We start from the raw sequence: 53,327 nt of genomic DNA, 5'->3' as shown, positions 1-53,327 counted from the left end.
AGTACCGCTGCCGACGCGCATTGAAAAATTTACGGTCAACCGTTCGCCGCACGTCGACAAGAAGAGCCGCGAACAGTTCGAAATGCGTACCCACAAGCGCCTTCTCGATATCGTAGATCCGACTCCGCAGACCGTTGACGCGCTGATGAAGCTCGACCTCGCTGCCGGCGTCGACGTGGAAATTAAGCTTTAATAACAAGGAAGGTACGTGGGCTTCGGTCCAACGGCTTCCAGAAACGGGCGACCCGGCGTTCCGCAAGGATCAGAGGGAGACCTTAAACAAGAGATGCGAAGGGGTTCGCCCCGACGTTAACTCTCAAGAGGAATGAACCGATGCGTTCAGGTGTGATTGCACAGAAAGTGGGAATGACGCGCGTCTACAACGACGCCGGCGAGCATATCCCGGTAACAGTATTGCGGCTGGAAAACTGCCAGGTGGTAGCCCAGCGCACGGACGACAAGAACGGCTATACCGCTGTCCAGTTGGGCGCCGGCACTGCCAAGGTCAAGAACACGCCGAAGGCGATGCGCGGCCACTTTGCTGCCGCCAACGTCGAACCGAAGGCGAAGCTCGTCGAATTCCGCGTTTCCGCGGACAATCTGATCGACATCGGCTCCGAACTGACCGCCAACCATTTCGTTGCGGGCCAGCTCGTCGACGTCACCGGTACCACGATCGGTAAGGGCTTTGCCGGCGCCATCAAGCGCCACAACTTCGGCGGTCTGCGTGCAACGCACGGCGTTTCCGTATCGCACCGTTCGCATGGTTCGACCGGTTCCAACCAGGATCCGGGCCGCGTCTGGAAGGGCAAGCGCATGGCTGGTCACATGGGCCAGACGCGCGTCACCACGCAGAACCTCGAAGTCGTATCGACCGATGAAGACCGCGGTCTGATCCTGGTCAAGGGCGCTGTCCCCGGCTCCAAGGGTGCCTGGATCGTCGTTCGTGACGCCATCAAGTCGGGCACCCCGGAAGGCGCACCGCGCCCCGCGGCCGTGCGCGCCGAAGCATCGAAGTAAGGGAGCCGAATAATGGATCTCACCGTCAAAACCCTCGAGGGCAAGGACGCGGGAAAGGTTTCCCTTTCGGACGCCATTTTCGGTCTCGAACCCCGTGAAGACATCATCGCCCGCGTCGTTCGCTGGCAGCTCGCTAAGAAGCAGCAGGGCACACACAAGGCCAAGGGCCGCGCGGAAGTTTCGCGCACCGGCGCCAAGATGTACAAGCAGAAGGGTACGGGCCGCGCCCGCCACCACTCCGCTCGTGCTCCACAGTTCCGTGGCGGTGGTAAGGCTCATGGCCCGGTTGTTCGCAGCCACGCCCATGACCTGCCGAAGAAGGTTCGTGCACTCGGCCTTCGCCACGCTCTGTCTGCCAAGCTGAAGGCTGAAAACATCATCGTTCTCGATGATCTCGTTGCCGCAGAAGCAAAGACGAAGACCCTGGCTGGCGTATTCGCCTCGCTCGGTCTGACCAATGCTCTGATCATCGGCGGCGCTGAAATCGAGAACAACTTCAAGCTCGCCGCTCAGAACATCCCGAATGTGGACGTTCTGCCGGTTCAGGGCATCAACGTTTACGACATTCTGCGCCGTGGCAAGCTCGTGCTTTCCAAGGCTGCCGTGGAAGCTCTGGAGGAGCGGTTCAAATGACGGATCTTCGCCACTACGACGTGATCGTGTCTCCCTCGATCACTGAAAAGTCGACGCTGGTTTCCGAACAGAACCAGATCGTCTTCAACGTCGCCAAGGGTGCTTCGAAGCCTGAAATCAAGGCTGCTGTCGAAGCTCTGTTCGGCGTCAAGGTTACGGCCGTGAACACGCTCGTCCGCAAGGGCAAGACCAAGCGGTTCCGCGGCTTTACCGGAAAGCAGAAGGACGTGAAGAAGGCGATCATCACGCTCGCCGACGGTCAGTCCATCGACGTCTCCACCGGTCTCTAACGGATAGGCCCATTAGGGTAAAAACCCAAAAGGGAACAATAAAATGGCATTGAAAAGTTTCAATCCGACGACCCCGAGCCAGCGCCAGCTGGTCATCGTTGACCGGTCCGGCCTCTACAAGGGCAAGCCGGTAAAGGCGCTGACCGAAGGTCTGCACTCCAAGGGCGGTCGCAACAACCTCGGCCGTATCACCGTTCGCTTCCAGGGCGGCGGTCACAAGCGGACCTACCGTCTGGTCGACTTCAAGCGTCGCAAGTTCGACGTAGAAGGCACCGTCGAGCGTCTGGAATATGACCCGAACCGCACCGCGTTCATCGCGCTGGTAACCTACGCCGATGGCGAACAGGCCTACATCCTCGCTCCGCAGCGTCTCGCTGCCGGCGACAAGGTCATCGCTTCGGAAAAGGCAGCAGTCGACGTCAAGCCCGGCAACACCATGCCGCTGCAGTTCATCCCGGTCGGCTCCATCATCCACAACGTGGAAATGAAGCCGGGTAAGGGCGGCCAGCTGGCTCGCTCGGCCGGTACCTACGCGCAGCTCGTTGGTCGTGACCAGGGCATGGCAATCCTTCGCCTGAACTCGGGTGAACAGCGCCTCGTGCACGGCTCTTGCCTCGCATCCATCGGTGCTGTATCGAACCCCGATCACGGCAACATCAATGACGGTAAGGCTGGTCGTTCGCGCTGGCGCGGTAAGAAGCCGCACGTTCGCGGCGTCGTCATGAACCCGGTTGACCACCCGCACGGCGGTGGTGAAGGCCGTACGTCCGGTGGTCGCCACCCGGTTACCCCTTGGGGCAAGCCGACGAAGGGCAAGCGGACGCGCTCCAACAAGTCGACCGACAAGTTCATCATGCGGTCGCGTCACCAGCGCAAGAAGTAAGAGAGGAAGTCTCAAGTGGCTCGTTCAGTATGGAAAGGTCCGTTTGTTGACGGCTATCTTCTCAAGAAGGCTGAGAAGGTTCGTGACGGCGGTCGTAACGAAGTGATCAAAATGTGGAGCCGTCGCTCCACGATCCTTCCGCAGTTCGTGGGTCTCACCTTCGGCGTCTACAACGGCAACAAGCATGTTCCCGTTTCGGTGTCAGAAGAAATGGTCGGACACAAGTTCGGTGAATTCTCTCCGACCCGGACCTATTACGGTCATGGTGCGGACAAGAAGGCAAAGAGGAAGTAACAATGGGCAAGGCAAAAGCCGAACGCCGGCTGAAGGATAATGAAGCGCAGGCAATTGCGCGCACGATCCGCGTCAGCCCCCAGAAGCTCAACCTGGTTGCAGCGATGATCCGCGGCAAGAAGGTCGAGCGCGCTCTGGCCGAACTCGAGTTCTCGCGCAAGCGGATCTCGGAAACGGTCAAGAAGACGCTTGAATCCGCGATCGCAAACGCTGAGAACAACCACGACCTCGACGTTGATTCGCTCATCGTCGCTGAGGCGTATGTTGGCAAGTCGATTGTGATGAAGCGCTTCCACGCTCGTGGTCGCGGCCGTGCATCGCGTGTTGAAAAGCCGTTCTCTCACTTGACGATCGTCGTTCGTGAAGTGGAAGCCAAAGGGGAGGCCGCATAATGGGCCAGAAGATTAATCCGATCGGTTTCCGTCTCGGCATCAACCGGACCTGGGATAGCCGTTGGTTCGCTGATAACGCGGAATACGGTCAGCTTCTTCACGAAGACCTGAAGATCCGCGCTTACCTGATGGAAGAGCTGAAGGCCGCTGGCATTGCCAAGGTCGTGATCGAGCGTCCGCACAAGAAGTGCCGCGTAACGATCCACTCGGCTCGTCCGGGCCTGATCATCGGCAAGAAGGGCGCAGACATCGAAAAGCTCCGCAAGAAGCTTTCCGAGATGACCAACTCCGAAACCCACCTCAACATCGTTGAAGTGCGCAAGCCGGAAGTTGACGCAACGCTCGTTGCCCAGTCGATCGCTCAGCAGCTCGAGCGCCGCGTGGCTTTCCGCCGTGCGATGAAGCGCGCTGTTCAGTCGGCCATGCGTCTTGGCGCCGAAGGCATTAAGATCACCTGCGCCGGTCGTCTCGGTGGTGCCGAAATCGCTCGTACCGAATGGTACCGCGAAGGTCGCGTTCCGCTGCACACTCTGCGTGCGGACATCGACTACGGTACGTCTGAAGCTCAAACCGCTTTCGGTATCTGCGGCATCAAGGTCTGGATCTTCAAGGGCGAGATCCTTGAGCACGATCCGATGGCTTCCGAGCGTCGCGCGATCGAGAGTGACAACCAGGGCGGCAGCAGCAGAGACCGTCGTCGCGAAAACGCGTAACATGCGCGCGTGGCAGCCAATATCGGAGAATTAAAAAAATGTTGCAGCCAAAGCGTACGAAGTATCGCAAGCAATTCAAGGGCCGCATCAAGGGCGTAGCCAAGGGCGGATCTGATCTTTCCTTTGGTGAATTCGGCCTGAAGGCTCAAGAACCAAACCGCGTCAATGCGCGCGAGATCGAAGCGGCCCGCCGCGCGATCACCCGCCATATGAAGCGTGCCGGCCGCGTCTGGATCCGTGTGTTCCCTGACGTTCCGGTCACCGCCAAGCCTACCGAAGTCCGCATGGGTAAGGGTAAGGGCTCGGTTGAATACTGGGCATGCAAGGTCAAGCCTGGTCGTATGATGTTCGAGATCGATGGTGTCAGCGAAGAACTCGCCCGTGAGGCACTTCGTCTTGGTGCTGCCAAGCTCTCTGTCAAGACGCGCTTCGTGCAGCGTATCGCAGAGTAAGGAGTGAATCTCATGAAAGCCGCAGATGTTCGCGCTCTGAGCGCCGATCAACTCAACGAAGAGCTTGCCAAGCTGAAGAAAGAGCAGTTCAATCTGCGTTTCCAGAAGGCAACCGGCCAGCTCGAAAAGTCGTCGCGTATTGACGAAGTCCGTAAGGACATCGCACGCGTCAAAACAATTGCCCGCCAGAAGGCGGCAGAAGCCAAGGCCTAAGGACCACAAAATATGCCGAAACGCATTCTGCAGGGCACAGTCGTCAGCGACAAGAACGACAAGACCGTCGTCGTCAGAGTCGAGCGCCGCTTTGCGCACCCGATTCTCCAGAAGACCGTCCGCCGTTCGAAGAAGTACAAGGCGCACGACGAAAACAACCAGTACAAGGTTGGTGACGTTGTTTCCATCGAGGAATGCGCGCCGATCTCCAAGGATAAGCGCTGGACGGTGGTTGCCGCCCAGGCTTGATTTCTACGGGATTTGACCGCGAGACCCTTGCGTCTTGGGCAAATATCTGTATGAAGCACGCAATTGAAGTAGAGGAACGCTCGAGTCCGGGCGTTCTTTTGCTTTGAGATAGGCACAATAAGCCGGGCGAGGGGGTCTAGACCCAACCGGCCCGGTAACAACAAGAAGGCGACCTGACATGATTCAGATGCAAACAAACCTCGACGTGGCGGATAATTCCGGCGCACGTCGTGTCATGTGCATCAAGGTGCTGGGCGGCTCCAAGCGTAAGTACGCGTCGATCGGCGACATCATTGTCGTTTCGATCAAGGAAGCCATTCCGCGCGGCCGCGTGAAGAAGGGTGATGTCATGAAGGCTGTTGTCGTTCGCACCGCGAAAGACATCCGCCGTGCGGATGGCAGCGTCATTCGTTTTGACACAAACGCAGCCGTTCTTATCGATAACAAGAAAGAGCCGATCGGCACCCGTATCTTCGGACCGGTTCCGCGCGAACTTCGCGCCAAGAACCACATGAAGATCATCTCGCTGGCTCCGGAAGTACTCTAAGGGAGCGTTGAGAGATGCAAAAGATTCGTAAAGGCGACAAGGTCGTCGTTCTCACCGGTAAGGACAAGGGCCGTACCGGCGAAGTCGTACAGGTTATGCCGAAGGAAGATCGGGCTGTAGTGCGTGGCGTGAACATGGTGAAGCGTCACCAGCGCCAGACCCAGAGCCAGGAAGCCGGCATCATCAACAAGGAAGCCTCGATCCATCTTTCGAACATCGCGATTGCCGATCCGAAGGACGGCAAGCCGACCCGCGTCGGCTTCAAGATCGACGGTGACAAGAAGGTCCGCGTGGCCAAGCGTTCGGGAGTAGTGATCGATGGCTAAGTCCGCTTATGAGCCCCGGCTCAAGAAGGAATATGTCGAGCGTATTCGTGCGGCTATGCAGGAGAAGTTCTCCTACGCCAACGAAATGCAGATCCCGCGCCTCGACAAGATCGTCATCAACATGGGTGTTGGCGAATCGACCGGCGACTCCAAGAAGCCGACCGTCGCAGCTGCCGACCTCGCTGCGATTGCTGGTCAGAAGCCGGTAATCACCCGCGCTCGCAACTCCATCGCTGGCTTCAAGCTGCGCGAAGGCATGCCGATTGGTGCCAAGGTTACCCTGCGCGGCGTTCGGATGTATGAGTTCCTGGATCGTCTCGTGAACATCGCTCTTCCGCGTGTTCGCGACTTCCGTGGCCTCAACCCGAAGTCCTTCGATGGCCGTGGCAACTTCGCCATGGGCGTCAAGGAGCACATTGTGTTCCCTGAGATCAACTACGACAAGGTTGATCAGATGTGGGGCATGGACATCATCGTTTGCACGACGGCTACTAACGACGACGAAGCACGCGCTCTGCTCACAGAGTTCAACTTCCCGTTCCGTCAGTAATCCGTAACGACAAGCGTAAAGAAGGATAACTGTTATGGCGAAAACGAGCGCAGTTGAAAAGAACAAGCGCCGCCGCAAACTGGTTGCCGGGCAAGCCTCTAAGCGCGCCGCTCTGAAGGCAATCATCATGAACCAGTCTCTGCCGATCGAAGAGCGGTTCAAGGCAACCATCAAGCTGGCTGAACTGCCGCGTGATGGATCCAAGACCCGCATCCGCAACCGTTGTGAAGTTACGGGCCGTCCGCGCGCCTACTATCGTAAACTTCGCATGTCGCGTATTGCGCTTCGCGAACTGGGCAATTCCGGCCGCGTGCCGGGTATTGTCAAGTCGAGCTGGTAAGGAGACGGGCACATGGCAATGACTGATCCGCTGGGCGATATGCTCACCCGTATCCGTAACGGCGCGGCACGCCGCAAGTCGAGCGTTTCCACGCCGGCTTCGAAGCTCCGCGCACGTGTTCTGGATGTCCTTCAGGCTGAAGGCTACATCCGTGGATACTCTGAAGTCGTATTTGGCAACGGCAAGGCCGAGCTGAACATCGAACTGAAGTACTACGAAGGCGCTTCCGTAATCCGTGAGATCGGACGCGTTTCCAAGCCGGGCCGCCGAGTTTATGTCTCGGTTAAGTCCATTCCGCAGGTCGCGAACGGCCTCGGCATCACCATCCTTTCGACTCCGAAGGGTGTGATGGCCGATCATCAGGCACGCGAACAGAATGTTGGTGGCGAGATTCTTTGCTCCGTCTTCTAAGACGTAACATGATCTCCATAGCGAACAGACAGGTATAAAAATGTCTCGTATCGGTAAAAAGCCCGTTCAAGTTCCTGCAGGCGTCACGGCAAGCGTTGATGGCCAGAAGGTAACGGCGAAGGGCCCTAAGGGCGAACTGTTCTTTGTTGCAAACGACGAAGTATCGGTAGCGCTCGAAGACAACGCGGTTGTTGTACAGCCGCTCAACCAGAGCAAGGATGCTCGTTCCAAGTGGGGCATGTCCCGCACGATGATCGAGAACATCCTGAAGGGTGTTAAGGACGGTTACGAGCGCAAGCTCGAAATCAACGGCGTTGGTTACCGCGCTTCGCTGCAGGGCAAGAACTTGCAGCTGGCACTCGGTTTCAGCCACGACGTGGTCTACCAGACGCCGGAAGGCATCACGATCGCTGTACCGAAGCCGACGGAAATCGTCGTCTCCGGCATCAACAAGCAGCAGGTCGGCCAGGTTGCAGCGGAAATCCGCGAATACCGCGGCCCCGAGCCCTACAAGGGCAAGGGCGTCAAGTATGCCGGCGAGCGGATTGTCCGCAAAGAAGGCAAGAAGAAGTAAGGATCACGCGAAATGGCTAGCAGGAAAGATACTCTTGTGCGTCGCGCCAACCGCGTGCGCCGTCAAATCAAGGCGGTCGCGAATGGCCGTCCGCGCCTGTCGGTTCATCGCTCGTCGAAGAACATCTACGTACAGGTTATCGACGACGTGGCCGGCAAGACGCTTGCGTCTGCCTCCACGCTCGACACCGATCTGCGTTCGTCTTTGAAGACGGGCGCTGACGCGGCAGCTGCTGCTGCCGTCGGCAAGCTCATCGCTGAGCGCGCCGTAAAGGCTGGCGTCAAGGACGTTGTCTTTGATCGTGGCGCCTTCATCTATCATGGTCGCATCAAGGCTTTGGCCGAAGCTGCACGTGAAGGTGGTCTGAACTTCTGATCGGTTGCCAGGCGGGCCTTGCGCCCGCCTGGAACCCTCATAAGTTTCCGGTCGCTTCCGATCCACAGGACGGGGGCGACTTTTGTCAATCTGCCGATTGCACCCGGAAAAGAAAAAGGAAAAGGACAATGGCACAGGAAAGAAGGGGTTCTCGCGAAGATCGCCAGAACCGCGAAGAGCGCGACAGCGAATTTGTCGATAAGCTCGTAGCAATTAACCGCGTCGCCAAGGTGGTGAAGGGCGGTCGTCGTTTCGGTTTCGCAGCTCTCGTCGTCGTTGGCGACCAGAAGGGCCGCGTTGGCTTCGGTCATGGCAAGGCGCGCGAAGTGCCGGAAGCCATCCGCAAGGCAACGGAAGCCGCCAAGCGCGATCTGATCTTCGTCCCGCTGCGTGGTGGTCGTACCCTGCATCACGACGTTCACGGCCGTCACGGCGCCGGCAAGGTGCTGCTGCGTTCGGCCAAGGCCGGTACCGGTATCATCGCTGGTGGCCCGATGCGCGCCGTTTTCGAAACGCTCGGCGTTCACGACGTCGTCGCTAAGTCGACCGGTTCGTCGAACCCGTACAACATGGTTCGCGCAACGTTCGACGCCCTCAAGAACCAGATGCACCCGAAGGACATCGCAGCTCAGCGCGGCATGAAGTACGCCACGCTCCAGGCTCGTCGTGTTTCCTCCGGCGCTGCTTCCGAAGAATAAGGGAGCTGACAGATGGCTAAGAAAGAAAACGCTGCGAAGACGGTTACCGTCGAGCAGATCGGTAGCCCCATTCGCCGTCCGGCCGTACAGCGTCAGACGCTCATCGGCCTGGGCCTCAACAAGATGCACCGGGTTCGCACGCTGGAAGATACCCCAGCTGTTCGCGGCATGATCCGGTCGGTCCAGCACCTCGTTCGCGTCGTCGACGAGAAGTGAGGGGGATAAGCTCATGAAACTGAATGAAATCAAGGACAACGAAGGCTCGACCAAGAACCGCAAGCGTCTTGGCCGTGGCATCGGTTCCGGCTCCGGCAAGACTGCCGGTCGCGGTGTGAAGGGTCAGAAGGCTCGTTCGGGCGTTGCCATCAACGGCTTCGAAGGCGGCCAGATGCCAATCTACCGTCGTCTGCCGAAGCGCGGCTTCAACAACATCTTCGCTTCGGAGTTTGTTGTCGTGTCGCTCGGCCGCATCCAGACGGCTATCGACGCCAAGAAGCTTGACGCTTCGAAGACCGTCGATGCAGCAGCTCTCAAGGCTGCCGGCGTGATCCGTCGCGAAAAGGACGGCGTTCGCGTCCTGGCCGATGGCGAACTGAAGGCGAAGATCTCGCTCGAAGTTGCAGGTGCTTCCAAGCCGGCGATCGAAAAGATCGAAAAGGCTGGCGGCTCCATCAAGCTGCTTTCGGCTGCTGCCGAATAATATTACTGATCAACCGCCCGGGGTGCTTCACTCCGGGCGGTTTTGCTCCCATATGTGAGCCTCACGTCCGCGATGGCGAATCGCTCGCCTCGGCGGACATAGCGGAAACCACGGTGAGGCATCCGATTGCAGACACAATCGCCTCGCGTCCGGTTTTCAAGACGAAAAGTTAGTCCTTCCGGAACGGACAGGGTACTCCCGCTGATTCCGAGATTTGGTACGCGGAGAATTGCATGGCTTCTGCAGCGGAACAGCTCGCCTCGAACCTGAATTTCTCGACTTTCGCCAAGGCGGAAGATCTGAAGAAACGACTGTGGTTCACGCTTGGTGCGCTTTTGGTCTACCGTCTTGGCACCTATATCCCGCTGCCCGGCCTCAACCCGGACGCGTTTGCGCAGGCCTTCCAAGGCCAGAGCGGCGGCATTCTCGGGCTCTTCAACATGTTTTCGGGCGGCGCAGTGGAGCGCATGGCGATCTTCGCGCTCGGCATCATGCCCTATATCTCTGCCTCGATCATCGTTCAGCTGATGACCTCCGTCGTTCCGGCGCTGGAACAGCTGAAGAAAGAAGGCGAGCAGGGTCGCAAGATCATCAATCAGTACACCCGCTACGGCACGGTGCTTCTCGGCGTCATGCAGGCCTATGGCATTGCCGTCGGCCTTGAGAGCGGCAACGGCCTCGTGAACGATCCGGGTTGGTTCTTCCGTATTTCCACGGTTATCTCGCTGCTCGGCGGCACGATGTTCCTGATGTGGCTCGGCGAGCAGATCACATCGCGGGGCATCGGTAACGGCATCTCACTGATCATCTTCGCCGGCATCGTCGCCCATCTGCCGACGGCTCTTGCCGGAACGCTCGAGCTTGGCCGCACCGGTGCGCTTTCGACCCCGTTGATCCTGGCGATCATCGTCATGGTCGTTGCCGTCATCGCGCTCATCGTCTTCGTCGAACGCGCCCAGCGTCGTCTTCTGATCCAGTATCCGAAGCGCCAGGTCGGCAACCGCATGTTCCAGGGCGACACGTCGCACTTGCCGCTGAAGCTCAACACTGCGGGTGTTATCCCGGCGATCTTCGCATCGTCGCTGCTGCTGCTGCCGGCGACGCTTGCTGGTTTTGCCAACACCGCGGCGTTGCCCGGCTGGGCCACATCTATCGTCAGCGCGCTCGGTCACGGCCAGCCGCTCTACATGGTGCTCTACGGCGGCATGATTGCGTTCTTCGCCTTCTTCTACACGGCCATCGTCTTCAATCCGAAGGACACAGCCGACAATCTGAAGAAGCATGGCGGCTTCATTCCGGGCATCCGCCCGGGCGAGCGTACGGCTGAATACATCGACTACGTTCTGACGCGCATCACCGTGCTTGGAGCGATCTACCTGATCTTCGTCTGTATCCTGCCCGAAATCCTCATCGCCCAGACTGGCGTGCCGTTCTACCTTGGTGGTACGTCGCTTTTGATTGTTGTCAGCGTTACCCTTGATACGGTAGCACAGATCCAGGGTCACCTCATCGCTCAGCAGTATGAGGGGCTGATCAAGAAGTCGAAGCTGCGCGGAGGAAAGAGGGGACGATGAGACTGATTTTTTTGGGACCGCCCGGAGCTGGCAAGGGGACACAAGCCAAGCTTCTGACGGAGAGGTACGGTATTCCGCAGCTTTCCACAGGTGACATGCTGCGGGCGGCCGTCGCCCAGGCGACCGACGTCGGCAAGCGCGCCAAGGCTGTTATGGACGCCGGACAGCTCGTTTCTGATGCGATCGTCAACGAGATCGTGTCGGACCGGATCGACGCCCCGGATTGTGCCAACGGCTTTATCCTCGACGGATATCCGCGCACGGTCCCGCAGGCGGTCGCTCTCGGCCAGATGCTTAAAGGCAAGGGCTTGAAGCTCGATGCCGTGATCGAGCTCAAGGTCGACGAGACGGCGCTTGTAAAGCGTATGGAGAATCGCGTAGCGGAAACTATCGCTGCGGGCGGCTCGGTCAGATCGGACGATAATCCGGAAGCCTTCAAGCGTCGGCTGACGGAATATCGGGAAAAGACCGCACCTTTGTCGGAGCACTATGCCGGCACCGGTGAGCTTAAGACGGTCGACGGCATGGCCGATGTAGACGCCGTGACTGCACAGATCGAGAAGATTCTGGCCTAGACCCTGGGTCTTTGCCGAAAAGGAACCGCCGGGGAGTTGACTTTTCCGGCTGATTCCGCCAAAGACAGCGCCAACTCGCGACATGGGAGCGATCGGCGCGGTCTTCAACGAAACGAAGTCCGGGTACGGTCGGTTTTGACGTGTCTCGAACCTCAATCAACGTGCGGCTCTTGAGGTCGCGTAACGAAGCACCTATTGCCGGATGGCAACTGGAACGCAAGGAGAATAGACGTGGCACGTATCGCTGGCGTCAACATCCCGACGGCAAAGCGCGTTGTTATCGCGCTGACCTACATTCACGGGATCGGACCGAAATTCGCACAGGAAATCGTCGAGAAGGTCGGTATTCCGGCTGATCGCCGCGTGCATCAGTTGACGGACGCTGAAGTTCTTCAGATCCGCGAAACGATCGACCGCGACTACCAGGTTGAAGGTGACCTGCGTCGCGACACGTCGATGAACATCAAGCGTCTGATGGACCTGGGCTGCTACCGCGGCCTGCGTCATCGCCGCAGCCTGCCGGTGCGCGGTCAGCGTACCCACACCAATGCCCGCACCCGCAAGGGTCCGGCAAAGGCGATCGCCGGTAAGAAGAAGTAATTTCCCGAATAGGGAGATTGGGAGGCTGGCGCACGCGCCGGCCTCCTTTTGCAGTTTGGGAAGGGCGTTGCCCGACCGTCGCATTGCCTAACCGGTTTTGCGAAATGCCTGCAGGGCCGGTTCCACCGGTCCTGGATGAAACTGAAGAAGCAGGGCAGGGGACGAAAATTCCTTTCCCGGTGGAGCCGCTGGAATTACGGCGGTGCAGAGATCTAAGAAAGGGATCCTATGGCCAAGGAAGCCACCCGCGTTCGCCGTCGCGAACGCAAGAACATCACGTCTGGCGTCGCGCACGTCAATTCGTCGTTCAACAACACCATGATCACCATCACCGACGCACAGGGCAACGCAATTGCCTGGTCGTCTGCCGGTGCCAAGGGTTTCAAGGGCTCGCGTAAGTCGACCCCGTTTGCCGCTCAGATCGCCGCTGAAGACTGCGCCAAGAAGGCCCAGGAACACGGCATGAAGTCGCTTGAAGTTGAAGTTTGCGGTCCGGGTTCCGGCCGTGAATCCGCACTTCGCGCGCTGCAGGCTGCGGGCTTCATGATCACCTCGATCCGCGATGTGACCCCGATCCCGCACAACGGTTGCCGCCCGCGCAAGAAGCGCCGCGTCTGATCATTTGCGTTCAAAATGCCGGTGAGGGCGCTTCGGCGTGCTCCCGGACTTCGGGGCTCGGTTGTCACGATTGGATGGTGACAACGAACGGAAGGCACAAAACATGATCCAGAAAAATTGGCAGGAACTGATCAAGCCGAACAAGGTGGAGTTCATCTCCTCGGGCCGCACCAAGGCAACGTTGGTCGCGGAACCGCTTGAACGCGGCTTTGGTCTGACGCTCGGCAACGCGCTTCGCCGCGTGCTGCTGTCGTCGCTTCGCGGTGCTGCTGTTACCGCGGTGCAGATCGACGGCGTCCTGCACGAGTTCTCCTCTATCCCGGGCGTTCGGGAAGACGTGACGGACATCGTGCTCAACATCAAGGAAATCGCCATCAAGATGGATGGCGACGACGCAAAGCGCATGGTTGTGCGCAAGCAGGGTCCGGGCGTTGTAACCGCCGGTGACATCCAGACGGTTGGCGACATCGAAATCCTCAACCCGAACCATGTGATCTGCACCCTCGACGAGGGCGCTGAAATCCGCATGGAGTTCACCGTCAACAACGGCAAGGGCTACGTTCCGGCTGACCGTAACCGTTCGGAAGATGCTCCGATCGGCCTCATCCCGGTCGACAGCCTGTACTCGCCGGTCAAGAAGGTCTCGTACAAGGTGGAAAACACCCGCGAAGGCCAGGTTCTTGATTATGACAAGCTGACGATGTCCATCGAGACGGACGGCTCCGTCACCGGTGAAGATGCGATCGCGTTTGCGGCCCGCATCCTTCAGGACCAGCTGTCGGTTTTCGTCAACTTCGACGAGCCGCAGAAGGAAGCAGAGGAAGAGGCAGTCACCGAGCTCGCCTTCAACCCGGCGCTTCTCAAGAAGGTCGACGAACTGGAACTTTCCGTCCGTTCGGCCAACTGCCTGAAGAACGACAACATCGTCTACATCGGCGACCTCATTCAGAAGACCGAAGCAGAAATGCTCCGCACGCCGAATTTTGGTCGCAAGTCGCTGAACGAAATCAAGGAAGTTCTCGCTTCCATGGGCCTGCACCTCGGCATGGAAGTGCCGTCCTGGCCGCCTGAGAACATCGAAGATCTCGCCAAGCGTTACGAAGACCAATACTAACCATTAGACTGCGGGCAGATGCCTGCAAGTGAAGGAGAATAGCAATGCGCCACGGTAAAGCCGGCCGCAAGCTGAATAGAACCGCCAGCCACCGCAAGGCGATGTTTGCCAACATGGCAGCTTCGCTGATCGAGCACGAGCAGATCGTTACGACCCTGCCGAAGGCTAAGGAAATCCGCCCGATCGTTGAAAAGCTCGTCACTCTCGGCAAGCGCGGCGACCTGCATGCTCGTCGTCAGGCGATCTCGCAGATCCGCGACGCCGCTGTCGTTTCGAAGCTGTTCGACACGATCGCATCGCGTTACGCCACCCGCAACGGCGGCTACCTGCGTATCATGAAGGCTGGTTTCCGCCAGGGCGACAACGCTGCTCTCGCCGTCATCGAATTCGTTGACCGCGACACCGATGCAAAGGGTGCGAAGGATCGCGCTCGCGTCGCAGCTGAAGCTGACGCCGCAGAAGCAGCCTGATCTTTTCAGGTAAGCTGAATTGAAAGCGGCCGGGTGTTCGTCACCCGGCCGCTTTTTCTGTTTCCGCTGTCCGGATCGGTCGGTTGGCGACCTGCCGTTTACGCTTCAGATAGGGCTTGCGCACCAGGCGCCAGCAAAGGAGCAAGGTGACCAAAGCCAGATAGGTCATCTGCTCGAGGCCGACCACCTTGACTGACATGGCGAAATGCAGCGCTCCCGCCGCGGCGATCACATAGGCAAGCTTGTGCAACTGGTTCCATTTGCTGCCGAGCCTACGGACCGACCAATTGTTGGATGTCAGCGCCAGGGGGATGAGCATCAGCAGCCCGGCCATTCCGATGGTGATGAACGGGCGCCGGGCGATGTCGGCGATGATGGCGGGGATGTTCAGGACCTGGTCGAGCAGGAAATAGGCCAGGAAGTGCATCACCACATAGTAGAACGCCAGCAGCCCGAGTGCGCGCCGGTAGCGCAGCCAGTTGACGCCGAAGATATCGCGGATGGGGGTGATCGCCAGCGTGGCGACCAGAAAGCGCAGCGCCCAGATGCCGAGCAGGTGCTCGAATTCCTTGACGGGGTTTCCAGGCAGGCGTCCGGTGGCGCCGAGGTAAAAGGCGGCAAGGGCCGGACAGAGGCCCAGCCCGTACAATCCCCAGACGGACGCGGAGTGAAAGCGTTTCGGCAGGGCGGGCAGCTTGGGCATTCTTAGAAGTTCGCTCTCAGGTCCATGCCGGCATAGAGACCGGCGACTTCTTCCGCATAGCCATTGAAGGGCAGGGTATCGCGTCGGTTGGCGCCGAAGAAACCACCGCCACCGATCCTGTTTTCGGTCGCCTGGCTCCAGCGTGGATGGTCGACGGTCGGGTTAACATTCGCATAGAAGCCGTACTCATTGGGTGCCGACAGGTTCCATGTCGAAGGCGGCGGCGTTTCCGTCAACGAGATTCGCACGATCGACTTGATACCCTTGAAGCCATACTTCCAAGGAGTGACCAGTCGGATCGGCGCACCGTTCTGATTTGGCAGGGTCTTGCCATAGACGCCGACCGAGAGAATGGTGAGCGGATGGCGCGCCTCGTCGAGGCGCAGACCCTCGCGGTAAGGCCAGGGCAAAGCCTGAAAGAAGCCTGATTGGCCGGGCATCTCCTCGGGGCGCACCACGGTCTCGAATGAGACATATTTCGCATTGCCGAGTGGCTCGACTTTGTCGAGCAGGGCTGCGAGCGGGAACCCGGTCCAGGGAATGACCATCGACCAGGCTTCGACGCAACGCATCCGGTAGACACGCTCCTCGATTGGAAGCGCCAGAAGCTCCTCCAACCCGAATTCCTTCGGCTTGCCGACAAGACCATCGACCTTCACGGTCCATGGGGTCGGTTTGAAGGTATCCGAGTTGGCCGCAGGATCGGCCTTGCCGGTCCCGAACTCATAAAAATTGTTGTAGCCGGTGACGTCGGCCTCCGGCGTCAGATCCTCCTCGACGGTGTATCTGCCCTTGGGTGCGGCGAGTGCAGCCGCTTGGACCGAACCGACGCCAGTGCCTGCAATCAGCAAACCACCTGCCGTCGTCGCTAGAAAGGCGCGGCGCGAGAGAAAGCAGCTCTCCGGCGTGATTTCGGACGATGCGATTCTCGGTGGACGATAGGCCGGCATGATCTTTTCCGCTTTCAACGTGTGGGTCTTGTCTGCTCAAACTGACCAGAGTTTCGATCACTGAGAAAGAGGCGGATAACCACGTTTTCGTGCGTTCTACGTGATGGCGCCGACTTTGCGTATCTCGCAGTGACGTTTGCCTTTTTTCCTGCGAAATCCTATCTGAACGTAGCCGCGACGAATAGGAGAAGGCTTCATATGATCTTTGGTTCAAGGGCGCTTGCGACGCTCGTTCTCGCTGTCTCTCTCGCCTGTCCGGCAATGGCCCAGGATGCGAAGGTCGTGCCCCAGTCGCGCACCGAGATGCAGGTTTCCTTCTCGCCTCTGGTCAAGCAGACGGCGAATGCGGTCGTCAACGTCTATGCCGAGCGCGTGGTCGAGCGCCGGTCGGTCTTCTCGGGCGATCCCTTCTTCGAAGAGTTCTTCGGGCAGCGCATGCCGAACCGCAGCGAGAAGCAGTCGTCGCTCGGATCCGGCGTGATCGTCGGCAAGAACGGCATCGTCGTTACCAATAACCACGTCATAGAAGGCGCCGACGATATCAAGGTGGCGCTTGCCGATGGCCGCGAATATCCCTGCAAGATCGTGCTCAAGGATGACCGCCTCGATCTTGCGGTCCTGAAGATCCAGTCCGATGGTCCGTTCGACATCATCCCGATCGGCGATTCCGATGCGGTCGAGGTCGGCGATATCGTTCTGGCGATCGGCAATCCCTTCGGCGTCGGGCAGACGGTGACGAGCGGCATCGTTTCCGCGCTCGCCCGCAATCAGATTTCGTCGGGCGATTTCGGCTTCTTCATCCAGACGGACGCCGCCATCAACCCCGGCAATTCCGGCGGTGGCCTGATCGACATGAACGGTGCGCTGATCGGCATCAATACCGCGATTTTCTCCAAGGGCGGCGGCTCGAACGGCGTCGGCTTTGCCATCCCTGCCAATCTGGTGAAGGTGTTTGTCGCCTCCGCCGAGGGCGGCAATGGCTCCTTCGTGCGTCCGTTCATCGGCGCGTCCTTCGAGCCCGTGACCTCAGAAGTCGCGGAAGCTCTTGGCCTTGATCGCGCTCGCGGCGCGCTTGTCACCGCCGTCGTCACCGACGGGCCCGCAGCCTCAGCTGGCATCAAGCCGGGGCAGGTGATCACAGCGGTCAACGGCATCGCCGTGGAACATCCCGATGCCCTCGGCTACCGCCTGACCACGGTCGGTATTGGCCACGAGGCCCGCGTCACCGTTTCCGAAAACGGCAAACCGCACGATGTCAGCCTGAAGCTCGACCGTGCACCGGAGACGTCGCCCCGCGACGAGCGCCTCATCGAGGGCCGCAATCCGTTTGCCGGTGCGGTCGTAGCCAATCTCTCTCCCCGATTGGCCGACGAACTGCGCATGTCGACCTCGCTGCAGGGTGTCGTCGTTACCGAGATCAACCGTGGCTCGCCCGCCGCGCGCATCGGACTGGCGCCGAAGGATATTATCCGCTCCGTCAACGGCGCGTCGATCGACAGTTCGAAGACATTGGAGAGCGTGATGGCCGAGGGTGCCTCCTTCTGGCGCGTCGAAATCGAGCGCGATGGCCAGATCATTCGTCAGTTCTTCCGATGAGCGATCTCTTCTCGTCCTCCGAGCCGCCGGAAATGACCTCGGCAAGACCGCTTGCCGATCGTCTGCGGCCGCGCACGCTGTCCGAAGTCACCGGCCAGGAACACCTGACGGGCGTGGATGGCGTGTTGACGCGCATGATCGCATCGGGCTCGCTCGGATCGATGATCTTCTGGGGACCGCCTGGAACGGGCAAGACGACGGTCGCCCGGCTGCTGTCGGGCGAGGCGGGGCTTGCCTTCGAGCAGATCTCGGCGATCTTTTCCGGTGTCGCCGACCTCAAGAAGGTTTTCGAATCGGCAAGGGCCCGGCGGATGTCGGGCCGCCAGACCTTGCTCTTCGTCGATGAGATTCATCGTTTCAACCGTGCCCAGCAGGACAGCTTCTTGCCCGTCATGGAAGACGGCACGGTCATCTTGGTCGGGGCGACGACAGAAAATCCGTCTTTCGAACTCAACGCCGCTCTCTTGTCACGCGCCCGTGTGCTGACGTTCAAGCCGCATGGAGAAGAGAGCCTGCGAGAATTGCTGAAGCGCGCCGAAGAGACGGAAGGCAAACCTCTTCCGCTGGATGAGGACGCCCGGGCAAGCCTGATCCGGATGGCCGATGGCGACGGCCGGGCGGCGCTCACGCTGGCCGAGGAGGTCTGGCGCGCCGCGCGGGCGGACGAGATCTTCGATGTCGACGCGCTGCAGAGGATCGTGCAGCGACGAGCGCCGGTCTACGACAAGGGGCAGGACGGTCACTACAACCTGATTTCGGCCCTGCACAAATCGGTGCGCGGCTCCGACCCGGATGCGGCACTTTATTATCTCTGCCGAATGTTCGATGCCGGCGAGGATCCGCTCTATCTCGGACGGCGCCTCGTCCGCATGGCGGTGGAGGATATCGGCCTTGCCGATCCTCAGGCACTGGCGATCTGCAATGCCGCCAAGGATGCGTATGATTATCTCGGTTCGCCGGAAGGAGAACTGGCGTTGGCCCAGGCCTGCGTCTATCTCGCGACCGCACCGAAATCGAATGGTGTCTACATGGCTTACAAAGCGGCCATGCGGGCGGCCAAGGAAAACGGTTCGCTTCTGCCGCCGAAGCATATTCTGAACGCGCCGACCAAGTTGATGAAGGGCGAGGGCTACGGCGACGGCTATCGTTACGACCACGATGAGCCCGATGCGTTTTCGGGCCAGGACTATTTCCCGGAAAAGATGGGACGCAAGACCTTCTATGACCCGCCGGAACGCGGCTTCGAGCGAGAGATCCGCAAGCGGCTGGAATGGTGGGCAAAGCTGCGGCGTGAGCGGAGCTGACTCCATCTCTCTGTTGCGACGCATTTCCTGGCGGGAAACCGCTTCGCACTTTTTGCTGGAAATGCTTAAGCCTTGCCGGGCGTGCAGGGCTGATTTGCCCGGGCATATCTTGCTGCCGTCAGAAAACCGTGAGATAGAACCCGCGTTGCAGACGGCTGCACGGTTTTGAGACTTTCGATACCGAACATCCGCGGGGACGGCCTCGCTCCATACTCTAGGAGTTTGAAATGGCCTGGTTAATCCTCCTGCTTGCCGGTATCCTCGAAATCGGCTGGGCAATCGGTCTCAAATACACCGACGGTTTCACGCGGCTGACGCCGACGGTCCTGACCGTCGGTTCGATGATCCTTAGCATCGCCTTGCTTGGTCTGGCGGTCCGAACGCTGCCGCTCGGCACGGCCTATGCCGTCTGGACCGGCATCGGCACGGTCGGTACCGTCATTCTCGGCATTTTCCTCTTTGCCGAGCCGGCGACGTTCGTCCGCCTCGGTTGCATCACGCTGATCGTTGCCGGTATTGCCGGGCTGAAGCTTTCTGCCTAACGCAACGTCAGAGATCTCTCGCAAGGGCAGCTGACTTTCGCAGCCTGTTCCGGCGCGCCGCTATCGCAGCGCGTCGAGGACGGCAGTCGCCGCCTGCATCTCCTGCCAGCGGCCCTCGCGGCGCTTGAACGCTTCCTCGTCTGTGCCCCAATGCTCGATCTGCCAGTCCTCATCGACATGGGCTGCAATCCAAGCCTGTTCGGCGGTCAGCCGGCCGGACGCGAACGCAACCGCGAGCAGCGCCGAGCCGGTCAAGGTGGTGATCGTATGCACGCAGGTCAGGCCGAGCGGCGTCGCAAAGGCGCGCAGGCCCTCTGCATAGGCGGTGATTGCCTCACCGGGCTGTTCCTGGTGGATGACGCCCTCGGCCAGAATGAAGCGGGCGCCGAGCGACTGCGCAGCCCATTCGAGCACCGGGTTCCAGACGGCGTTCTGCCATCCGACGAGCCCTTCCGGGCTGGACGCGCGGTAGCAGAGCAAGTCGGTTCCAGCGAAACGTAAGATGTCCTCGAAAACCGAGCGCTGGTCCTTCGCCACACCGTCGAGCGCCGTGTTGGCGATCCGGGTGACCGGCATCTTGGCGGGGTCGATGACCTCGACCTGCGCATCCCATTCGGCTGCCAGCATTTCGGCAAGCTTCAGGGTCGGGACCGCAAGCAGATTTTTCGCCGGCGTGCGCACCGGTCGGCCGTCAAGCAGCACGCTGTGGCCGCCGTCTTCCGAAGTGCCGATGCTGACGTCCTTGTAGAAGCGCTTGGGCAGCGGCTTCAGCATCTGGATCTGTGCGCGCCGGACCGGGTCCTCGTGGCTCAACGCACCGCTGAGTTCATCGCGAATATCAGGCATGATAGTGTTCCATCCACTCCATGATGTCGGCCGGCGTCCGTGCAATGTAGTCGGCCCCCGCCTCGACGAGATCCGGTACGTCGGCATAACCCCACGCAACACCGATGGCGGCGGCGCCGGCGGCCTTCGCCATCTGCATATCATAAATCGCATCGCCGATGACGACAGTATCGCTCGGATCAATCCCGGCTTCCGAGCAGCATTCCGAGACCATTGCTGGATGCGGCTTTGAAGGGCAGTCGTCGGCCGTGCGCGAGACGAAGAATATCCGGTCGAAGCCGTGGGTCTCGGCGATATGCGTCAGACCGCGGCGCGATTTGCCGGTGACCGCGCCAATCAGCAGCTCGTCGCGGCCGGACAGCGTCTGCATCATCTCCGCGATGCCGGGAAACAGCAGCTCCTGAAATCCGGATTCGCCGCGCACGCCGGCAAAAATCGCCTTGTAATGGGCCGTCATTGCCAGCGCCTGGTCGTCGATATGCTCGTGTCCGAGCAGGCGAGCAATGGCGATGTCAAGGGTCAGGCCGATGATGCCCTTGGTCGCGGAAAGTTCGGGTCGATCGAGTTCGAAGGCTTCGAAGGTCCGTGCCATCACTTCGTGGATCAGACCGCCGCTGTCGACCAGCGTGCCATCGCAATCGAAAAGCGCCAGTTTCATCAGTCGTCCTCGCCGGGCTCGTTCTCTTCGAAGCCTAGCAGGTTCCAGCTCTGGACCATGTGCGGCGGCAGCGGCGCAGTCACCCGCAGGCGACCGCCATCCGGGTGCGGGATATCGATATGGCGTGCGTGCAGGTGCAGCCGGTTCTGCATGCCGCCGGGCAGGCTCCAGTTGAAATCGGCGTCGAAATACTTCGGGTCGCCGAGGATCGGATGGCCGATGTGCAGCGCATGCACGCGTAGCTGATGGGTACGGCCGGTATAGGGCTCCATCTCCAGCCAGGCGAGGTTCTGTGCTGCCTGCTCGCGCACACGGTAGTAGGAAATGGCGTGGTCGGCGCCATCTTCACCGTGCTTGGCGATGCGCATGCGGTCGCCGTCCGGCGTCTGTTCCTTGACCAGCCAGGTCGAGATGCGGTCCTCGCGCTTGCGCGGGACGCCCTTCACCAGTGCCCAATAGGTCTTCTTGGTGTCGCGCTCGCGGAAGGCAGCCGTCAGCTTCTGCGCGGCGCCACGCGTGCGGGCAATCACCAGAACGCCGGAGGTGTCGCGGTCGAGGCGATGAACCAGACGGGGTTTTTCGCCACGCTGGTTGGTCCATGCCTCGAGCATCTTGTCGATGTGTCGGTTGACGCCGGAGCCGCCCTGTACCGCAAGCCCAGCCGGCTTGTTCAGCACGATAACCTTCGCGTCCTCGTGCAGCACCATGCGCGACAGCAATTCCCCGTCGGGCGAGTGGCGAAGGTCGCGTCCGGCGATCGGGCCAGTCTTTATCTCCTTGGCGTCGACGTTAAGCGGAGGGATGCGGACCGTCTGGCCCGTCTGCAGGCGCGTGTCGGATTTGACGCGGCCGCCGTCGACACGGATCTGGCCCGAGCGCAGCAGCTTCTGCAGCGGACCGAAACCCAGTCCGGGGAAATGCACCTTGAACCAGCGATCGAGGCGCATGCCTGCCTCGTCGCCGTCCACCTGCTTGTGTTCTATGCCTGCCATCTCAGCGAACCTGCTTCCTGTTCTTTAGAGGCAGCCTTTAGACCATTGCGCGCATCAGGGCCAGCCCGGCAAACACCGCCAGTATCGAAAGCACGATGCTGGCGGCGATGTAGCCGAGCGCGAGTGCAGCATCGCCACGCTCGAGCAGCATAATGGCGTCCAGTGAAAAAGCCGAAAAGGTGGTGTAACCGCCCAGCACGCCGGTGATCAGGAACAGTCGCATCTCCGGCGAAGCGCCGAACTTGCGCATGATCAGCTCCGCAAGCAAGCCGATCAGGAACGAGCCGGTGACGTTGACCATGAGCGTTCCCCATGGAAGGGCCGGGCCCCATCGTTGAACCGTCCAAAGGCCGACAAGATAGCGGGCCATCGATCCGATGGCGCCGCCGGCACCGACGAGAAGAAGTTGGGACATCGCAGCCTCCGGCCGTTTCACTGGGATCAGGCCAGCCGCTCGGCGTGCCACTTCAGATGATCGCCCATGAAGGTCGAGATGAAGTAATAGGAGTGATCGTAGCGCTCATGCATGCGCAGCGTCAGGTCGATGCCGGTTCCCTTGATCGCTTCCTCGAAGAGCCATGGCCGCAGGCCGTTGTCGAGGAAACTGTCCGCCTTGCCCTGGTCGATCAGGAACTCCGGGAAGCGGGCACCATCCTTGACCAGCGCGCAGGCATCGTATTGCCGCCAGGCGGCCCTGTCCTCGCCGAGGTATTTCTCGAAGGCGCCGATGGACCAGTCGGCCGTCGACGGCTCGACGATCGGCGCAAAGGCCGAGCAGCTGCGGAAACGGTCCGGATGCTTGAGCGCGATGGTCATTGCACCGTGACCGCCCATCGAATGGCCGAAAATGCCCTGCCGGCTCATATCGATGCGAAAATGCTGGCTGACGAAGGCCGGCAGCTCCTCGGTGATGTAGCTGTACATCTGATAGTGCTCGGACCACGGTGTTTGCGTGGCATCGAGGTAGAAGCCTGCGCCCTTGCCCATCTGCCAGTTGGTGAGTTCGTCGGGAACTTCCGTGCCGCGCGGGCTGGTGTCGGGGCAGACGACGATCAGCCCGAGCTCGGCTGCCATACGGCGGTACTCACCCTTTTCCATCACGTTGGCATGGGTGCAGGTGAGGCCCGAGAGATACCAGAGCACCGGCCGCGGCTCCTTGATCGCCTGTGGCGGGACGAAGACAGCAAACGTCATCTCGCCCTTGCAGGCCGCGGATTCGTGCGAGAAGACGCCCTGCATGCCGCCAAATGCGGTGTTCTGAGAAAGGACTTTCATCAAATGCTCCTTGGATATCGTGGGATCAGCCGGCGAGTTGCACGGCCGCGTTGACCGCAGCGGCGACAAGCACGGTGTTGAAGAAGAAGGAGACGATGGCGTGCATCAGGTTGATGCGCCGCATCGCCGTGGTGGTGATGGCGACGTCCGAAGTCTGGGCGGTCATGCCGATCACGAAGGAAAAATAGAGGAAATCATAGCCGCCGGGTTCCGGCGTCTCGGGAAAATCGAGGCCGCGCTGCGGGGCAGGGGTTTGCGCGCCGTCGTCAGGCACCCAATAGACATGGGCATAGTGCATGGCCGCCATCACGTGGATGGTCGCCCAGCCGAGAACGACCGAGGCAAAGGCTAGCGCCAGTTCGAGCGTTGGCCCCTTACTTTCGCCGTTCAACGCGAAGAACAGCGAGACCAGCGCCGTGGCGGCCGCTGCGAAAGTGACCAGGAAAATCACCGCTTCGGGTTCGTCGGTGTTTCTCGCATGCGTCTTGAGATGCTTGCCCGTCATCATCCGCAGCCGCCGGGCGCTCATGATCAGGTAGACGCAGAAAAAAGTGACGGCTGAGACTTCGAAACTATAGCGCGGCGCGGCAAACCACATGACGGGCAGGCTGGCAAGAGCACAGGGGAGCGCGGTGTAGAACGGCCAGTGCCTGAGCCTTGTCGTCGCTGTCATCGGAGTGCCCCTGCGATCCCTTGCGGATTGACGCCGCGCCTCACTTTTTCGTCTGGCGCGCGAGTCGGTCAAGTGTCTCGAGGAAGGTCGAACGGTCGCGTTGCGTGAAGGCGGCATTGTAGCCCTTGCTTTCGCCGGTCTCGCGCAGGTGTTGGCCAAGGTCGCGCATGGCAGACGCCATGCCGATATTGCTCTTGTCGAAGACGCGCCCGGACGGGCCGGTGACGAATGCGCCGGCGGCCACGCAACGAACCGCAAGCGGCACGTCGGCAGTCACGACGATATCGCCCTCATGCGCGCGTTCGGCGATCCAGTCGTCGGCGGCGTCGAAGCTTGCCGACACGATGACGTTGTGGACCATCGGGTCGCGCGACGGTCGCAGGCCCGAGTTGGCGACGAAGGTCACCTTGAAGCCATGGCGCTCGGCCACCTTCAGCACTTCCGCCTTCACCGGGCAGGCATCGGCATCGACATAGATCATCCTGAATCCGTTTCTCAAATGGACCGAAAAAGCGCCGGAATACAATCGATTCCGGCGCTTTCCTGAATCGGATTTTAAGCTTAGTAGAGAACCACGCTGCGGATGCTCTCGCCGGAGTGCATCAGCTCGAAGCCCTTGTTGATGTCTTCGAGCGGCATCGTGTGGGTGATCATCGGATCGATCTCGATCTTGCCTTCCATGTACCAGTCGACAATCTTCGGCACGTCGGTGCGGCCGCGGGCGCCGCCAAAGGCGGTNGTGTGGGTGATCATCGGATCGATCTCGATCTTGCCTTCCATGTACCAGTCGACAATCTTCGGCACGTCGGTGCGGCCGCGGGCGCCGCCAAAGGCGGTGCCCATCCAGCTGCGACCGGTGACGAGCTGGAACGGACGGGTGGAGATTTCCTGGCCGGCACCGGCAACGCCGATGACCACCGACTTGCCCCAGCCGCGATGCGAGGCTTCGAGCGCCTGGCGCATCACCTTGGTGTTGCCGGTGCANCCGGCACCGGCAACGCCGATGACCACCGACTTGCCCCAGCCGCGATGCGAGGCTTCGAGCGCCTGGCGCATCACCTTGGTGTTGCCGGTGCAATCGAACGTATAGTCGGCACCGCCGATCTGGTCGGCCCCGCGCTTCGTCATGTTGACGAGGTAGGGCACGATGTCGTCGCCAACCTCCTTCGGATTGACGAAGTGGGTCATGCCRAAGCGTTCGCCCCAGGCYTTCTTGTCGTTGTTGAGATCGACGCCGATGATCATGTCGGCGCCGGCAAGCCTGAGSCCCTGGATGACATTGAGGCCGATGCCGCCGAGGCCGAAGACGATCGCGGTCGCGCCGATCTCGACCTTGGCCGTGTTGATCACCGCGCCGATGCCGGTGGTGACGCCGCAGCCGATATAGCAGATCTTGTCGAACGGCGCGTCGGGGTTGACCTTGGCCAGCGCGATCTCCGGCAGCACGGTGTAATTGGCAAAGGTGGAGCAGCCCATATAGTGATGGATCTTGTCCTTGCCGATCGAAAAGCGCGAGGTGCCATCCGGCATCAGGCCCTGGCCCTGGGATACGACTTTTCCCGTCGATCATCTCGACTANTTGACCTTGGCCAGCGCGATCTCCGGCAGCACGGTGTAATTGGCAAAGGTGGAGCAGCCCATATAGTGATGGATCTTGTCCTTGCCGATCGAAAAGCGCGAGGTGCCATCCGGCATCAGGCCCTGGCCCTGGGTCGAGCGGATCGCCGTGCACAGGTTGGTCTTGCGCGACAGACACGACGGGCAGGTCCGGCATTCCGGCGTATAGAGCGGGATGACATGGTCGCCCTTCTTGACCGAGGTCACGCCCGGGCCGACATCGACGACGACGCCGGCACCYTCATGGCCGAGGATCGCCGGGAACAGACCTTCGGGGTCGGCGCCGGAAAGCGTGAAATCGTCGGTGTGGCAGATGCCGGTCGCCTTGACCTCGATCAGMACCTCGCCGGCCCGCGGSCCTTCGAGCTGAACGGTCATCACTTCCAGCGGCTTGCCGGCCTGAACGGCGACGGCGGCGCGTACATCCATAATAATATCTCCGATAGTTTGATTAGGTCAGGGGGCCGGTTGAGACCTTCGCCCACAAATCACGAGCATGTTGCTTCAGCGCCAGGGATTCCTCCCAACGGTCTGTAGTATCTTCGCCGAAGCGGTCTGTTATCGCATAGGGTTTGGGGCCGAGTTCGCAGACGAATGCGAGGCTGTCGTTCGCCCCTGCCCGCTTTTGCCAACTGCGAAAACCAAATTCCCACCAGCCGAGAAAGAGATCCACCCAAGGGCGATGGTGAGGATAGGAGATCTCGATTTGGACCTGTTCTCGTGAGGCTACTCTTCCGTGGAATGCCCAGGAGCAGTCCAGAATCTTCTCGATCAGTCGGTGATTTTCGTCGGAGATGGGCCAGGAAAACTCGCGCCCGACGAGGAAATGGGACACATCTCCCAGTAGCCTCAGATTCGGAAGACGATCAAGAAGGTCCAAGGTGAAGAAAAGGTCGGTGGTCATCCGATCGCGATGAGTCTCGATCAAAACAGGAATTCTCGCTTCCTCCGACAGTTGTTGCCAACCTTCAAGAAGTGGCAGGCAATCTTCTACGCGGCGCAAACGAACGTCGGGTTGCAGGCAGATATGGTGAACACCGAATTCGGCGGCGTTTTCAAGAACCGGCTTGAGATCATCTATGGTCGTTGGAAAACACTGGCCTTCGACCTGAAGGCCGAATTGGCGCAGCAGGGCGTGAAGCCACCGCACATACGCTCGGTCGTGCCAGTGCGCGCTTACACCATCAAAGCCTCCTTGAGCGATCCGCTCGACCTTCTCCTCGAGGGTGAATTCGGAGCGTCTGCTGCTGCGCAGTTCCATCGCCCAAAGTGATTGAAACACCAAAAGTGATTGCATTGCCCCATCCCCGCCGATTTGATCACGCGGCCCGCGCGCTTTTCAGAAGCGTCTTCAGATTAACCGCCGGGTCAGCCAATGACGCTGCATCGACAGCGGCGCCGGCAGCAATCAACATCTCGGCCAGCTTGATATCCTTGGCAATGGTGTTGCCAGCGCCCAGTCCTGCCGCCGCAACGAGCCGCCCGCCGTCCAGATAAAATTCCAGCTCTCCTTCTGCGAGGCAACGCACGACTGCCTGATGAGCGGGCTGCGGCAAACCCGCGACCTGCAAGCCCAGATCATATTGGTCGGTCCAGAACCAGGGGATGGCCAGGAATGCATCGTTGCCGCCCACCATGTTGCGGGCAGCAGTCTCGGCCTGGCTACGCGCATTGCGCCAACTCTCGAACCGGACATGCCCGCCGCTCGCCAACGAAACCGCCGCGCAGTCTCCGGCCGCGAATATGTCCGGATTGCTGGTGCGAAGGGAAATATCCACCAGGACGCCATTGCCGGTCGCAAGCCCTACCGCCTCGGCCAACGCCATATCGGGCTGAACTCCAATCGCTGCGACAACAATGTCGGCTGGCACCACGACACGATCGGCGAGATAAACGGCATCATCAGTGATTTCGGCCACCCCTTGTCCGAGATGGAACTGCACGCCCTCGCCCAGATGCCTGGCATGAAGCTTTGCGGCGAAACGCGTGGGTACGGCGCGCCCAAGCGGCTTTGGCGCAGCTTCAATGATGCTGACAGCAACGCGCTTTTTGCGCAGCACGGCTGCGAGTTCCATTCCGATCAGGCCGCCACCGACGATCGCGACGCTCTTGCCGATCTCGGCACCAGAGAAGATCGTCTCAGCATCCGCATAGGTGCGGAAGTCCAGCGCGCGTTCTGCGCCGGGGCATGTCAGCCGCCGCGGACGCGCGCCAGTGGCCAAAAGCAGCTTTCCATAGGTCAACACCCGCCCGTCGCTAAGCGCAACAGTATGGCTTTCCACGTCAATGCTCGACGCCGAGACACCCTGAAGGTAGTCGATGCCGGAAGCTTCCAGCGCCTGCGCTCCGCAGATCGGCTTCAACTGGACCGCACCCTCGATCGGTTTCGACAACGGCGGGCGCTCATAGGGCAGGTGAGGTTCCGAACCGACGAGCGTGACGGCTTCTAAGAAGCCTGCTTCGCGCAGCGCAAAGGCCGCTCGAGTACCGCATTCTCCGGCCCCGATAATGACGATACCGCCCATGCTCTATCTCCAGCTTGAAATGGCCTGGCGCAACGCAATTGCGATGCGCCAGTCGTGGGAGGATCAGTTCTGATGGGCGTATTCGGCCATGTTCTTGGGCGTGACGAGCTCGAAGGGAACCCAGACCGCCTTCTCGATACTCTTGCCCTGAGCCAATGCCGCCGCCGCATCGACGGCGCTCGCTGACTGGCCCTTGGCGTTCTGGAATACCGTGACGTCCAGGTCGCCTGCCGCCATGGCCGCCAGTGCGTCCTGCGTCGCGTCGATACCAACGATGATTACATCGTCCGTCGATACGCCCGCCGCTTTCAGCGCCTGAATGGCACCAATCGCCATCTCGTCATTGTTGGCAAACACCACGTCAATGGGTCGGCCGGCGGTGATCCAATTCGTGGTCAGATCCATCGCATTGGTGCGTGTCCAGGCAGCGGATTGCTCGTCAGCAATTGTCACGCCCTTGCAATCGCCCGCCGCCAGCGTTTCCTTCACCGAAGAGGTGCGATCCCGCGAAGCCTGATGCGCCAAATCTCCCATCAGGATGTAGACCTGGGCATCGCTTGCTTTTCCTTTTGCCTTCAAGAGCTCACAGGCAGCCTCGGCACCCAACTTCCCCGAGTCGGTCTCTTTCGAGCCAACATAGGCCTGCTTTTCGGGTAGCGTATCGACATTGTCGGGCTGAAGATTGAGGTAGACCAATGGAATGCCAGCCTTCTGCGCTGCTTCGCTGATGCCAGGGGCAGCCGACGTATCGGCAAGCGTCATGATGATCGCATCCACGCCCGAGGCGATGAAGTTGTCCAACTGACTGCGCTGTTTGGAAATGTCGGTTTGAGCATCTTCGATCTGAAGGTTGACGCCGCTTATCTGAGAAGCTCTCGCGTCGAGTCCCTGTCGTAGCAATGTCTGGAAATTGTTGTCGAAGCTCTGCATCGAGACGCCGATCGTCTCCGCGGACGCAGCCGTTCCCATTAAGGCGGCCAGAACGGCTGCCAGGTACATGGATTTCATATCATCCTCCCAGTAGGTGCCGGATCACCCGATCGCATTCCGGAGGCCCCACGGGCCTGTTCGGTAGCGGAGCCTTCAGCCGAGGGCCACGCGTACTTCTCCGTCGATCACCTCGGCCGGATAGGTTCTCAGATTCTCGCAGGCGGGAAGCCGAAGAGCCTCGCCAGTACGATAGTCGAAGACGCCGGAATGCTTGGGACATTCCACCTCGAAGTCCATGACCAACCCGTCTGCGAGATGGATCGCCTCGTGCGTGCAGAGCCCGGCCGTGCAGTAGACGTTGTCGTCCGGCCCGCGGTAGATCGCGTAAGTGCGGCCTGCGTGATCGAAGCGCAGCGCGCCTTCCTGCTCAATGTCGTCAAGTTTGCATGCTGAAACCCAGGTCATTCGGCGGCCTCCCCGATTGCGTTGCGTGCCTTGCGGGCTGCGAGTTTTTCCTTCCGCTTGCGATAGCGTTCCTGCATGCGGGCCTCGCCATCGGGAGAGCCGTCGTGCCAGGTGCCGAACCAGCGATCGAGCGGAATTAAGGCGTCCCCATAGTTCACCTCGAAATACTTGTGGTGGAGATAGTGAGCATAGGCGTGGCTATCGAGCAGCTTGTCTTCACCGACCTCAACCTTGTCGAAACCGACGTGACCAGGGATCGCACCAAAACCCGCATAGTGAAGTTGGTAGAGCATGATGATCGGGTTGGACGGCAAGATGAGGTGGTAGAACGCAGTTCCGAAATAGAGCAGATGCTCGATCGGATGCATCGACAACGACGACCAGGGCGATGGATTGACCGAGTTGTGATGGACAGAATGGACCCACTTGTAGAGGAACGGCGTGTGGATGAGCCTGTGGATACAGAAGAAGTGGAATTCGTGGATGATCGGGACCACGAGTGCGACGAGTGCCAGCGTCCAGGGATTTTCCGCAAACGTCAGCCAAGGCGCGTAACCATTGGCATAGGCCCACAGCATCAGGACTTCGATCGCGGTCCAGATTGTCACTCCAGACAGAAACGTTCGCAGGATGTTGTCAACGTTCTGGCTTTCGAACCAAAAGGCCTTGCTCTTCTGGTCGGCCGGAAACTTGCCGTTGTACTTGAAGCGGTTCTCCTGGCGCTTCAGGATGTAAAGATGAAGTTCGAAAGCGCCGTAGAAGAGAAAGACGCAGATTGCATTCACGGCATAAAGCGACGCGATCCAGCCCATGCCCAAGTCCTGCATCGTCTCCGTGGACGGTATCACCCAAGCCCAATAGGCCACGGCTGATACGGCGAAGATCGCATTCCACGGAAAGAAATAGTGTGGCAGCCACTTTGCAAGCGCCAGCAGCTTGAGCGGAAAGGCAAACAATGGCGCTAATTCAATCGGCTCGTTCGGAGCCCAATCACCGCGTTTGTTGCGCGTTCCAAACTTCAGATCATCCATTGCGCTCTCCTCCGCGGGATCGGATGTGCTCACAACCGCACAAATTGACGATGGAAGAAGGACGCATTTGGCGCCCCTATCCGGGTCCTCTTCCTCTGGGAGGCCGGCATCTTCCTTGACAAAAATCTAGCAGGAGGCGGGTTGGATTCCGAAAGTTCGTTTGATCTGATTAGATCAAAGCCCCTCAGGGGTGATGGTGATGAAGCGGATTGGAGCGAGATCCGGCTCGATCGACGTCAGGCCGATGCGTCGCAGAATGAGGTCGAGCGCCCGCTGGGCCTGTGCCTCCGGTGCCTGATCCAAAACCACGTCCATGATCCCATCACGCAGGGCCTTGCGCGTATAGTCTGTCAGCTCATGACCGACGAACAGCAGGTCCCGACCGCGGGGATCTCGGCGCAGCACGTCAATCAGTGCGGAATTTGCACCCCCGGCGTTATAGAGCCCGACGAGGTCGGGATAGATTTTGAGCGCGTTGACCAAAGTCTCCGCGCTATAAAGTTCGTCATCACGTGTGAACCCAAGCCATTCGAAGGCGATCGAACCAGGATGCTCGTGAAAGTAATCGGAGAACCCGCGGATGCGTTCGCGGTGCACCTGATAGATGGGATGGCACAAGGCAACGACCGAGCCCTTTGCCCGGGTCATTCGAGCAATGAGATGCGCCGCAGTCCGTCCGGCAGCGTAGTTGTCAATGCCGACGAACTCACCTTTCGTCTCAGAGGCACGCGTTACAACATGGACGACCGGGAGACCCCGCTCCACAACGGCTTCTACCGCCGCGCTGATCGTTGGATTGTTGGGAGCGGCCAAGATCAGACCTGCGCGCGTCATTTCGGTAGACATGATGCGCCTTGCGATTTCCGCAGACTTCATTTCTTCAGTGAAGGTGCGGTGCACGATTACGAGCGGATCGAGTGTCTCGGCAATCCTCTCGAAGGCATTAGCGAGCCGGCGGTAAAATGTCGTTTCAGGTCGAACCAACAAGACTTCAATGCGCAGCAGTCCGCGATGGGTGTCCGCAGGTAATCGGGGGTAATTGAGGGAGCGAGCGGCGATAACGACCTTCTCGACCAACTCAGCGCGTACGCCGCCTCGCCCGTTCACGACCCGCTCGACCGTTGCAGTTCCGACTCCGGCCAGGCGGGCGATATCCCGATAGTTCGGCTTGCTCACATTCCGGATCCCTAACAAAGGCCTGTACTACACGTAAGATGTCCCTCCATCATTACCTTGGCGTCAAGCGTCACAGATAGAATTCAGGAAATCGGATTGCTTCAGCTGCATTGTGAACGTCTTGCATTAGAGGGACCTTGCGAACAGCAAACGCCGCCCTAACATCTTCTGCAGGAGGAAACGCCATGCCGAAAATCGCCGGGCCTAGACATCCGAAATCTCACCCCGATCGTGACCTGCAATGCCAGGAGGCGATCACTGATGAATTCCAGTTTTTGATCGAAAGGATCGAGGCAGCAGGATGGTCGCCCGAAGAGGCCTCATCAGCGTTGATCGAGCTGGCCGAAAACCACTATCTCTCGATCAATGCTGAGCAGGATGGTCGCCCGAAGAGGCCTCATCAGCGTTGATCGAGCTGGCCGAAAACCACTATCTCTCGATCAATGCTGAGGCAGAAATGTTTGAGCTTGGCGCTGGCGTCGTGCTGATAGCCCCAAAGCCGCATTGATTGGGTGGAGGCTATCAAAATGCCCGGCACCACATGGCGAAAAGGCGACATGCCGGAGGATGGATCCGTAATCTTTGTCCGCGTCGTGCGCCCCTATCGATTCAAAATCTACAAATCGAATAGCGAGGAATTTCGACACGGCAAGAAGGGTCGATGGCAGCAAATGAATGAGTTTGGTGGTTGGGATAATTGCCAGCCACCTACCGGCTTCGAATGGTCGATTGAGCTCCGCGATTCGGCGCTCCCCTTTTTGAGTTATGCGGAGAGCCTCCCCAAATCTGGTCGTTGACTCTCTGCTTAATGAGAACATTTGTAGAACAGATTTACTCAGAAGGCATTGAGCATGAGCGACGAGGTTGGCGCTACCAAGAGAGGGGAAAGCGACCTGGCCAAGCACCTGGGCGAACACCACGGCTGGAAGACGTGGGGCGGCTTCGACTTCGCTATCGGAAGGGCCACCCCGAAGTGGCTCGGTTACGAACATCGGCCGGAGTGGAAGAAGGGCAATGCCTAAGAACGGTGCCTGGTGGCTATCGGAGCTTGTCGCCAAGGTTCGAGTCGAATGTTCATGCGGCATGAAGAAGCAATATGACGCCAAGGCGCTGCTGGAGCGCGTCGGCGACATGCCTATGCCCTCCCTTTTGGACCAACTGGCACAAGCAAACGGCTGCTCTAAAACCAAGAACAACTTCAATAATCGCTGCCAGCTGAAATACAGCGACCCAATGCCTTCGGAGGCCCCGCCCTCCCGATCGTACCGGCTGGCAATGCGGAACCAGCCGGACGACCGGAAGAAATCACCTTCGCCAATCTACCGGAATGGTGTGAGCTTTTCTGCCAATGCAAACGCTGCGGCCGAGAACATCACCTGGATCGGAACGACCTGGCGCGTCGGTTTGGCACGACGCAGTCGATCCTGGCACTTGGACGACGCATGCGTTGCAAGAAGTGCAGCAACAGCAACGGTAACGTGCTCCGGGTGCGAAAACAGAGACGGTGATTTGTCGACCGCCGCGATGGAACATTGTTGCTGCAAGGGTGTTATATGTACTCATGTCGAAGGTTGCACCTCTGCAAGGCCCCTCTCCTGGGGCCTATTTTTTGAGCTCAAACCAATCGACATTATCGGCCAGTTCCCGGCGCCTCTGTCCCGGATGGCAGCACCATATGATACGGTCCTCAAAACGACAGTCGGAAATTGGTACACGTTATCTTTGCTAAAGCCCTGAGGAGCCTACCATGTCCGATTCAGCAGACTTCCCACCTCTTCCAGATGAAATCGAAGCCGGACTGGCGGCCTACATGACCGACCCGGACCTTTCACCGCCACCTGCCGGCCGGGTCGACGCGGTCGAAACCATCTTGCGCGACTGGCTTATAGCACATCGGTACATGACGGACGTGCCGGAGCCCTCTCCGGTTAGGTTGGATACGAAAGGCGTGAATCGCGAGGAAGTGCAGTATCCAGGCTTTATCAAGTAAAATTGCGAGTTGAGGAGTGGCGCAGAAAGTCCGCCATGTCCGCGAAAATACCGGTCAGTATCGAATACGCGAGGAACGGCAGCTCCATCGATTCGCTATTCGCCTGAAGCTGCTTGCCGCGACGCTTTCAGCAAAAGAGGTATCCAGCGCTCAAGCAGCGTCCGGATGCCTGCTTTGACGGCGCGCCATTGGGATAGTCCGCTTTTCTTGGGATCCATCCCTCGACAGTCAGCGATAAATCGCGAAAGACCACGGTGTATTTGCCGAGGACCGTGAACAGGTGCTGGCCCGGGTGAAGGAGGGTGCGCTACATGGAAACCGCAGCACCCTCAACCGTGCCGCCAAGTGCGCACACGGAAGTTCTTCAACGGACTCACAGCCAGTGGAGGCGACCGAACACCGTATGCGGCAGATCATGCTCACCGCTGAGGCGGCAACCCTGGCGTTGATCCCGAAATCGCACGAGATCTTCTGGGGACCCATGGCCTACGCAATGATGGGTGGCATCGTCCTGGGAACGGCGCTGACGCTTCTCTGTGACCTATGTGGTGGCGATCGTCCAGCAGATCAGTGGGCCATCTTCTGGATCGACGCGTTCTCCTGATTGAACGAACCCGTTTCGTTCGAGCACGCGATGCGAGCCGATGTTATCCCCAGCCGTTTCCGCCGAAATGTTTCTGACCCGCGCATCGCCGCGTGCCCACCTCAGCAGTTCTGAAATAGCTGCCGTCGTATAGCCGCGGCCCTCGCGCGAGGGCGCAACGCCGTACCCGATATGCACGTCGCCGTTCTCAGGCGGCCTGGTGATCGAGCACAGACCCACCACCTCGCCATCCTCAACGATCAGCCAGGCCGATGGACTGAATTCCTCGTCGACGCCGCGATTGAGATCGGACAGCATCCGCAATACCTCCTGAGAGGCGATGGAGCTGTCCTGCACGAGGCGGAGACCTATAGGAGCAACGCCGTTCGCCAGCGCGTCGAAGGCGCCGGGGGTAAGGATTGTAAGCATGGTTTTTCTCACCTTTTGAAAGTACACCATTGTTGGCGATCAGGCCGAAACGCAGGGTAAAGGTCAGCCGCTCACAAACTTGCGACGGCTCATCTCCGCCGGCACGGCCGGTAGGTTGGAAGATTCGCGATGGCAATCAAAGGCATTCTCCCCAGGTGGGGCGTCGTTGGTACCAGCGAGTTGCTTCCCGTGCAATCCGCCTCTCTCGCCAAGTACATATTTCGATGAAACACCTGTATTTGCTCGTCCGAGCGCGAGCCGTGTCAGCCGGGTGCGTTCGTTCTGCTCGTGCTGCGGGGCATCGCGTCTGCCTCGGTAAGAGCGTAGTGGGATTAAGCGGCCGTGTTGGGAGGCACAAAGCTTTCGCACCTAACTGCGCCCCAAGCGGGATTTTTGCCGTTCTCGAAGGAGTTTTCTCGATCCGATGATCATCCGCACGCCTGAGCCAGAATTCGCCTGCATCTCTCCTGAACGCGATGAACGATGCGAACAAGGACTGCCGTCGGATCGCCAGCCATGGCCGCGATTTGCGGCGCGACGTCCTCACAAGCGCTACTGATGAGTCCAGCAAGTTCCTCCACCCGTCTGATGGTCGATGCGCCGCTCATTCCGAGCTCCTTGGCCAGTTCCTGCCAATCGGAACGCCTCAAGTCAGTTGCGTGGAAACGTCCAGCAATAGCCTGCGGTAAACTCTGATCCACCTGGCGGTAAACCGCCGCACACATCAGGTCGTAGAGCGGCGCCATCTTTGCGGATCCTGCAGCACCGATCAGGATCGAATAGTTTTTGGCGTGTGAATCCGAGTTGCAGATCAGCACGTTGAAGATTACCGCATCGAGAAGCTTCAGGCGTTCAGCAGGCGAAACGAGATCGCTGACGGCGCCGAACATCATCTTCAGAGTCACGCCACGACCTGTCGAGGATCGCTCATATTTCTGTGACGGAAAATGACCCGTCAACTGGCAGAGGTCCTCCTGATGCAGCCTGCGGATCTCGCCTCGCGGATCCGTGAAGCGGTCATAGCGCTTCACCAGCAGATAGCGTCGTTTCCCGGCTGCGCCTATGGTTGTTTCTGCGGCGTCCAAGCCGCAGGCCCGTGCTAGGGTGAGACAGAAGGCTTCGTTCTCGACGCTTCCGGCAAGCCGTCTGGTGTCCGGCTTGATGATGTGGGTCGACGGCGTTCCGTCGACTGGTATGGAGATCTTGCCTTCTTCATCGACGAAGACCGGCAATTTTTCCTGCACGCCCGCAAGGGACATGGAGACGCCGCGCTCTCCAACCAGAAAGGGTTTGGCCGGAAGTTCGTTGAGTACCCGTTCCAGTGCCTGTTCATCCGGAATTGGCTCATGGTTGACGCCCGCCTTTCGCGCCTCCCCGATGGAGAGCGCGCCTGCCGTGTCCCGCCCGATGTGACCAAGCAGGCCCACAATGTCCTGCGGAGATACTTTCAGACGCTGGCCGATCTCGGCGAGATGTGCTTCCGGAAGAAGGTTGGCAAGCCATGGCAGCAGCCTGTCGGCGCCGACGGAGCCTGAACGCAGCGGCATGGTCAGCGAGACGGGGAAGGCCGAGCGGCGTGCTTTCCAAGAAAGATCGTAGTCGAGCCGCCATTCCCCTTCGAAGGTCATGCGCGCGACGGGAAGGGTTTCATAGAAGATGGTTGTCATCCACCCTCACCAAAGGTCGGCAGGAAGCCGAGGTCATCGTCCGGTGCGGTTGGGGTCATCTGGGCTGCCCTGAGATCGCCGATCTCGATGCCGACGGTACGCGCCACGATCAACGCCTTCTCGAGCTGGCAGCTCGGCTTGCCGGATTCGAGTTCGACGATGAAGCGCTCGCCCGTGCCTGAGCGAGCGGCAAGCTCGGTCTGGGTCCAGCCGAGGCCTTTGCGTTTTTCCCGAACGGCGGCGCCGAACTCGCGTGCGGACCTGAACATTGAAATCTCCAGTGGTGACTTACCGTACAGGAAGATTCTCAAAAGTCCAATGCGATCCGTACCGATCGGGAAGCAGCAGCACCAGCTACACAGAATCATCGTGCTCGGGAAGTTTGTGTTCCTCGTCCCTTGGTGAGCAGGAAGACCTTCGCGTGCACCGTCGTCGGCCCGCCCCGGATCCGGTTTGTGCCAGATGATTTCTGAGCGAACCCACCAACCAGCCTCCTGCAAGGCGATCGCCGAGCGGTTCGGGATCATGCAGAGGTCTATCAGAGGTCTATGGGTTTCAGATACCCGCCCTGCGATCGTGGTGGTGGCCCTCGCCGCCATTATCCCGGCACTGAATCGGTCCGACCGTCGCGAACGGCTTGTCGCGAAAAGTGCGATCGTCGCCCATGACATCCGCGGCCGACCGCCCGTTCGGAGTCGTGGCGTAGCAGTTACCATAGTTGAGCCAGAGCGAGCCCTGCGGCTTCAACCATGACAACGAGATAATCGCCGAGCGTCGGCTCCAGGCCGATCTTGCCTTCAACACCATAGACGCGAAGACGCAATCGAGCGCGTTCCGATGCTCATGCCTCGCCTCCCTGTTCGCGGTAACGGTTGCCCTCCTGAAGAGGAGTTCATCATGAGCACAAAACCTACTGAACCTATTCCGATGCCCGGCCCGGCAGGCCTGACGCCATCTGAGCCCGAGGTTGTGACGGTCCCAGGCCCCAGAGACCCGAAAAGGCCCGAGGAGGTTCCACCAGATGTCCCCCGATACCCGCCCAACCCAGAGCGACCCATCGAGGAGCCGGGACCTGATGATGTCCGGAAGAGGCCTCTCCCGTGACGAACCCCGATGCGCTATCTGCCACCCGCCATGCCGCCGAAGTGGCGAAGCTCGGCTGGGATTTGCCCGATTCGGAAAACTCGAGGTGGCCTTTCCAAGCGGCCATGGAGCGTTACATATGTGCAATTGTCCTGATCTTGGCCACCATGGTGATCGCTCTTAGCAATCTTAGGAAATCCTATGAGACTGCCGAAGGGCGCCTTGAAGTGTTGAGAGGGGTCAATCTCGATCTCGGCCAGGGAGACAGCGTTGCCCTGACAGGGGAGTCTGGTAGCGGAAAGAGCACGCTCCTGCATCTCGTAGCCGGCCTCGACCGTCCAGACTCAGGCGAGATCGTGATCGGGGACCGAGACATCTCCAAGCTGAACGATCGGGAACGCGCCGCCTACAGGCGGACAGAAGTCGGCCTTGTATTTCAGCAGTTCAACCTTGTCCCGTCACTGGATGTGGCCGCGAACATCGCTTTTCACGCCAAGCTCGCGGGACGCCACGATCCCCTGTGGGAAAATGAACTCGTGGCCCGCCTAGGAATCGAGACATTGCTGACCAGATATCCCGAGCAGCTTTCCATCGGACAACAGCAGCGGGTAGCGATCGGACGGACCCTTGCCGCGCGTCCCGGCTTACTCCTGGCGGATGAACCCACAGGAAATCTGGACGAGGCCAACGGAGACGCTGTTCTGGAACTGATGCTCTCGCTGTCGAAGGCAACCGGATCGACACTGCTTCTGGTGACACACTCGCAAAGGCTGGCGGATAGGCTCGACCGGCAGGTGCATTTGCGGTCCGGGAAGATGGAATGAAGATGTGGACCGCAGCCACGGCACTTCTGTCCCACTGGCGACGACGACCGCTGCAGCTCGTCGCTCTCTTGTCCGGCCTGGCGCTGGCGACGGCCTTGTGGTCCGGAGTGCAGGCGATCAACGCAGAGGCCCGCGCAAGCTACACCCGCGCCGCGGTTGTGCTCGACCAGAACGGGTTGGCCAGCCTGGTTTCTCCAAACGGCCGCCCGATTCCTCAGTCCGCCTTCGTGCGGCTCAGACGGGCGGGCTGGATCGTGTCACCAGTTTTAGAGGGAGACTTTCGGTTCGGAACCACCCGGTTAAGGGTGATCGGCATCGAGCCACTGACGATGCCCGCGGAAACCAACACCGTCGATCTGGGAAATGCCGGGGACTTGCTTTCCTTCATCACGCCTCCGGGCATGCTGGTTGTCTCTCCCGAAACAGCGGAAAAAATGCGAGGACAGACGGACCTCGCACTGCGTGTTTCGGATCGGATGCTGGACGGCGCCGCCTTCACCGATATCGGCTTGGCCCAGAAGTTATTAAGAAGAGAGGGCGTACTCAGTCGGATTGTGATCGCCAAAAGCCAACGTTCCGGTCTGGATCCGCTTGAAAAGCTTGTTCCAACGCTCTCAGTTCGTCAGCCGAATGCAGAAACCGATGTCGAGCATCTTACCGAGAGCTTCCATCTCAATCTGACGGCCTTCGGTTTTCTCGCCTTCGCGGTGGGGCTGTTCATCGTGTACTCGACGATCGGTCTCGCTTTCGAGCAACGGCGGCCGACCTTCAGAACGCTTCGCTGCCTTGGAGTTTCGTTGAGTGCGCTTGCGGTTCTGCTGCTCGCCGAGCTTGCCCTTTTCGCCCTCGCCGCCGGGGCAGTCGGCGTCGCGATCGGCTATCTGATCGCGTCACTGCTACTGCCCGGAGTGGCCGCGACCCTTGAAGGACTTTACGGAGCCAGCGTGCCCGGCACGCTTTCCCTGCGTCCGGAGTGGTGGCTTTCGGGCTTTGCCATCGCAGTGGCCGGAACAATGGTTTCGTCGGCACAGAGCCTGTTGCGCTTGATGCGGGTGCCTTTGCTCGCGGCGGCCCAACCCCAGGTGTGGGGGCGGTCGTGGCAAGCGGGGCGGCGGATTCAAGTGCTGGCCGCGGCGGCTTTGCTAGCCTTCTCGGGAGCTCTTCTTCTATGGGCTGATGGACTTGAGGCGGGCTTTGGCATCCTTGGCTGTCTTCTGCTCGGGGCGTCGCTACTTCTCCCCACCGTGCTCTCCGGATTCCTCACCGTAATGCAGCGGACGTCTTCACGTGCGCTCGTCACGTGGTTCTGGGCCGACGCTCGGCAGCAGCTCCCCGGACTTTCCCTTGCGCTCATGGCATTGCTTCTTGCGCTGGCGGCAAACGTCGGCGTTGGAACCATGGTGTCGAGCTTCCGTCTCACGTTCGTCGCCTGGCTCGACCAACGTCTCGCCGCCGAACTTTACGTCGCTGCCCGGAACGAGGGCGAGGCAGACAGGCTCAGGACATGGCTCGCAACGAAGGTGGAATCGGTGTTGCCGATCTCCAGCGTAGATGCCGAGATCCGGGGGCAGCCGATGCAGATTTTCGGTGTCGTTGACGATCCGACCTACAGGAAGCACTGGCCCCTGATCGTTGGCATGCCGGACGTCTGGGATCGGGTGGCGTCCGGTCAAGGGGTGCTGGTCAACGAACAGTTCTGGAGGCGGGACCGGCTCCGTATCGGCGATGAGCTGGATCTGGCGGGGGACTGGAAGGCGGCGGTTGTCGGGGTCTATTCGGATTACGGAAACCCAAAGGGCGAGGTCATCGTCGGAATAAATGCGCTGACCTCTCGCTACCCGCAGGTCTCGCGTCTGCGCTACGGTCTGCGGATCCAGCCTGATCAGATTGCGGACCTACGATCGAGGCTCTCGGACGAATTCGGACTACCATCCGATAACGTCGTCGATCAAGCGGCACTGAAGGAACGGTCACGGCGGATCTTCGATCGCACTTTTTTGGTCACTGGCGCGTTGAACATGTTCACACTTGGGGTTGCAGCATTCGCTATGTTCTCGAGCCTCCTCACGCTTTCGGAAATGCGCCTCCCGCAGCTTGCGCCTGTGTGGGCCATGGGGGTCACAAGACGCGATCTCGCTCTTCTTGAGCTTCTGAGAACGCTGGTGCTCTGGCTGGCGACTTTTGTTGCCGCCTTGCCCCTCGGCCTAGCGCTGGCGTGGGTGCTTCTCGCGGTGGTGAACGTCGAAGGCTTCGGTTGGCGTCTGCCTATGTATATCTTTCCTTACGAGTGGGTTCGCCTCGGTCTCGTCGTGCTCGCCGCTGCTGTCGTTTCCGTATTTATCCCGCTTCGCCGGCTGGCCGGAGTCACGCCATCGGAACTTCTGAAGGTATTCGCCAATGAGCGTTAGATCGATTGCGATCGCTTTTGCGGCGACGACCATGGCCAGCATATCCGGGAGCCAAGCGGTCTCCGAGGGTTTTGGTGGCCTTGGCTCAGCGGCCGAAGGGTTTTCGGTGCCGCAACCCGGCCAGCTGTTGCGTTTTTCCGCCGACCACGGCCCACATCCGGACTTTCGGATAGAGTGGTGGTATCTAACGGCCAATCTTGAAGCACCCGACGGAACTCAATACGGAGCGCAGTGGACCCTTTTCCGGTCAGCGCTTGCTCCGGGTGAGGCCGGCGAGTGGTCGAGCCCACAGATCTGGATGGGTCACGCAGCCGTCACCACTTCAGAGGACCACTTCGTGGCAGAACGTATTTCACGCGGGGGCGTGGGGCAGGCTGGTGTTGTCGCGGAGCCGTTCGCGGCCTGGATCGATGACTGGCAGATGACGGGACTTGCAACCCCGGGATCGGATCAGCTGGCCGATCTCAACGTGACTGCAGCCGCAAAGGACTTCGGCTACGAACTCCGCCTGTCGGCCACCGGCCCGCTCGTGCCGCATGGCGATAACGGCTATTCGGTGAAATCAGCGAAGGGACAGGCCAGCTACTACTATTCGCAACCGTTCTACGCGGTGACCGGCTCGCTTTCGCTACCCACCGGGAGTGTAGAGGTGGCGGGGAAGGCTTGGCTTGACCGCGAGTGGTCGTCACAGCCGCTCGCGGAAGACCAGACCGGTTGGGACTGGTTCTCGCTGCATCTCGATACGGGAGAGAAGCTCATGGGCTTCCGTCTCAGAGATGAAGGAGAGGGATATACCTCCGCCACCTGGATCACCGCCGACGGGCGACCGGACCCCTTACCCGCGGGGGCCCTCCAGATCGCTCCCGTCCGGACTGCCAAGGTCGCGGGGCGTCAGATTCCAGTGGCCTGGAACATACGAATTCCCAGTCGCGGCTTTGACGTCACGACCAGGCCGTTGAACGACCAAGCATGGATGTCTACGTCCACACCGTATTGGGAAGGCCCGATTAGCTTCGGCGGCAACGTCGGTGGGAGGGGGTATGTGGAGATGACTGGGTACTAAACGCCTAGATAACCCTTCCCAAAATCCTGGGGTGAACGGAATCGAACCAAGGGCCCGGCGATCTCCTTCGTGCGACGCGCAGCCGCGCCAGCCATCCGCCCGCTTGTGCCTCGCGCTCTGCACAAGGCTGTGATTTTACCGAGGGCACTATTTGATGACGGGGAATGATTTCCGGACACAGAGGAGTTCTGCCTTGAGCGAAGACGCCTTCAACAGGCGATCCGCACCTTCCTGAAGGAAGTCGGTATGACCTCGCAGAGCAAGATCGAGGAGACAGTGTGCGAAGGGCAGATCGGCGGCAAGAAAATGAAAGTCCGCATGACGCTGACGGCGGAAACTTGCCGAGATCTCGGTCAACCGGGGACGCGCGGATCGCGAGCTTGACCTCGCGGTCGGCAGCCCGGTCGAGGTCGCCCTTAAGGAAGCGGCCTGGAGCGTTGTTGGGGCTATCGCCAGAAACGTTTCGCATCCACAAGATCGACGTACGCATCTTCGGCCGCCTCAAGCAGGCCCTTCTTGTTGCCTTTCGCGATTAGGGATGCCGTTGCCGGTTCGCCGGCCAGCCCGATCCTTTCAAGAAGTTGTGAACCAGCCGCCATGTCGTTCAACGCGCCGAGTTGGTCCTGCAGCTCTCCGAGGATGGTTATGAACCGCTTATGACGTCGTCGCCCCCGTTTGCCTGGGAAAAGAAGCGTGAAAAACTCCGACGCGTAGCGCAACTTCTTTGCATCCTTTCGGACCTTGTGGCGCTCTTCGTCGTCGACGACGACTATTGCCCGTCCGTCTCGCTTTATCTTCTTTCGCAGGCGCTCGAGCGCGGAGGAAGCAAAATCCACGGCCGGCACCTGCCTGAGATCCGTCGTTTCCGCGGCATCCAGCCAGGGACCGTTGGAAATCCATTCGGCAAGATCCAGCATAAATGCCCTAAGCCTTGGTGAGCCCAGCGTTGCTTCCACCTCGTCATATGCGGAATTTCGCGCTTCGGTCAGGCGAATGCGCAATGCCGCCAACTCCGTCTTGCCCAAGAGGACATCGATATCTCGCGCCTGTCCGAGAACCCCGGCAAGCCAGCGCGCTTCACTTCCAAGGTGCTCGGATCGATCATCGGCGATGACGTCCTTGAATATGGAGAACGCCGATCGCAGTCTTCTCAGCGACACGCGAGCCTGGTGCAGTGCCTCGGCATCCCTGGCGGCAAGAAGGACCGCTTCGTTCAACCTGTATTGCTTGATGCAGGCCTGAGCGATCTGCTGAAAGGCGGCGGCCGTTGTGGTCTGCTTATCCAGTTGGACGAGCTCCGCCTTGAATACACTGACGGCAGGTCCAAGGAGTTTGTAGCCACGCGCTGACTTGCTCAGCACGCCGATCCGAACCGGTGCGAAAGTATCCAGCTTCCGGGCAAGGTCAAAGAGAGCGGAACTGGAACCGTTCTTCAGCTCGAGTTCCAGCTCGCAGAATTGGGTTTCCCGATCGCCCGCGGTGACACGCCCAATGTCCAACGCTGCTTCAATCTTGGCGTCGTCGCGCGAGAGCAACCACATTCGACGTTCGACGTGAACATCGAACCGGGCTTGCAGAGCGTCGACATCGTCTTCCAGAAGCGATCTGATTGGCGTCGAGTGATCGAGAACAGGCAGGTCACTGGAGATTGTGAACTCCCATTCAGGGCGCACGAAAAGCCCGGCTAACTTGGCGTTGTCTGCCTTGACGGTCTGCGTCCGCACTCCGTCTACCGTGCGGATCCGCAAGGAAAATCCCGCCGCGCGCAATTTGTGGTCCGGGGTGTCGAAGTAGACCGAGCGCTGGGACATGGTTTTAGGCTTGCCTGTCAAAAGTGGCGACGCCTTAATCCGCCCGAGCGCGTCGGGCGAAAGCTCAAGCTTGAGTTCCGTTTCGTTCACCTTAGTCGTCCCCATGGCCGTGATGGGTCAGAACCTATGCTTCAACCATAACAAACTTATGGTCACCCGTCTGGGCCGGGCACCTGGGATACGCGGCCCCGCTCGCGTCGCAATCACAGTCCGCGAGCTGCAGCTTGGAATGTCCGACCTTTGGCGGACACACGCGGCCCTATGCATGGCCATCGCGCTGGGAAGAGAATTGCAGTGGACTGTTCTGAACCAGCCAAGCCGCATCACCTGCGCGATGCCCCGCGCGTCCTTCTTGTCGATCTTCACCGGCATCGTGGTTCGTTTGAGATGCTCAGGTTTCTAAGCCAGGCATGAATTCAAACCATTAGGGCCTGGTCATTTCAGTGCGCGCGGCCGGGCGCAGATTTTTTCATCGGCCACAGGAATCCCAAGTTGACAGATATCAATCTATCGTCCAACATAAACATACACCGTCTTCTAATGTTGGACAATAGGAAAAAGAAAGAAATTTCGAATGGCAGTTCGCCCCCTTTCATCCGTGCTGAAGACACTTACTGCATTCGACTGTGTCGCGGCCGCCGCAGAGCCGATGCGCCTGGTCGACATCGCCAAGCAGCTCGGAGAAGCCCGCGGCGCTGCCCATCAGCGCCTCGTCACGCTGGTCGAGGCCGGCTGGATCGAACAGACACAGGATGGCCGCTACCGGCTGACACTGCGGGTCGTCAGCCACGCGGCCATGGCGTTGGAGCAGTCCAATCTCGGCGCACGTTTTGCGGGCGTTCTCGAGGAAATGGTGACGCAAAGCGGTGAAACGGCCTCGCTCGCAGTCCTCGATGGCAGGGATGCCGTTATCGTTCGGCGGGTGGAATCTCGTGGCGTTCTTCGCGCCGACCTCAAGGTTGGTGCGCATCTCAGGCTCGATAGGACAGCCTTCGGCCGCGTGCTCGCCTCGCACGCGCGCCCAGAAATCATTGAGCGACTGCGTGCGCAAGGCGTCAGCCTCCCGGACGATGACATGATGACGCTGGTTCGCCAGCAGGGATACGCCATTTCGGAAGTCGAAGGCCCGCGCACTGTCTCGGCGGTCGCCGCACCCATCCTAGACGCGCAGGGCGAGTGCATCGGCGCACTGGCCCTTTCGGGCCCGTTCCAAGGTTTTGATACTGAAAAATGCGCTGGGATCGTCGTTGCGGCAGCGGCGGCGAGCTCGGGGCGCATGCGAGGAGACCAATAAATGACTGCCCTTAGAAGACCTGCTCCGGCGCAGGACGCGTACCGCATTGCGCGGCTTATGCGTTCAGCCGGCGAAATGATGGCGCCTGAGCGCTTGGCCGCCATCCAGCCGTCGCGCGTCAGCGCATCGCGCGCGCTGCTCAGCCACGCAATCCGCGGTCGCTGGCAGATCCTTTGCAAGCGCTTCGAGATCGATGAGAAGGGTAACGGGGTTGCCGAATACCGCATCGATATTGGCAGCTGGCGCTTCAGCTTCCCCGTCTTCTCTTTTGAGCCCTCGCCCCATGGCCGCACCGGTCGGATCATCGGCCGGGCCTGGGACATGATGGGCGCATTGATCGAGGGCGATCTGAGCCAGGTCGATTTCGAGACCACGCGCAATGAGCTTCCCAAACTTTACGAGGGGCGCGCCACACCCGGCACGCTCATATGGTGCCGCTCCAATCGCAGCGGTCGCTTCTTCGAGAGTGCCCGCCAGGCGTTGACAGCGGGACGGCAGCCAGACGTCGCTGAACTTGCACAGACCTGCTATCTCATGCGCAACACCGGTCTCGACGGCAACGGCACGTTTGGAACGAAGAGTTTCCTTGCCTATGAAGCGGACCACCCACTGCGCTGGTCGCTCGCTGCGCAGATGCTGTGCGCCTACATGATGCGTGTCTTCGCTCAGGACCTGTTGCAGCATCTTGTCCGCCTCGGTTCGCCGCAGGCGCCGGACATGGCCAAGGACCTTCGCCGCTTCCTCGGCGTCGGCAACGGCTCGGCACTCGGCCTGATGCTATTCGTCAACAACCACCCGCGGCTGATTGAACGCTGGCTTTTCATTCGCGAAGAGGCCATTGCGCGCGCTAAGGCTGTACTCCCCGACGACGCGGGCTCACAGATCACCAAGCTGCTGACCCTCGTCGACAAGGCAATCACCTTCCGCACGCAGGATCGTGCTGCCTACGAAAACTTCACGCGTTCCGACGTGCTTGCGGAAGAATTGCAGATCATCCGGCGCGCCGTCGCCGACCTTCTGCAACGCTGGCAGGCGGGCAACCGCTTTGAGGCCGAGCCCTTCGCAGAACTTGCGGCCTCGCTTGAGGGGCGCGTCCATGCGGAAGCCATGGAAACTCTTCATTCGCTCCTGATCGAATTGGTGCCCGACGAGGCCGATGCCCTGGTCGACGGCCTGGTCATCGACGAGGAGTTGACGGGGCGACCGGAAATGCCGGTTCACCGACTGCGCGACCTGATACGCAACGATTACGCCTGGGCCTTCAAGCTTAATCTGGAGGTTCCGGCCTCCGAGCGCTACGTCTGGTACAAGTCCGTGACCGCCGAAGAACCGCGCCGCGGCCTTGCAACGGAGGTCGGTCAGAATGTCGTCAATCTCGGCCTCGACCTGCCACGTCTCGTCGTAGCACTTGACCGCGACCTCTCGGCGGCCGACCCGAACCTGAGTACAGCCCGCTTCCTGTTCGCCCATCCACAGCACAGGGCCATCGTCACCCGTGTCCAGGCCCTTGCCGGCACCAGCCTGCATTCGCCCCATGCAGACATCATGAGCGGCTCCTTCACGCCAGCTCATATCACCCGCCTTCTCAATGTCGGTATCCACGGCATCGACAAGACACGCGACTTCCTCGATCGCAACTTGCGTGGCGTTCTGTTCCATGGCGCGCCCATTCCCGAAGACATTGCTTCTGGGAGCGCCGACGAGTTGTGGTTTTATCCTGCGGAGCCAAACCTGTGAGCACGTGCCAGTTTAATCTTGCGACCTCCATGACTGTCAGCCTGCGCGAGATGCGCATGGTGTTTGAGCGCCTGCTCCAGGTCACGCGCATCGAAAGCGGGCTCGTTCCGGCCCTTCGCGATTGCGCAGTCTACTCGGCCGCCCTCGGCGGCTTTGCCCGCTTGCCCGCAACGCTTGAGACGATCAGCAAGGCCACCCCCAGCGCACTTTCACTCGAGGGATCGGATGACCCTGTCATTCACTGCGGCGGCCAACATGCCTGGCTTGCCGCCGATGCCGCCCTTGAGCTGGCGGTCGAGATCCTGAAGACCGGCGGCCGTGGCATCGTCACCGTGCGCAACGCTGCGGACATCGGCGAATTGCGGGTCATCGAGGCGCTGGCGCAGCGCTTCGGCTTGAAGGCAATAGTCGCTGTTGGCGCCGATCGCGCGACGATCGCCGTCACGCCCGCAACTGATCCCGATGACATCGCCCTGCTCGACAAGATCCGCCGCGACGGGGTCGATGTCGACGCCGCGCTCTGGTGGGAACTCTACCATCGCTCCGCAGAGGCGCTCGCACCCGACTCCTATCTTTCACGCCGCCATGCCGGACCGATCATCGTTGAGGCCGACGGCAAGGTCATCGGCCGCCAGGACGAGGACGAGACGGACTTTTCGTTGCTTCTCGCTGACGCGCCCAATAGTGCCGTTTCCGCCAAACATTGAACGGAATGACCATGATTATCGATGCTCTGCAATGCGGCCATTTCAACCGCGAATCCTTCGAAGCCCTGAAACGTGGCGGCTACAGCGCCGTCACGCCGACACTTGGCTTTTGGGAGGGGACGATGGAGTCGCTCGATTCCCTTGCTCGCTGGCGCGACATGGAACGTGAAAACGCCGACATCATCCTGATTGCCCGCACAGCCGCCGATATCGAGCGCGCCGGGCGCGAGAACAAGCTTGCGATCGTGCTCGGTTATCAGAACTCCAACCTCTTCGAAGACCGCATCGCCTATGTGGAATTCTTCGCCGAGCTCGGCGTGCGTGTCGTACAGCTCACCTACAACAACCAGAACGAACTTGGCGGCTCCTGCTACGAGGAGAATGACAGCGGTCTCGCCCGATTTGGCAGGGACGTTGTACGCGAGATGAACCGCGTCGGCATGCTCGTCGATCTTTCTCATGTCGGCGACCGCACGACGCTTGACGCCATCGAATGGTCCGAAAAACCGGTCGCCATCACCCATGCCAACGCGGCCTCGCTCTTTGCGCACAAGCGCAACAAGTCCGACAAGGTGATCAAGGCACTCGCGGAACGCGGAGGCGTCATCGGCTGCGTCGCCTACCGCAACATTACGCCCGAAAGTGCCTGCGCGAGCGTTGATGGTTGGTGCGAGATGGTGGCGCGAACGGTCGACATTGCCGGCATCGATCATGTCGGCATCGGTACCGACATTTCCCACAACCACACCCAGAGTGACTACGACTGGATGCGCAAGGGCCGCTGGACGCGCTCCATCCAGTACGGCGCCGGCTCGGCGGCAACCCCCGGTGCAGTGCCGAAGCCGGAATGGCTCTTGAGGCCGGAAAACCTTCAGGACGTGGCGCCCGCACTCAAGCGCGTCGGGTTCAACCAGCAAGAGGCAAACAAGATCCTCAGAGACAACTGGCTGCGCCTCTATGGCGAGGTCTTTCGCGCCGACTGATCGATCCGGAAACGGAATCCAACAAAAGAAGGGCCGCCGCCGGGAGGCGAGCGGCCACGAGGAACAGCAATCAACGACCGTTCGACTAAGGAGAACAACGAATGGACACGTTCAAGAAAGCATCGGCAATGCCGGTCTCGCGACGCGCCGTACTCGGTGCAGGCCTATTCGGGGCCGCAATGCTCGCATCACCTTTCGTGCGCCGTGCAAGCGCTGAAGAAAATGTACTCTATGTCAACACCTGGGGCGGCGACTGGGAAGCCTCCGTCAAGAAGTTCCTCTTCGATCCCTTTACAGCCGACACCGGTATCGAGATCCGCACGGTCTCGCCGATCTCGTTTGCCAAGCTCGCAGCGCAGAGGACGACTGGCGTCTTTGAGTTCGACGTCACCACGCTCGGTGTTGCCGACGTCGCCCGTGCAAATGCCGCCGGCCTCTTGGAAACGCTCGGCGACCACGTCGACACCTCGAAACTGTGGCAGGGCGCGATCTATGAAAACGGCCTGTCGACCCACGGCTTCGCCACGCAGCTGGCTTACAACAAGGCGAAGTATCCGGACGGGCTGAGGAGCTGGACCGATTTCTTCAATGTCGAAAAGTTCCCGGGCAACCGCAGTTTGCAGCGCCATGCCGCCCGCATTCTCGCCATCGCGCTCCTCGCCGACGGCGTCTCCCCCGACCAGCTCTTCCCCTATGATCTCGACCGTGCCTTCGCCTCGCTCGACAAGGTCAAGGACAACGTTCGCGTCTGGTGGACGGCAGGCCCGCAGGCCCGCCAGATCCTGACCGACGGCGAGGTCGACATGGCGGGCCTCTGGGACAGCGATGCTGCCGGCGCCAAGAAGGCTTCCAAGGATCCGATCGAGATCGTTTGGGATCAGGCGATCGTCGACCAGGCGTGCTGGATCGTCGCCAAGGACAGTCCGAGGGCCGAAAACGGCTTCAAGCTGATCAGCCATATCGGCCAGAATGCCGAAGGCCTCGCGAAGTTCTGCATCGCCGACCAGAATGGCCCGATGAACCCGAAGTCGTTCGATTTCATTCCGGCTGACGTGGCCAAGACCATGCCGACCTATCCAGATCACCTCGCCCGCGCTGTCATGCTCGACGGCGCCAAGCTGACGGCCCAGATCGACGAGCTGAGCAGCCGCTTCGAGAGCTGGGTCGGTCTTTGATCCAAACCTCCCGGTTCCGCAACAAGCGGAACCGGGAGGATCTGAAAACAGGTGAAACGGCATGAGGATCGGGTTTTCCCGATTAGGGTACTGAGGGAGCAGTGACATGAAACAGAGATCGTTTTCGCCCATTGCGGAGGGCCCGATACCGCTGATGGCCCCGGCAGCGGTTTTCCTTGCGGTGTTGTTCCTGGTACCGCTTGCCTATGTGGGCTGGATGAGCGTCTCGCAGCCCGCTCTTGGCCTGCAGAACTTTGGCCGTCTCCTGCATTCGGGCCTGTTTGCGTCCGTCATTTACCAGACCTTCAGGACCGCGTTCCTGGTCACGGCCCTTGCGCTTCTCTTCGCCTATCCTCTGGCCTATGCCGCCGCCAACGGATCGAAACGCTTCGCAACCTTCCTGCTGACCGTGGTCGCTCTGTCATTCTGGACGAGTTATCTCGTGCGCACCTATGCCTGGATGGTCATCCTCGGCAACCAGGGACCGGTCACAGCACTCCTTACCTGGCTCGGTTGGGATCCGGCACCCAAGCTGCTCTTCACCACCTTCAGTGCAACGCTTGCCATGACCCATGCGCTGATCCCTTTCATGACCATGTCGCTTTTCTCGGTCATGAAGCGCATCGATCCTCTCCATGTCCGCGCTGCCGAAAGCCTCGGTGCGAGCCCACTCCGGGCCTTCGTTGCGGTCTACCTACCGCTCTCGGCACCTGGCATCGTCAACGGCTGCACGCTTGTCTTTATCACCTGCCTCGGCTTCTATGTGATGCCTGTCCTGCTCGGCAGCCCGCGCGACCAGATGATCGCCGGTATCATCGGCGACCAGATCGAGCAGACGCTCGATTTCGGTCTCGGCTCGGCGATCTCCATCGTCTTGCTCGGCCTCACGCTTGCCGTCTACGCGCTTTACAACCGTTTCTTCGGTCTCGACCGGCTTTGGGCAGGAGGCGGCCGATGAACCCGTTCCTCCGCGCGCTTGCGCTCCTCATCGCCGTCTTCGTTGCCGCGCCGATGTTCATCGTCATTCCTATGTCGTTCAGCTCGGCAGCCTCGCTGACTTTCCCGCCGCCGGGTTATACGCTCGCGAACTACATCAATTTCTTCTCCGACCCGAACTGGACAGAGCCGCTGGTCAACAGCGTCATCATCGGCATCGGTACGGTCTTCGTAACGCTCAGCCTTGCGGTCCCCGCGTCTTTTGCTCTCGTGCGGCACATTTTCCTCGGACGTGGATTGTTCAATCTCTTGATCATGCTGCCAATGATCGTGCCAACCATCGTCATGGCGCTCGGGTACTACATGTATTTCGGTCAATTGCGCCTCGTGCAGAGCTACCTGGGCGTCATCCTGGCCCATAGCTGCATCGCCATGCCCATGGCGACGTTGATCCTGACCGCAGCGCTCAAAGGGTTCGACCAATCCGTCGAGCGGGCCGCGATGAGCCTGGGTGCATCACATTTCACGACGTTCCGGCTGGTCACCTTCCCGATCTTGCGTCCCGCCTTCACGGTTGCCGGCCTGTTTGCCTTTATCGCATCCTTCGATGAAGCCGTTATCGCGCTCTTCATCTCCGGCCGCGACAAGGCAACCCTGCCGCGCCAGATGTTCAATGCCGTCCGCCAGGAGGCGGATCCGACGATCTCGGCAGCCTCTTCATTCCTTTTCCTGCTTGTTCTGGCTGGCATCTCAATCTGGCTTGCACCGCAATTCCTGCGCCGCCGGTCCGGTTTCACGCGTCAGCCGCTCGAAAACGGCGCCACCAACACCGCTCCCGCGGCATCCTGATCAAGGAGCAAAGCCATGAACGCCCGTTCCCTCACACTCCGCAGCGTCAACAAGAGCTACGACGGCAAGCATATGGCGGCCGACGACGTGTCGCTCGACATCAAGGCCGGCGAATTTGTCTCCTTCCTTGGACCCTCAGGCTCCGGCAAAACAACCACACTGATGATGATTGCCGGTTTCCAGCATCCGACGAGCGGCGAAATCCGGCTCGGAGAGCGTGCCATCGACAAACTACCGCCGCACAAGCGCAACATCGGTATGGTCTTCCAGAACTACGCGCTCTTCCCGCACATGACGATTGCCGACAACGTCGCCTTCCCCTTGCGCATGCGGGGCGTGGAGAGGGCGGAGAAGGACCGCCGGTCGCGCGAGGCGCTGGCGAAGGTCGGCCTGCAGGGTTTCGAGAAACGTGTCCCCTCCGAGCTATCCGGGGGCCAGCAACAACGCGTAGCCCTTGCACGGGCGCTCGTCTTCCAGCCAGATGTTATTCTGCTCGACGAACCGCTCGGCGCACTCGACAAGGCGCTGCGCGAGCACATGCAGGTGGAGTTGAAGCGCATCCACCGCGATCTCGGCGTCACCATGGTCTATGTCACCCACGATCAGTCCGAGGCCATGACCATGTCGGACCGGATCGCCGTTTTCAACGGGGGACGCATCGAGCAGGTCGGCACTCCGAACGAAATCTATTTCGCGCCGAAGAGCCGCTTCGTCGCCTCTTTCATCGGCGACAGCAACATCATTGCCGCCACTTCGCTTGGCGGTGGCCGTTTCGAGACGCCAGTCGGCGTCGTCGACACGAAGGCTGCAGGTGGCGACCGAAACACCAAGGCCGAGCTGCTGCTGCGTCCAGAAATGATCCGTCTCGCTGTCGGGGCGGAGGCTGGGCGCCAGCCGATGAAGATCGACAGCACCATCAACTACGGCGACAACCTTCTGGTCATCGGAAAGCTCGGCAGCCAAGCGATCCGCATGCGCGTACCCGGCGTCGATGCACGAAGACTCGACGGCGCCTCGGAGTGCCACGTCACCTGGCGTAGCGAAGACGTGCACGTCATCGCCTGACAATCGCCAAGCAATTCAAGCATACCCTGGAGCCTGCCATGAACGACCGCCCAAACTCCCTCCACACCCTGGACCGGCAAAGCCTCGTCCATCCCTACACCAACCTTGCGGTTCACCAGGAGGTGGGGCCGCATGTAATCACTGGCGGCGAAGGGATCTACGTGATCGATGATGAAGGGAAGCGCTACATCGAAGGTCTCGCGGGCCTCTTCTGCGCCGGTCTCGGTTTCAGTGAGCAGCGGCTGGTGGAAGCGGCGACGCGGCAATTGAAGACAATGCCATTTTACCATTCCTTCGCCCACAAATCGACGGAACCGGGCATCCGTCTCGCCGAGAAGCTGCTTGAAATGGCTCCTGTTGCGATGTCAAAAGTCTTCTTCGCCGGCTCCGGCTCCGAGGCGAACGATACGGCGATTAAGCTTGTCTGGTATTATAACAATGCGGTCGGACGACCTGAGAAGAAGAAGATCATTTCGCGCCGCAAGGCTTACCATGGCGTAACGGTCGCCACGGCCAGCCTCACGGGCCTGCCGTTCAATCATCGCGATTTCGATCTGCCGATCGCCAATTTCCTGCACACTGACTGCCCGCACTACTGGCGGTTTGCCGAACCCGGCGAGAGCGAGGAGGACTTTGCGACCCGGCTAGTCGGCAACCTTGAGACAATGATACTTGAAGAGGGCCCGCAAACGGTGGCGGCGTTCTTCGCCGAACCGGTCATGGTGTCTGGGGGAGTGATCACACCGCCGAAGACCTATTTCGAAAAGCTCCAGGCGGTGCTGAAGAAGTACGATATCCTTCTGGTCGCAGACGAAGTCATTTGCGGTTT

General features: G+C 60.1%; 67 protein-coding genes and 5 pseudogenes (2 of these 72 cut by a window edge). 49 read left to right on the top strand and 23 right to left on the bottom strand.

The window, feature by feature from the left end; translation table 11 throughout:
- The 27 genes from rpsJ to rplQ form a co-directional block, all read left to right on the top strand.
- Positions 1–193, top strand: partial view of a 30S ribosomal protein S10 gene (gene rpsJ, locus ASD02_RS20375; RefSeq protein WP_003507767.1) — the 3' portion only. The gene continues 116 nt to the left of window position 1, outside the view; 193 of the gene's 309 nt are visible here — the last part of the coding sequence; the start codon falls outside the window, past its left edge; it ends in the stop codon at positions 191–193.
- Between the two features lie 140 nt (positions 194–333).
- A complete protein-coding gene (gene rplC, locus ASD02_RS20370; protein WP_025426664.1) occupies positions 334–1,020 on the top strand; it encodes a 50S ribosomal protein L3 in 687 nt (228 codons plus the stop codon).
- Between the two features lie 12 nt (positions 1,021–1,032).
- On the top strand, positions 1,033–1,653 hold the full coding sequence (rplD, locus tag ASD02_RS20365; RefSeq protein WP_025426665.1) for a 50S ribosomal protein L4: 621 nt from the start codon (positions 1,033–1,035) through the stop codon (positions 1,651–1,653).
- Positions 1,650–1,943, top strand: a complete 294-nt coding sequence (locus ASD02_RS20360; RefSeq protein ID WP_025426666.1) for a 50S ribosomal protein L23 — start codon at positions 1,650–1,652, stop codon at positions 1,941–1,943. The genes rplD and ASD02_RS20360 overlap by 4 nt, the downstream gene beginning before the upstream one ends.
- A 43-nt stretch (positions 1,944–1,986) precedes the next feature.
- Positions 1,987–2,826: a 50S ribosomal protein L2 gene (gene rplB / locus ASD02_RS20355; RefSeq protein WP_025426667.1), complete on the top strand. Its 840-nt coding sequence runs from the start codon at positions 1,987–1,989 to the stop codon at positions 2,824–2,826.
- A 15-nt stretch (positions 2,827–2,841) separates the two neighbouring features.
- The gene (gene rpsS / locus ASD02_RS20350) at positions 2,842–3,120 is read left to right on the top strand and encodes a 30S ribosomal protein S19 (protein ID WP_025426668.1); all 279 of its coding nucleotides are present in this window, start codon (positions 2,842–2,844) and stop codon (positions 3,118–3,120) included.
- 2 nt (positions 3,121–3,122) lie between these two features.
- Complete coding sequence (gene rplV, locus ASD02_RS20345; RefSeq protein WP_025426669.1) at positions 3,123–3,512, top strand: 50S ribosomal protein L22; 390 nt, start codon at positions 3,123–3,125, stop codon at positions 3,510–3,512.
- Positions 3,512–4,225: a 30S ribosomal protein S3 gene (gene rpsC, locus ASD02_RS20340; protein WP_025426670.1), complete on the top strand. Its 714-nt coding sequence runs from the start codon at positions 3,512–3,514 to the stop codon at positions 4,223–4,225. Before rplV ends, rpsC begins: the two co-directional genes overlap by 1 nt.
- Positions 4,226–4,263: 38 nt before the next feature.
- Entirely contained in the window at positions 4,264–4,677 is a 414-nt protein-coding gene (gene rplP, locus ASD02_RS20335; RefSeq protein WP_025426671.1) for a 50S ribosomal protein L16, read from the top strand.
- A gap of 12 nt (positions 4,678–4,689) precedes the next feature.
- Positions 4,690–4,890 (top strand): 50S ribosomal protein L29, encoded by a 201-nt coding sequence (rpmC, locus tag ASD02_RS20330; RefSeq protein ID WP_025426672.1) that lies wholly within the window; start codon positions 4,690–4,692, stop codon positions 4,888–4,890.
- 12 nt (positions 4,891–4,902) lie between these two features.
- Positions 4,903–5,139, top strand: coding sequence for a 30S ribosomal protein S17 (rpsQ, locus tag ASD02_RS20325; RefSeq protein ID WP_025426673.1), 237 nt, complete (start codon positions 4,903–4,905; stop codon positions 5,137–5,139).
- Positions 5,140–5,317: 178 nt separating this feature from the next.
- Complete coding sequence (rplN, locus tag ASD02_RS20320) at positions 5,318–5,686, top strand: 50S ribosomal protein L14 (protein ID WP_003536525.1); 369 nt, start codon at positions 5,318–5,320, stop codon at positions 5,684–5,686.
- 14 nt (positions 5,687–5,700) lie between these two features.
- The gene (gene rplX, locus ASD02_RS20315; protein ID WP_025426674.1) at positions 5,701–6,012 is read left to right on the top strand and encodes a 50S ribosomal protein L24; all 312 of its coding nucleotides are present in this window, start codon (positions 5,701–5,703) and stop codon (positions 6,010–6,012) included.
- Positions 6,005–6,562, top strand: a complete 558-nt coding sequence (gene rplE, locus ASD02_RS20310; RefSeq protein ID WP_025426675.1) for a 50S ribosomal protein L5 — start codon at positions 6,005–6,007, stop codon at positions 6,560–6,562. Before rplX ends, rplE begins: the two co-directional genes overlap by 8 nt.
- Positions 6,563–6,596: 34 nt before the next feature.
- Complete coding sequence (rpsN, locus tag ASD02_RS20305) at positions 6,597–6,902, top strand: 30S ribosomal protein S14 (RefSeq protein ID WP_025426676.1); 306 nt, start codon at positions 6,597–6,599, stop codon at positions 6,900–6,902.
- A gap of 12 nt (positions 6,903–6,914) precedes the next feature.
- The gene (rpsH, locus tag ASD02_RS20300) at positions 6,915–7,313 is read left to right on the top strand and encodes a 30S ribosomal protein S8 (protein WP_025426677.1); all 399 of its coding nucleotides are present in this window, start codon (positions 6,915–6,917) and stop codon (positions 7,311–7,313) included.
- A gap of 40 nt (positions 7,314–7,353) precedes the next feature.
- Positions 7,354–7,887, top strand: coding sequence for a 50S ribosomal protein L6 (rplF, locus tag ASD02_RS20295; protein ID WP_025426678.1), 534 nt, complete (start codon positions 7,354–7,356; stop codon positions 7,885–7,887).
- 12 nt (positions 7,888–7,899) lie between these two features.
- Positions 7,900–8,262 carry a 50S ribosomal protein L18 gene (gene rplR / locus ASD02_RS20290; RefSeq protein ID WP_025426679.1) on the top strand — a complete coding sequence of 121 codons (363 nt, stop codon included), beginning with the start codon at positions 7,900–7,902 and terminating at the stop codon, positions 8,260–8,262.
- Positions 8,263–8,390: 128 nt separating this feature from the next.
- Positions 8,391–8,960: a 30S ribosomal protein S5 gene (rpsE, locus tag ASD02_RS20285; protein WP_025426680.1), complete on the top strand. Its 570-nt coding sequence runs from the start codon at positions 8,391–8,393 to the stop codon at positions 8,958–8,960.
- 12 nt (positions 8,961–8,972) lie between these two features.
- Complete coding sequence (rpmD, locus tag ASD02_RS20280; protein ID WP_025426681.1) at positions 8,973–9,176, top strand: 50S ribosomal protein L30; 204 nt, start codon at positions 8,973–8,975, stop codon at positions 9,174–9,176.
- 13 nt (positions 9,177–9,189) lie between these two features.
- Complete coding sequence (gene rplO, locus ASD02_RS20275; protein WP_025426682.1) at positions 9,190–9,660, top strand: 50S ribosomal protein L15; 471 nt, start codon at positions 9,190–9,192, stop codon at positions 9,658–9,660.
- A gap of 233 nt (positions 9,661–9,893) precedes the next feature.
- Positions 9,894–11,234 carry a preprotein translocase subunit SecY gene (gene secY, locus ASD02_RS20270; protein WP_025426683.1) on the top strand — a complete coding sequence of 447 codons (1,341 nt, stop codon included), beginning with the start codon at positions 9,894–9,896 and terminating at the stop codon, positions 11,232–11,234.
- Complete coding sequence (locus ASD02_RS20265) at positions 11,231–11,809, top strand: adenylate kinase (RefSeq protein WP_025426684.1); 579 nt, start codon at positions 11,231–11,233, stop codon at positions 11,807–11,809. The genes secY and ASD02_RS20265 overlap by 4 nt, the downstream gene beginning before the upstream one ends.
- A 231-nt stretch (positions 11,810–12,040) precedes the next feature.
- Positions 12,041–12,409 carry a 30S ribosomal protein S13 gene (gene rpsM, locus ASD02_RS20260; RefSeq protein WP_025426685.1) on the top strand — a complete coding sequence of 123 codons (369 nt, stop codon included), beginning with the start codon at positions 12,041–12,043 and terminating at the stop codon, positions 12,407–12,409.
- A 228-nt stretch (positions 12,410–12,637) separates the two neighbouring features.
- Positions 12,638–13,027, top strand: coding sequence for a 30S ribosomal protein S11 (gene rpsK / locus ASD02_RS20255; protein WP_003536496.1), 390 nt, complete (start codon positions 12,638–12,640; stop codon positions 13,025–13,027).
- 103 nt (positions 13,028–13,130) lie between these two features.
- Positions 13,131–14,141 (top strand): DNA-directed RNA polymerase subunit alpha, encoded by a 1,011-nt coding sequence (locus ASD02_RS20250; protein ID WP_025426686.1) that lies wholly within the window; start codon positions 13,131–13,133, stop codon positions 14,139–14,141.
- Positions 14,142–14,185: 44 nt separating this feature from the next.
- Positions 14,186–14,611, top strand: coding sequence for a 50S ribosomal protein L17 (gene rplQ / locus ASD02_RS20245; RefSeq protein ID WP_025426687.1), 426 nt, complete (start codon positions 14,186–14,188; stop codon positions 14,609–14,611).
- 40 nt (positions 14,612–14,651) lie between these two features.
- Here the strand turns inward: rplQ and msrQ are convergent, their stop codons facing one another.
- Both msrQ and msrP read right to left on the bottom strand, forming a co-directional pair.
- Entirely contained in the window at positions 14,652–15,314 is a 663-nt protein-coding gene (gene msrQ, locus ASD02_RS20240) for a protein-methionine-sulfoxide reductase heme-binding subunit MsrQ (protein ID WP_057221444.1), read from the bottom strand.
- A gap of 2 nt (positions 15,315–15,316) precedes the next feature.
- Positions 15,317–16,264, bottom strand: coding sequence for a protein-methionine-sulfoxide reductase catalytic subunit MsrP (gene msrP, locus ASD02_RS20235; RefSeq protein ID WP_025426689.1), 948 nt, complete (start codon positions 16,262–16,264; stop codon positions 15,317–15,319).
- 198 nt (positions 16,265–16,462) lie between these two features.
- On the opposite strand from msrP, the gene ASD02_RS20230 reads away from it, so the two are divergent.
- The 3 genes from ASD02_RS20230 (at position 16,463) to sugE (ending at position 19,706) form a co-directional block, all read left to right on the top strand.
- Complete coding sequence (locus ASD02_RS20230; protein WP_057221445.1) at positions 16,463–17,860, top strand: DegQ family serine endoprotease; 1,398 nt, start codon at positions 16,463–16,465, stop codon at positions 17,858–17,860.
- Complete coding sequence (locus tag ASD02_RS20225; protein ID WP_057210900.1) at positions 17,857–19,164, top strand: replication-associated recombination protein A; 1,308 nt, start codon at positions 17,857–17,859, stop codon at positions 19,162–19,164. Before ASD02_RS20230 ends, ASD02_RS20225 begins: the two co-directional genes overlap by 4 nt.
- 227 nt (positions 19,165–19,391) lie before the next feature.
- Entirely contained in the window at positions 19,392–19,706 is a 315-nt protein-coding gene (sugE, locus tag ASD02_RS20220) for a quaternary ammonium compound efflux SMR transporter SugE (RefSeq protein ID WP_025426692.1), read from the top strand.
- Between the two features lie 60 nt (positions 19,707–19,766).
- Here sugE and ASD02_RS20215 read toward each other — a convergent pair whose 3' ends face one another.
- From ASD02_RS20215 to ASD02_RS20150, 17 genes and pseudogenes are all read right to left on the bottom strand, one after another.
- Positions 19,767–20,552: an ATP12 family chaperone protein gene (locus ASD02_RS20215; protein WP_057221446.1), complete on the bottom strand. Its 786-nt coding sequence runs from the start codon at positions 20,550–20,552 to the stop codon at positions 19,767–19,769.
- Entirely contained in the window at positions 20,545–21,210 is a 666-nt protein-coding gene (locus tag ASD02_RS20210) for an HAD-IA family hydrolase (RefSeq protein ID WP_057221447.1), read from the bottom strand. Before ASD02_RS20210 ends, ASD02_RS20215 begins: the two co-directional genes overlap by 8 nt.
- A complete protein-coding gene (locus tag ASD02_RS20205; protein WP_025426695.1) occupies positions 21,210–22,202 on the bottom strand; it encodes an RluA family pseudouridine synthase in 993 nt (330 codons plus the stop codon). Before ASD02_RS20205 ends, ASD02_RS20210 begins: the two co-directional genes overlap by 1 nt.
- A 37-nt stretch (positions 22,203–22,239) precedes the next feature.
- On the bottom strand, positions 22,240–22,617 hold the full coding sequence (gene crcB, locus ASD02_RS20200; RefSeq protein ID WP_057210904.1) for a fluoride efflux transporter CrcB: 378 nt from the start codon (positions 22,615–22,617) through the stop codon (positions 22,240–22,242).
- Between the two features lie 26 nt (positions 22,618–22,643).
- Positions 22,644–23,477 carry an S-formylglutathione hydrolase gene (gene fghA / locus ASD02_RS20195; protein ID WP_025426697.1) on the bottom strand — a complete coding sequence of 278 codons (834 nt, stop codon included), beginning with the start codon at positions 23,475–23,477 and terminating at the stop codon, positions 22,644–22,646.
- A 25-nt stretch (positions 23,478–23,502) separates the two neighbouring features.
- Positions 23,503–24,150 carry a DUF1345 domain-containing protein gene (locus tag ASD02_RS20190; RefSeq protein WP_025426698.1) on the bottom strand — a complete coding sequence of 216 codons (648 nt, stop codon included), beginning with the start codon at positions 24,148–24,150 and terminating at the stop codon, positions 23,503–23,505.
- 40 nt (positions 24,151–24,190) lie between these two features.
- Positions 24,191–24,631: a YaiI/YqxD family protein gene (locus ASD02_RS20185; protein ID WP_025426699.1), complete on the bottom strand. Its 441-nt coding sequence runs from the start codon at positions 24,629–24,631 to the stop codon at positions 24,191–24,193.
- An 80-nt stretch (positions 24,632–24,711) separates the two neighbouring features.
- Positions 24,712–24,888, bottom strand: a pseudogene (locus tag ASD02_RS39860) (S-(hydroxymethyl)glutathione dehydrogenase); the annotation flags it as partial.
- 1 nt (position 24,889) lies between these two features.
- Positions 24,890–25,134: pseudogene (locus ASD02_RS39855) on the bottom strand (S-(hydroxymethyl)glutathione dehydrogenase); the annotation flags it as partial.
- A 1-nt stretch (position 25,135) separates the two neighbouring features.
- Positions 25,136–25,698 (bottom strand): annotated as a pseudogene (locus ASD02_RS39850) (zinc-binding dehydrogenase); the annotation flags it as partial.
- 31 nt (positions 25,699–25,729) lie between these two features.
- Positions 25,730–26,196: alcohol dehydrogenase catalytic domain-containing protein (locus ASD02_RS36555; protein ID WP_156408425.1), on the bottom strand; the 467-nt coding region annotated here is incomplete at its 3' end.
- Positions 26,197–26,218: 22 nt separating this feature from the next.
- Positions 26,219–27,064 (bottom strand): xylose isomerase, encoded by an 846-nt coding sequence (locus tag ASD02_RS20175; protein ID WP_057208289.1) that lies wholly within the window; start codon positions 27,062–27,064, stop codon positions 26,219–26,221.
- A 22-nt stretch (positions 27,065–27,086) separates the two neighbouring features.
- Positions 27,087–28,292 carry an FAD-dependent oxidoreductase gene (locus ASD02_RS20170; protein ID WP_057208288.1) on the bottom strand — a complete coding sequence of 402 codons (1,206 nt, stop codon included), beginning with the start codon at positions 28,290–28,292 and terminating at the stop codon, positions 27,087–27,089.
- Positions 28,293–28,355: 63 nt separating this feature from the next.
- Positions 28,356–29,300 carry a substrate-binding domain-containing protein gene (locus ASD02_RS20165; RefSeq protein WP_057213580.1) on the bottom strand — a complete coding sequence of 315 codons (945 nt, stop codon included), beginning with the start codon at positions 29,298–29,300 and terminating at the stop codon, positions 28,356–28,358.
- 75 nt (positions 29,301–29,375) lie between these two features.
- Complete coding sequence (locus tag ASD02_RS20160; protein WP_057208284.1) at positions 29,376–29,687, bottom strand: MocE family 2Fe-2S type ferredoxin; 312 nt, start codon at positions 29,685–29,687, stop codon at positions 29,376–29,378.
- Positions 29,684–30,718, bottom strand: a complete 1,035-nt coding sequence (locus ASD02_RS20155) for a sterol desaturase family protein (protein ID WP_057208282.1) — start codon at positions 30,716–30,718, stop codon at positions 29,684–29,686. The genes ASD02_RS20160 and ASD02_RS20155 overlap by 4 nt, the downstream gene beginning before the upstream one ends.
- Before the next feature lie 174 nt (positions 30,719–30,892).
- Entirely contained in the window at positions 30,893–31,894 is a 1,002-nt protein-coding gene (locus ASD02_RS20150) for a LacI family DNA-binding transcriptional regulator (protein ID WP_057208279.1), read from the bottom strand.
- A gap of 185 nt (positions 31,895–32,079) precedes the next feature.
- On the opposite strand from ASD02_RS20150, the gene ASD02_RS20145 reads away from it, so the two are divergent.
- The 6 genes and pseudogenes from ASD02_RS20145 to ASD02_RS39840 all read left to right on the top strand — a co-directional run.
- Positions 32,080–32,304, top strand: a complete 225-nt coding sequence (locus ASD02_RS20145) for a hypothetical protein (RefSeq protein WP_057258477.1) — start codon at positions 32,080–32,082, stop codon at positions 32,302–32,304.
- 117 nt (positions 32,305–32,421) lie between these two features.
- Positions 32,422–32,691 carry a hypothetical protein gene (locus ASD02_RS20140; RefSeq protein WP_146160918.1) on the top strand — a complete coding sequence of 90 codons (270 nt, stop codon included), beginning with the start codon at positions 32,422–32,424 and terminating at the stop codon, positions 32,689–32,691.
- 54 nt (positions 32,692–32,745) lie between these two features.
- The gene (locus ASD02_RS39235) at positions 32,746–32,916 is read left to right on the top strand and encodes a hypothetical protein (RefSeq protein WP_164474915.1); all 171 of its coding nucleotides are present in this window, start codon (positions 32,746–32,748) and stop codon (positions 32,914–32,916) included.
- Complete coding sequence (locus ASD02_RS39845) at positions 32,909–33,631, top strand: hypothetical protein (RefSeq protein WP_244494248.1); 723 nt, start codon at positions 32,909–32,911, stop codon at positions 33,629–33,631. The genes ASD02_RS39235 and ASD02_RS39845 overlap by 8 nt, the downstream gene beginning before the upstream one ends.
- A 10-nt stretch (positions 33,632–33,641) precedes the next feature.
- Positions 33,642–33,884 (top strand): hypothetical protein, encoded by a 243-nt coding sequence (locus ASD02_RS20130; RefSeq protein WP_057208276.1) that lies wholly within the window; start codon positions 33,642–33,644, stop codon positions 33,882–33,884.
- 382 nt (positions 33,885–34,266) lie between these two features.
- Positions 34,267–34,488, top strand: a pseudogene (locus ASD02_RS39840) (hypothetical protein); the annotation flags it as partial.
- On the opposite strand, the gene ASD02_RS20125 reads toward ASD02_RS39840, so the two are convergent.
- The 3 genes from ASD02_RS20125 to ASD02_RS20115 all read right to left on the bottom strand — a co-directional run bounded on the left by ASD02_RS20125 (position 34,426) and on the right by ASD02_RS20115 (position 36,832).
- On the bottom strand, positions 34,426–34,926 hold the full coding sequence (locus ASD02_RS20125; protein WP_244494247.1) for a GNAT family N-acetyltransferase: 501 nt from the start codon (positions 34,924–34,926) through the stop codon (positions 34,426–34,428). The pseudogene ASD02_RS39840 and the gene ASD02_RS20125 overlap by 63 nt on opposite strands.
- A gap of 398 nt (positions 34,927–35,324) precedes the next feature.
- Positions 35,325–36,563, bottom strand: a complete 1,239-nt coding sequence (locus ASD02_RS20120; protein ID WP_057208272.1) for a type II toxin-antitoxin system HipA family toxin — start codon at positions 36,561–36,563, stop codon at positions 35,325–35,327.
- Positions 36,560–36,832 carry a helix-turn-helix domain-containing protein gene (locus tag ASD02_RS20115; RefSeq protein WP_057221040.1) on the bottom strand — a complete coding sequence of 91 codons (273 nt, stop codon included), beginning with the start codon at positions 36,830–36,832 and terminating at the stop codon, positions 36,560–36,562. Before ASD02_RS20115 ends, ASD02_RS20120 begins: the two co-directional genes overlap by 4 nt.
- Before the next feature lie 981 nt (positions 36,833–37,813).
- Between ASD02_RS20115 and ASD02_RS20110 the strand changes: the two genes are divergently transcribed.
- The 4 genes and pseudogenes from ASD02_RS20110 to ASD02_RS39835 all read left to right on the top strand — a co-directional run bounded on the left by ASD02_RS20110 (position 37,814) and on the right by ASD02_RS39835 (position 42,325).
- Entirely contained in the window at positions 37,814–38,470 is a 657-nt protein-coding gene (locus ASD02_RS20110) for an ABC transporter ATP-binding protein (protein ID WP_057221043.1), read from the top strand.
- On the top strand, positions 38,467–40,878 hold the full coding sequence (locus ASD02_RS20105) for an FtsX-like permease family protein (RefSeq protein ID WP_057221039.1): 2,412 nt from the start codon (positions 38,467–38,469) through the stop codon (positions 40,876–40,878). Before ASD02_RS20110 ends, ASD02_RS20105 begins: the two co-directional genes overlap by 4 nt.
- Positions 40,868–41,941 (top strand): lipocalin-like domain-containing protein, encoded by a 1,074-nt coding sequence (locus tag ASD02_RS20100; protein WP_057221038.1) that lies wholly within the window; start codon positions 40,868–40,870, stop codon positions 41,939–41,941. Before ASD02_RS20105 ends, ASD02_RS20100 begins: the two co-directional genes overlap by 11 nt.
- A gap of 193 nt (positions 41,942–42,134) precedes the next feature.
- A pseudogene (locus tag ASD02_RS39835) lies at positions 42,135–42,325 on the top strand (DUF6494 family protein).
- A 62-nt stretch (positions 42,326–42,387) separates the two neighbouring features.
- On the opposite strand, the gene ASD02_RS20090 reads toward ASD02_RS39835, so the two are convergent.
- Positions 42,388–43,842, bottom strand: coding sequence for a CHAD domain-containing protein (locus ASD02_RS20090; RefSeq protein WP_200951701.1), 1,455 nt, complete (start codon positions 43,840–43,842; stop codon positions 42,388–42,390).
- 484 nt (positions 43,843–44,326) lie between these two features.
- Between ASD02_RS20090 and ASD02_RS20080 the strand changes: the two genes are divergently transcribed.
- The 9 genes from ASD02_RS20080 to ASD02_RS20040 form a co-directional block, all read left to right on the top strand.
- The gene (locus ASD02_RS20080; RefSeq protein ID WP_057208256.1) at positions 44,327–45,046 is read left to right on the top strand and encodes an IclR family transcriptional regulator; all 720 of its coding nucleotides are present in this window, start codon (positions 44,327–44,329) and stop codon (positions 45,044–45,046) included.
- Positions 45,047–46,783 (top strand): hypothetical protein, encoded by a 1,737-nt coding sequence (locus ASD02_RS20075; RefSeq protein WP_057221034.1) that lies wholly within the window; start codon positions 45,047–45,049, stop codon positions 46,781–46,783.
- Entirely contained in the window at positions 46,780–47,490 is a 711-nt protein-coding gene (locus ASD02_RS20070) for a hypothetical protein (protein ID WP_057221033.1), read from the top strand. Before ASD02_RS20075 ends, ASD02_RS20070 begins: the two co-directional genes overlap by 4 nt.
- Positions 47,491–47,501: 11 nt before the next feature.
- Complete coding sequence (locus ASD02_RS20065; RefSeq protein ID WP_057221042.1) at positions 47,502–48,473, top strand: dipeptidase; 972 nt, start codon at positions 47,502–47,504, stop codon at positions 48,471–48,473.
- 101 nt (positions 48,474–48,574) lie between these two features.
- The gene (locus ASD02_RS20060) at positions 48,575–49,648 is read left to right on the top strand and encodes an extracellular solute-binding protein (protein ID WP_057221032.1); all 1,074 of its coding nucleotides are present in this window, start codon (positions 48,575–48,577) and stop codon (positions 49,646–49,648) included.
- A 106-nt stretch (positions 49,649–49,754) separates the two neighbouring features.
- Entirely contained in the window at positions 49,755–50,606 is an 852-nt protein-coding gene (locus ASD02_RS20055) for an ABC transporter permease (RefSeq protein ID WP_057221031.1), read from the top strand.
- Complete coding sequence (locus ASD02_RS20050; RefSeq protein ID WP_057221030.1) at positions 50,603–51,433, top strand: ABC transporter permease; 831 nt, start codon at positions 50,603–50,605, stop codon at positions 51,431–51,433. The genes ASD02_RS20055 and ASD02_RS20050 overlap by 4 nt, the downstream gene beginning before the upstream one ends.
- A 15-nt stretch (positions 51,434–51,448) precedes the next feature.
- Positions 51,449–52,498 (top strand): ABC transporter ATP-binding protein, encoded by a 1,050-nt coding sequence (locus ASD02_RS20045; protein WP_057221029.1) that lies wholly within the window; start codon positions 51,449–51,451, stop codon positions 52,496–52,498.
- 38 nt (positions 52,499–52,536) lie between these two features.
- On the top strand, positions 52,537–53,327 hold the 5' portion of the coding sequence (locus tag ASD02_RS20040) for an aspartate aminotransferase family protein (RefSeq protein WP_057221028.1). It continues 595 nt past the right edge of the window; only the first 791 of its 1,386 coding nucleotides appear in the window; the start codon lies at positions 52,537–52,539; its stop codon lies beyond the right edge, outside the window.

This window comes from Ensifer sp. Root1252 (genome assembly GCF_001425885.1).
In the GTDB taxonomy this organism is placed as follows: domain Bacteria; phylum Pseudomonadota; class Alphaproteobacteria; order Rhizobiales; family Rhizobiaceae; genus Ensifer; species Ensifer canadensis.
This window is presented reverse-complemented; position numbering and strand designations above follow the sequence as displayed.

Excerpts from the sequence above, each read along its gene's own strand:
- ASD02_RS20045 (WP_057221029.1), top strand. The coding sequence starts at position 51,449 with ATGAACGCCCGTTCCCTCACACTCCGCAGCGTCAACAAGAGCTACGAC.
- ASD02_RS20155 (WP_057208282.1), bottom strand. The coding sequence starts at position 30,718 with ATGGATGATCTGAAGTTTGGAACGCGCAACAAACGCGGTGATTGGGCT.
- ASD02_RS20060 (WP_057221032.1), top strand. The coding sequence starts at position 48,575 with ATGGACACGTTCAAGAAAGCATCGGCAATGCCGGTCTCGCGACGCGCC.
- ASD02_RS20160 (WP_057208284.1), bottom strand. The coding sequence starts at position 29,687 with ATGACCTGGGTTTCAGCATGCAAACTTGACGACATTGAGCAGGAAGGC.
- msrP (WP_025426689.1), bottom strand. The coding sequence starts at position 16,264 with ATGCCGGCCTATCGTCCACCGAGAATCGCATCGTCCGAAATCACGCCG.
- fghA (WP_025426697.1), bottom strand. The coding sequence starts at position 23,477 with ATGAAAGTCCTTTCTCAGAACACCGCATTTGGCGGCATGCAGGGCGTC.
- ASD02_RS20185 (WP_025426699.1), bottom strand. The coding sequence starts at position 24,631 with ATGATCTATGTCGATGCCGATGCCTGCCCGGTGAAGGCGGAAGTGCTG.
- ASD02_RS20145 (WP_057258477.1), top strand. The coding sequence starts at position 32,080 with ATGCCGAAAATCGCCGGGCCTAGACATCCGAAATCTCACCCCGATCGT.
- ASD02_RS20190 (WP_025426698.1), bottom strand. The coding sequence starts at position 24,150 with ATGACAGCGACGACAAGGCTCAGGCACTGGCCGTTCTACACCGCGCTC.
- ASD02_RS39845 (WP_244494248.1), top strand. The coding sequence starts at position 32,909 with ATGCCTAAGAACGGTGCCTGGTGGCTATCGGAGCTTGTCGCCAAGGTT.
- ASD02_RS20360 (WP_025426666.1), top strand. The coding sequence starts at position 1,650 with ATGACGGATCTTCGCCACTACGACGTGATCGTGTCTCCCTCGATCACT.
- rplO (WP_025426682.1), top strand. The coding sequence starts at position 9,190 with ATGAAACTGAATGAAATCAAGGACAACGAAGGCTCGACCAAGAACCGC.
- rplP (WP_025426671.1), top strand. The coding sequence starts at position 4,264 with ATGTTGCAGCCAAAGCGTACGAAGTATCGCAAGCAATTCAAGGGCCGC.
- rplB (WP_025426667.1), top strand. The coding sequence starts at position 1,987 with ATGGCATTGAAAAGTTTCAATCCGACGACCCCGAGCCAGCGCCAGCTG.
- ASD02_RS20110 (WP_057221043.1), top strand. The coding sequence starts at position 37,814 with ATGGTGATCGCTCTTAGCAATCTTAGGAAATCCTATGAGACTGCCGAA.
- ASD02_RS20175 (WP_057208289.1), bottom strand. The coding sequence starts at position 27,064 with ATGCAATCACTTTTGGTGTTTCAATCACTTTGGGCGATGGAACTGCGC.
- ASD02_RS20210 (WP_057221447.1), bottom strand. The coding sequence starts at position 21,210 with ATGAAACTGGCGCTTTTCGATTGCGATGGCACGCTGGTCGACAGCGGC.
- ASD02_RS39235 (WP_164474915.1), top strand. The coding sequence starts at position 32,746 with ATGAGCGACGAGGTTGGCGCTACCAAGAGAGGGGAAAGCGACCTGGCC.
- ASD02_RS20080 (WP_057208256.1), top strand. The coding sequence starts at position 44,327 with ATGGCAGTTCGCCCCCTTTCATCCGTGCTGAAGACACTTACTGCATTC.
- ASD02_RS20170 (WP_057208288.1), bottom strand. The coding sequence starts at position 28,292 with ATGGGCGGTATCGTCATTATCGGGGCCGGAGAATGCGGTACTCGAGCG.
- ASD02_RS20265 (WP_025426684.1), top strand. The coding sequence starts at position 11,231 with ATGAGACTGATTTTTTTGGGACCGCCCGGAGCTGGCAAGGGGACACAA.
- rplF (WP_025426678.1), top strand. The coding sequence starts at position 7,354 with ATGTCTCGTATCGGTAAAAAGCCCGTTCAAGTTCCTGCAGGCGTCACG.
- rplR (WP_025426679.1), top strand. The coding sequence starts at position 7,900 with ATGGCTAGCAGGAAAGATACTCTTGTGCGTCGCGCCAACCGCGTGCGC.
- ASD02_RS20165 (WP_057213580.1), bottom strand. The coding sequence starts at position 29,300 with ATGAAATCCATGTACCTGGCAGCCGTTCTGGCCGCCTTAATGGGAACG.
- msrQ (WP_057221444.1), bottom strand. The coding sequence starts at position 15,314 with ATGCCCAAGCTGCCCGCCCTGCCGAAACGCTTTCACTCCGCGTCCGTC.
- ASD02_RS20225 (WP_057210900.1), top strand. The coding sequence starts at position 17,857 with ATGAGCGATCTCTTCTCGTCCTCCGAGCCGCCGGAAATGACCTCGGCA.
- ASD02_RS20230 (WP_057221445.1), top strand. The coding sequence starts at position 16,463 with ATGATCTTTGGTTCAAGGGCGCTTGCGACGCTCGTTCTCGCTGTCTCT.
- rplC (WP_025426664.1), top strand. The coding sequence starts at position 334 with ATGCGTTCAGGTGTGATTGCACAGAAAGTGGGAATGACGCGCGTCTAC.
- rpmC (WP_025426672.1), top strand. The coding sequence starts at position 4,690 with ATGAAAGCCGCAGATGTTCGCGCTCTGAGCGCCGATCAACTCAACGAA.
- ASD02_RS20215 (WP_057221446.1), bottom strand. The coding sequence starts at position 20,552 with ATGCCTGATATTCGCGATGAACTCAGCGGTGCGTTGAGCCACGAGGAC.
- ASD02_RS20140 (WP_146160918.1), top strand. The coding sequence starts at position 32,422 with ATGCCCGGCACCACATGGCGAAAAGGCGACATGCCGGAGGATGGATCC.
- rpsE (WP_025426680.1), top strand. The coding sequence starts at position 8,391 with ATGGCACAGGAAAGAAGGGGTTCTCGCGAAGATCGCCAGAACCGCGAA.
- rplN (WP_003536525.1), top strand. The coding sequence starts at position 5,318 with ATGATTCAGATGCAAACAAACCTCGACGTGGCGGATAATTCCGGCGCA.
- ASD02_RS20065 (WP_057221042.1), top strand. The coding sequence starts at position 47,502 with ATGATTATCGATGCTCTGCAATGCGGCCATTTCAACCGCGAATCCTTC.
- rplE (WP_025426675.1), top strand. The coding sequence starts at position 6,005 with ATGGCTAAGTCCGCTTATGAGCCCCGGCTCAAGAAGGAATATGTCGAG.
- rplV (WP_025426669.1), top strand. The coding sequence starts at position 3,123 with ATGGGCAAGGCAAAAGCCGAACGCCGGCTGAAGGATAATGAAGCGCAG.
- ASD02_RS20130 (WP_057208276.1), top strand. The coding sequence starts at position 33,642 with ATGTCCGATTCAGCAGACTTCCCACCTCTTCCAGATGAAATCGAAGCC.
- rpsH (WP_025426677.1), top strand. The coding sequence starts at position 6,915 with ATGGCAATGACTGATCCGCTGGGCGATATGCTCACCCGTATCCGTAAC.
- ASD02_RS20075 (WP_057221034.1), top strand. The coding sequence starts at position 45,047 with ATGACTGCCCTTAGAAGACCTGCTCCGGCGCAGGACGCGTACCGCATT.
- ASD02_RS20055 (WP_057221031.1), top strand. The coding sequence starts at position 49,755 with ATGAAACAGAGATCGTTTTCGCCCATTGCGGAGGGCCCGATACCGCTG.
- sugE (WP_025426692.1), top strand. The coding sequence starts at position 19,392 with ATGGCCTGGTTAATCCTCCTGCTTGCCGGTATCCTCGAAATCGGCTGG.
- ASD02_RS20125 (WP_244494247.1), bottom strand. The coding sequence starts at position 34,926 with ATGGTGTACTTTCAAAAGGTGAGAAAAACCATGCTTACAATCCTTACC.
- ASD02_RS20115 (WP_057221040.1), bottom strand. The coding sequence starts at position 36,832 with ATGTTCAGGTCCGCACGCGAGTTCGGCGCCGCCGTTCGGGAAAAACGC.
- rplD (WP_025426665.1), top strand. The coding sequence starts at position 1,033 with ATGGATCTCACCGTCAAAACCCTCGAGGGCAAGGACGCGGGAAAGGTT.
- rpmD (WP_025426681.1), top strand. The coding sequence starts at position 8,973 with ATGGCTAAGAAAGAAAACGCTGCGAAGACGGTTACCGTCGAGCAGATC.
- crcB (WP_057210904.1), bottom strand. The coding sequence starts at position 22,617 with ATGTCCCAACTTCTTCTCGTCGGTGCCGGCGGCGCCATCGGATCGATG.
- ASD02_RS20100 (WP_057221038.1), top strand. The coding sequence starts at position 40,868 with ATGAGCGTTAGATCGATTGCGATCGCTTTTGCGGCGACGACCATGGCC.
- ASD02_RS20120 (WP_057208272.1), bottom strand. The coding sequence starts at position 36,563 with ATGACAACCATCTTCTATGAAACCCTTCCCGTCGCGCGCATGACCTTC.
- ASD02_RS20105 (WP_057221039.1), top strand. The coding sequence starts at position 38,467 with ATGAAGATGTGGACCGCAGCCACGGCACTTCTGTCCCACTGGCGACGA.
- rpsN (WP_025426676.1), top strand. The coding sequence starts at position 6,597 with ATGGCGAAAACGAGCGCAGTTGAAAAGAACAAGCGCCGCCGCAAACTG.
- ASD02_RS20050 (WP_057221030.1), top strand. The coding sequence starts at position 50,603 with ATGAACCCGTTCCTCCGCGCGCTTGCGCTCCTCATCGCCGTCTTCGTT.
- ASD02_RS20205 (WP_025426695.1), bottom strand. The coding sequence starts at position 22,202 with ATGGCAGGCATAGAACACAAGCAGGTGGACGGCGACGAGGCAGGCATG.
- rplX (WP_025426674.1), top strand. The coding sequence starts at position 5,701 with ATGCAAAAGATTCGTAAAGGCGACAAGGTCGTCGTTCTCACCGGTAAG.
- rplQ (WP_025426687.1), top strand. The coding sequence starts at position 14,186 with ATGCGCCACGGTAAAGCCGGCCGCAAGCTGAATAGAACCGCCAGCCAC.
- rpsK (WP_003536496.1), top strand. The coding sequence starts at position 12,638 with ATGGCCAAGGAAGCCACCCGCGTTCGCCGTCGCGAACGCAAGAACATC.
- rpsQ (WP_025426673.1), top strand. The coding sequence starts at position 4,903 with ATGCCGAAACGCATTCTGCAGGGCACAGTCGTCAGCGACAAGAACGAC.
- ASD02_RS20250 (WP_025426686.1), top strand. The coding sequence starts at position 13,131 with ATGATCCAGAAAAATTGGCAGGAACTGATCAAGCCGAACAAGGTGGAG.
- rpsC (WP_025426670.1), top strand. The coding sequence starts at position 3,512 with ATGGGCCAGAAGATTAATCCGATCGGTTTCCGTCTCGGCATCAACCGG.
- secY (WP_025426683.1), top strand. The coding sequence starts at position 9,894 with ATGGCTTCTGCAGCGGAACAGCTCGCCTCGAACCTGAATTTCTCGACT.